The organism is Xanthomonas campestris pv. asclepiadis, from assembly GCF_020784175.1.
In the GTDB taxonomy this organism is placed as follows: Bacteria; Pseudomonadota; Gammaproteobacteria; order Xanthomonadales; family Xanthomonadaceae; genus Xanthomonas; species Xanthomonas campestris_D.
This window is the reverse complement of sequence record NZ_JAJGQM010000039.1, coordinates 1-45,924: the sequence shown is the minus strand read 5'-3', so window position 1 is coordinate 45,924 and position 45,924 is coordinate 1. Positions and strand designations below refer to the sequence as shown.

General features: G+C 66.8%; 34 protein-coding genes and 1 pseudogene. 21 read left to right on the top strand and 14 right to left on the bottom strand.

Annotated elements, in window-relative coordinates:
- Nucleotides 1-218 precede the first annotated feature (218 nt).
- Complete coding sequence (locus tag LL972_RS16270) at nt 219-1,166, top strand: LysR family transcriptional regulator (protein WP_228328473.1); 948 nt, start codon at nt 219-221, stop codon at nt 1,164-1,166.
- Between the two features lie 250 nt (nt 1,167-1,416).
- On the opposite strand, the gene LL972_RS16265 is transcribed toward LL972_RS16270, so the two are convergent.
- Together LL972_RS16265 and LL972_RS16260 are read right to left on the bottom strand one after the other, a co-directional pair.
- The gene (locus tag LL972_RS16265) at nt 1,417-2,031 is read right to left on the bottom strand and encodes an FMN-dependent NADH-azoreductase (RefSeq protein ID WP_228328472.1); all 615 of its coding nucleotides are present in this window, start codon (nt 2,029-2,031) and stop codon (nt 1,417-1,419) included.
- A 229-nt stretch (nt 2,032-2,260) separates the two neighbouring features.
- Nucleotides 2,261-3,142, bottom strand: a complete 882-nt coding sequence (locus tag LL972_RS16260) for a pirin family protein (protein ID WP_228328471.1) — start codon at nt 3,140-3,142, stop codon at nt 2,261-2,263.
- A 286-nt stretch (nt 3,143-3,428) separates the two neighbouring features.
- On the opposite strand from LL972_RS16260, the gene LL972_RS16255 reads away from it, so the two are divergent.
- Nucleotides 3,429-3,773, top strand: coding sequence for a hypothetical protein (locus LL972_RS16255; protein ID WP_228328470.1), 345 nt, complete (start codon nt 3,429-3,431; stop codon nt 3,771-3,773).
- Nucleotides 3,774-4,013: 240 nt separating this feature from the next.
- Here LL972_RS16255 and LL972_RS16250 read toward each other — a convergent pair whose 3' ends face one another.
- The 4 genes from LL972_RS16250 to LL972_RS16235 form a co-directional block, all read right to left on the bottom strand.
- Nucleotides 4,014-7,118 carry an efflux RND transporter permease subunit gene (locus tag LL972_RS16250; protein ID WP_228328469.1) on the bottom strand — a complete coding sequence of 1,035 codons (3,105 nt, stop codon included), beginning with the start codon at nt 7,116-7,118 and terminating at the stop codon, nt 4,014-4,016.
- On the bottom strand, nt 7,115-8,332 hold the full coding sequence (locus tag LL972_RS16245; protein ID WP_228328468.1) for an efflux RND transporter periplasmic adaptor subunit: 1,218 nt from the start codon (nt 8,330-8,332) through the stop codon (nt 7,115-7,117). Before LL972_RS16245 ends, LL972_RS16250 begins: the two co-directional genes overlap by 4 nt.
- Nucleotides 8,333-8,846: 514 nt before the next feature.
- Nucleotides 8,847-10,262, bottom strand: a complete 1,416-nt coding sequence (locus LL972_RS16240) for a sensor histidine kinase (protein WP_228328467.1) — start codon at nt 10,260-10,262, stop codon at nt 8,847-8,849.
- Nucleotides 10,259-10,924 carry a response regulator gene (locus tag LL972_RS16235; protein WP_228328466.1) on the bottom strand — a complete coding sequence of 222 codons (666 nt, stop codon included), beginning with the start codon at nt 10,922-10,924 and terminating at the stop codon, nt 10,259-10,261. Before LL972_RS16235 ends, LL972_RS16240 begins: the two co-directional genes overlap by 4 nt.
- Nucleotides 10,925-11,449: 525 nt before the next feature.
- Here LL972_RS16235 and LL972_RS16230 point away from each other — a divergent pair.
- From LL972_RS16230 to LL972_RS16215, 4 genes are all read left to right on the top strand, one after another.
- Nucleotides 11,450-12,013 carry a class I SAM-dependent methyltransferase gene (locus tag LL972_RS16230; RefSeq protein ID WP_228328465.1) on the top strand — a complete coding sequence of 188 codons (564 nt, stop codon included), beginning with the start codon at nt 11,450-11,452 and terminating at the stop codon, nt 12,011-12,013.
- Nucleotides 12,014-12,019: 6 nt separating this feature from the next.
- Nucleotides 12,020-12,628 carry a DedA family protein gene (locus LL972_RS16225; protein ID WP_228328464.1) on the top strand — a complete coding sequence of 203 codons (609 nt, stop codon included), beginning with the start codon at nt 12,020-12,022 and terminating at the stop codon, nt 12,626-12,628.
- A gap of 439 nt (nt 12,629-13,067) precedes the next feature.
- Nucleotides 13,068-13,280 (top strand): hypothetical protein, encoded by a 213-nt coding sequence (locus tag LL972_RS16220; protein ID WP_228328463.1) that lies wholly within the window; start codon nt 13,068-13,070, stop codon nt 13,278-13,280.
- 74 nt (nt 13,281-13,354) lie between these two features.
- On the top strand, nt 13,355-14,278 hold the full coding sequence (locus LL972_RS16215) for an MlaA family lipoprotein (RefSeq protein ID WP_228328462.1): 924 nt from the start codon (nt 13,355-13,357) through the stop codon (nt 14,276-14,278).
- 186 nt (nt 14,279-14,464) lie between these two features.
- Here LL972_RS16215 and LL972_RS16210 read toward each other — a convergent pair whose 3' ends face one another.
- Nucleotides 14,465-15,766 carry a DNA topoisomerase IB gene (locus tag LL972_RS16210; protein ID WP_228328476.1) on the bottom strand — a complete coding sequence of 434 codons (1,302 nt, stop codon included), beginning with the start codon at nt 15,764-15,766 and terminating at the stop codon, nt 14,465-14,467.
- Nucleotides 15,767-15,824: 58 nt separating this feature from the next.
- On the opposite strand from LL972_RS16210, the gene LL972_RS16205 reads away from it, so the two are divergent.
- The 4 genes from LL972_RS16205 (at nt 15,825) to LL972_RS16190 (ending at nt 24,355) form a co-directional block, all read left to right on the top strand.
- Nucleotides 15,825-16,205, top strand: a complete 381-nt coding sequence (locus LL972_RS16205; RefSeq protein ID WP_104586236.1) for an I78 family peptidase inhibitor — start codon at nt 15,825-15,827, stop codon at nt 16,203-16,205.
- A 203-nt stretch (nt 16,206-16,408) separates the two neighbouring features.
- Nucleotides 16,409-20,881: a glutamate synthase large subunit gene (gltB, locus tag LL972_RS16200; RefSeq protein WP_228328461.1), complete on the top strand. Its 4,473-nt coding sequence runs from the start codon at nt 16,409-16,411 to the stop codon at nt 20,879-20,881.
- A 211-nt stretch (nt 20,882-21,092) separates the two neighbouring features.
- Complete coding sequence (locus LL972_RS16195) at nt 21,093-22,574, top strand: FAD-dependent oxidoreductase (RefSeq protein ID WP_228328460.1); 1,482 nt, start codon at nt 21,093-21,095, stop codon at nt 22,572-22,574.
- A 674-nt stretch (nt 22,575-23,248) separates the two neighbouring features.
- Nucleotides 23,249-24,355 carry an acyltransferase family protein gene (locus tag LL972_RS16190; protein WP_228328459.1) on the top strand — a complete coding sequence of 369 codons (1,107 nt, stop codon included), beginning with the start codon at nt 23,249-23,251 and terminating at the stop codon, nt 24,353-24,355.
- A 166-nt stretch (nt 24,356-24,521) separates the two neighbouring features.
- On the opposite strand, the gene LL972_RS16185 is transcribed toward LL972_RS16190, so the two are convergent.
- Nucleotides 24,522-25,580, bottom strand: a complete 1,059-nt coding sequence (locus LL972_RS16185; protein WP_228328458.1) for an NAD(P)-dependent alcohol dehydrogenase — start codon at nt 25,578-25,580, stop codon at nt 24,522-24,524.
- A 307-nt stretch (nt 25,581-25,887) separates the two neighbouring features.
- Between LL972_RS16185 and LL972_RS16180 the strand changes: the two genes are divergently transcribed.
- From LL972_RS16180 to LL972_RS16165, 4 genes are all read left to right on the top strand, one after another.
- Nucleotides 25,888-26,961, top strand: coding sequence for a glycoside hydrolase family 5 protein (locus LL972_RS16180; RefSeq protein WP_228328457.1), 1,074 nt, complete (start codon nt 25,888-25,890; stop codon nt 26,959-26,961).
- Between the two features lie 784 nt (nt 26,962-27,745).
- Nucleotides 27,746-28,735 (top strand): glycoside hydrolase family 5 protein, encoded by a 990-nt coding sequence (locus tag LL972_RS16175; RefSeq protein WP_228328475.1) that lies wholly within the window; start codon nt 27,746-27,748, stop codon nt 28,733-28,735.
- A 509-nt stretch (nt 28,736-29,244) separates the two neighbouring features.
- A complete protein-coding gene (locus tag LL972_RS16170; RefSeq protein WP_228328474.1) occupies nt 29,245-30,306 on the top strand; it encodes a glycoside hydrolase family 5 protein in 1,062 nt (353 codons plus the stop codon).
- 291 nt (nt 30,307-30,597) lie between these two features.
- Complete coding sequence (locus LL972_RS16165) at nt 30,598-31,047, top strand: PepSY domain-containing protein (protein ID WP_228328456.1); 450 nt, start codon at nt 30,598-30,600, stop codon at nt 31,045-31,047.
- Nucleotides 31,048-31,334: 287 nt separating this feature from the next.
- Here LL972_RS16165 and LL972_RS16160 read toward each other — a convergent pair whose 3' ends face one another.
- Both LL972_RS16160 and LL972_RS16155 read right to left on the bottom strand, forming a co-directional pair.
- Nucleotides 31,335-33,131: a M28 family metallopeptidase gene (locus LL972_RS16160; RefSeq protein ID WP_228328455.1), complete on the bottom strand. Its 1,797-nt coding sequence runs from the start codon at nt 33,129-33,131 to the stop codon at nt 31,335-31,337.
- Nucleotides 33,132-33,191: 60 nt separating this feature from the next.
- Nucleotides 33,192-33,848, bottom strand: a complete 657-nt coding sequence (locus LL972_RS16155; RefSeq protein WP_104586254.1) for a hypothetical protein — start codon at nt 33,846-33,848, stop codon at nt 33,192-33,194.
- Between the two features lie 97 nt (nt 33,849-33,945).
- Here LL972_RS16155 and LL972_RS16150 point away from each other — a divergent pair, with 97 nt between their 5' ends.
- Nucleotides 33,946-35,229, top strand: a complete 1,284-nt coding sequence (locus tag LL972_RS16150; RefSeq protein WP_228328454.1) for a murein hydrolase activator EnvC family protein — start codon at nt 33,946-33,948, stop codon at nt 35,227-35,229.
- A gap of 140 nt (nt 35,230-35,369) precedes the next feature.
- Complete coding sequence (locus tag LL972_RS16145; RefSeq protein ID WP_228328453.1) at nt 35,370-36,878, top strand: S41 family peptidase; 1,509 nt, start codon at nt 35,370-35,372, stop codon at nt 36,876-36,878.
- A gap of 203 nt (nt 36,879-37,081) precedes the next feature.
- On the opposite strand, the gene LL972_RS16140 is transcribed toward LL972_RS16145, so the two are convergent.
- The 3 genes from LL972_RS16140 to LL972_RS16130 form a co-directional block, all read right to left on the bottom strand.
- Complete coding sequence (locus tag LL972_RS16140) at nt 37,082-38,068, bottom strand: D-2-hydroxyacid dehydrogenase family protein (RefSeq protein ID WP_228328452.1); 987 nt, start codon at nt 38,066-38,068, stop codon at nt 37,082-37,084.
- Nucleotides 38,068-38,388 carry a DUF1820 family protein gene (locus LL972_RS16135; RefSeq protein ID WP_016901574.1) on the bottom strand — a complete coding sequence of 107 codons (321 nt, stop codon included), beginning with the start codon at nt 38,386-38,388 and terminating at the stop codon, nt 38,068-38,070. The genes LL972_RS16140 and LL972_RS16135 overlap by 1 nt, the downstream gene beginning before the upstream one ends.
- Before the next feature lie 96 nt (nt 38,389-38,484).
- Complete coding sequence (locus LL972_RS16130; protein WP_003482177.1) at nt 38,485-39,177, bottom strand: rhomboid family intramembrane serine protease; 693 nt, start codon at nt 39,175-39,177, stop codon at nt 38,485-38,487.
- A 217-nt stretch (nt 39,178-39,394) separates the two neighbouring features.
- Between LL972_RS16130 and LL972_RS16125 the strand changes: the two genes are divergently transcribed.
- Both LL972_RS16125 and LL972_RS16120 read left to right on the top strand, forming a co-directional pair.
- On the top strand, nt 39,395-40,735 hold the full coding sequence (locus LL972_RS16125; protein WP_228328451.1) for an outer membrane protein transport protein: 1,341 nt from the start codon (nt 39,395-39,397) through the stop codon (nt 40,733-40,735).
- A gap of 339 nt (nt 40,736-41,074) precedes the next feature.
- Nucleotides 41,075-41,773 (top strand): annotated as a pseudogene (locus LL972_RS16120) (2OG-Fe(II) oxygenase); the annotation flags it as partial.
- 89 nt (nt 41,774-41,862) lie between these two features.
- Here the strand turns inward: LL972_RS16120 and LL972_RS16115 are convergent.
- Entirely contained in the window at nt 41,863-42,957 is a 1,095-nt protein-coding gene (locus LL972_RS16115) for a PA0069 family radical SAM protein (RefSeq protein WP_228328450.1), read from the bottom strand.
- Nucleotides 42,958-43,092: 135 nt separating this feature from the next.
- Between LL972_RS16115 and cls the strand changes: the two genes are divergently transcribed.
- The 3 genes from cls to LL972_RS16100 all read left to right on the top strand — a co-directional run bounded on the left by cls (nt 43,093) and on the right by LL972_RS16100 (nt 45,675).
- A complete protein-coding gene (gene cls, locus LL972_RS16110) occupies nt 43,093-44,553 on the top strand; it encodes a cardiolipin synthase (protein ID WP_228328449.1) in 1,461 nt (486 codons plus the stop codon).
- 74 nt (nt 44,554-44,627) lie between these two features.
- Nucleotides 44,628-44,897, top strand: coding sequence for a hypothetical protein (locus LL972_RS16105; RefSeq protein ID WP_024939143.1), 270 nt, complete (start codon nt 44,628-44,630; stop codon nt 44,895-44,897).
- A gap of 10 nt (nt 44,898-44,907) precedes the next feature.
- Nucleotides 44,908-45,675 carry a pyridoxine 5'-phosphate synthase gene (locus LL972_RS16100; RefSeq protein ID WP_228328448.1) on the top strand — a complete coding sequence of 256 codons (768 nt, stop codon included), beginning with the start codon at nt 44,908-44,910 and terminating at the stop codon, nt 45,673-45,675.
- Nucleotides 45,676-45,924: the final 249 nt, after the last annotated feature.

Genomic DNA, 45,924 nt, shown 5'->3' with positions numbered 1-45,924 from the left:
CCGGCTTCCAGAACGGTCAGAACCCCCTCCAACAACACAGTTGCTACAGGGACGTACTTGCGGCGTGTCCTGCGATGTTGGGCGGGCAAGGGCCCTGCAGCCAAGCCGCAGCACCAATGCTCTACGACTGCCTTGCCGCACCGTTTCACCACTTCTGAGAGTGGCAAACGCGCAGCCAGCACGCTTAGACTCCGCGTTTGCACGCGCCAAGGCCGCTGGTGATCGATCTCAATGACATTGCGCTGTACGTGCAGGTGGTGCGCAGCGGCAGTTTTGCCGAGACCGCGCGCCGCCTGGGCACCGCGCCCAACAGTGTCAGCCGGCGCGTGCAGCAGCTGGAAGCGGAGCTGGACACGCGCCTGATGCAACGCTCCACCCGCAAGCTCACCCTGACCGATGCCGGGCAGGCCTTTTACGAACGTTGCGCCGACGCGGTGGACGGGCTGACCTCCGCCGGGCAGAGCCTGGTGGCAGGTGGCGAGGAAGCGGCCGGCCTGGTGCGGGTGGCGGCGCCAGCGGATTTCCTGGATTTTTTCCGGGTCGAATGGGTGGGCGAATTTCTTGCCGCGCATCCGCGCGTGCGCCTGGAATTCGTGCTCAGCGACGCCAAGGCCGACCTGATCGCCGAGCGCATCGATGTGGCCTTCCGGGGCGGTGTGGTGACGGACCTGGGCTATGTCGGCCGCCAGATCCTGGCCGACACCAACGATGTGCTGGTGGCCAGCCCCGGCTACCTGCAGGCACGCGGCAGGCCGCTGCGGCTGGATGAATTGCCACGGCACGACTGCCTCAGTTTCCCGCATCCGAGCGGGTACGCCACCTGGACGCTGGTCGGCCCGTCCGGGCTTGCCGAAGACGTCCAGGTGCAGGCGCGCATGGCCGCCACCACCGCGCGCGCGCTGCGGCTTGCGGCGGTGGCCGGGCTCGGCATCGCGTTGTTGCCGCAGGCGCTCACCTGGCCCGATATCGACGAAGGTCGCCTGACCGTGGTGTTGCCGGATTTTCAACGCAAGGGCCAGAGCCTGTACGCGCTGTATCCAAGCCGGCACCATCTGCCGCGTGCGGTGTCGGCGTTTATCCAGGCCGTGACGACGCGATTGAATGCGCCTGAATGCAAAGAGGTGGCAGGCCTGGCAAGCAGCACCGCGCTGCCCGGCGTGCAGTGATTGCCGTGATGCTGAGCAGGCGGTTGCAACGTCCGCATTGATGCAGCATCAGCGCCGGGCACGCGCGCGCAGCGTGGCGCCGACATCCTTTGACGCGCTGTTGGTCCCTGCCACGTGGGCAACGCACGACATCGAACGGCACGCTGTCCGCTCGATGCAGTGTCGGCACGTTTGAAAGATCGGCACCGGTCAACTGGTGGCATCGCCGGCGCAGGCGATGCCACCGGACAGGCGTCACGCGCCATATCACTCAGGCAGCAAGCCCATCGATCTGCTGCTGGGCGCTGGCAATCCCCGCCTGGCGGGCGTCTGCGCCGGTGGCCAGGCCTTCGGCCACGATGACCTCGGGAGCGTGCACGCCGACAAAGCCCAGCGCGGTGCGCATGTAGCTCTCTGCATGCTCCAGCGACGCCATCGGCGAGCCGGCGCCATAGAAGCCGCCACGCGCCACCAGCAGAATCACCCGCTTGTTGCCGGCCAGCCCTTCGGGCACGCCTTGCGCGTTGTAGCGGAATGTCTTGCCGGCCACCAGCACCCGATCGATCCAGGCCTTGAGCTGGGTCGGGATGGTGAAGTTGTACAGCGCCACGCCGATCACCACGGTGTCGGCGTCCAGGAACTCCTGCAGCACCGTCGCACTGGTGGCCAGTTCGGCGGCCAGTGCCGGGCTCTGGTCGCCAGTGGGATTCTGCTGGGCGGCCAGATGCGCGCCGGACAGATGCGCCAGCGGCTCGGCGGCCAGATCGCGGTAGGTCACCGCGATATCGCTGTTGCCGGACTGCAATTTTGCAACGGTGGCCGCCGAGAGCTGACGGCTGACCGAGTAAGCGCCGAGGATGCTGGAATCGAGATGGAGCAGTTTCATGTCAGTACCTTTGGAAGCGTGTGGGATATGAGGGTTCGGCGACGCGTGGCGCAAGCGCGCATGCATCGACGTGGTGGAAGTCGTGGTTGAGATGAGTTGCCGATAAGGCGGCCTGTTTGGGGGGCGCACTGGCCTCGAAAGCGTCGGCGGCGCACTAGTGTGCCGGGCAATCCGCGTGCTGTGCGCCGGCCACGCGGCAGCCATGCCTCGGCTGCCGGTGGCGCCGGACTCAGGCCAGGCGGCCGCGTGCGCGCAGCTGCTCGCCGATGCGGCGGATCTCCGCCTCGCCCTGGGCCAGTGCGGCCTTGCTGGTGTGCACCGAGTAATGGCCCATCACCAGCTCGTGCGGATGCTTGACCGCCGAGCCCAGCACGAAGGAGGTCGCACCGACCGCCACCACCTCGATGGCCTGCTCGGCGTCCTTGAACACCGCCATCTGGCCGCTGCCGATGGTCTCGGCCGCTTCCAGCTGGCCGCCGTGCACCGCGATCCAGGCCACCGTGTGACCGGCCGGCGGCACATAGCGCCAAGTCTCGCCGTCCTGCAGCTGCACGCCCAGGTAGGTCATGTCGGCCGGTGCCGGGATCCTGCTTTCCAGCGCGCCGTAGCGCCCCAGCAACACCCGCACCGGGCCGGCCACCGGCACGTCGTCAGGCGACAGATACAGGCTCTGCGGCGCAGCGTTTTCTTCCGCCGCCGGCAATGCGACCCACAGCTGGAAGCCCTTGGCCGTGGCCTGGCCCACCAGCCCGCCGTCATGCCAGACGCCGTTGCCGGCCCGCATCCACTCCACCCCGCCGCCCGGCAGGATGCCCTGTTCGCCGGTGGAATCCTCGTAGCCCATCTGGCCACTCATCAGGTAGGTGAGCGTGGCGATGCCCGAGTGCGGATGCATGCCCATGGGCGTGCCGCCCACGGACGGGTCGACGGTGAACATGTCCAGAAACACGAACGGCTTGAGCAACTGGCCCAGGTCGCCCGGGCTCATCAGCCGGGTGATCGGACCGCGGGTGGTGCCGCGGGTGCGGAACACCACCGGGCGCGGCGCGGCCTGCATGCTGGTGGCGCGCTGCGGCTGAGCGGTGTCGACGGTGGCCAGTTGTGCGTTCATGACAGATCCCCTTGCGGTGGCGGTGGGGCGCGCTGCCCCGGTGAGGCAAAGAGTAGAGATGCGCCCATTGATGGACTAGCCGGAAGATTTGGAGTGGAGTCGTCCATAAATCGAAGTAATCGCAAGGCGCCGGATCATCTTGGTCATGCGATATGGGCTCAGCCCAGCGTCCGGACAGCCGCAGGACATGGCGCGCCTGGCACGCGGCGCATGCGGCGGGTGGTCTTCATGCCACGCCAACAACGGGTTCTTCACGCTTGCGGCATTCTTCCGCTGGAGACCCCCGATGATCCGCACCCTCGCCCCGCTCGCCGCCGTGTTGTTGCTCTCGGCCTGTGCCTCCAACCAGGTCGCGCAGGTGCAGCCCATCGACGGGGCCATCTCCGGCCAGTGCCATATCGACAAGGTGCGCGGCGCGGTGGGCCTGGCCGCTGCGGCGCAGACCATTGAACGTGCGCGCGTGGACAGCGACAGCCTGCAGGTCAGCTTGCGCCGCGGCGAGCGCGCCACCGGCGGCACCACTGCCAGCGGCCTGGCCGACCCGGCCCAGGGCGCCAGCGAAAGCGGTGGCGATCACCTCACCGTCGAGACCGGCCCGAACAACAACATCACCGCGATCTACTGCGGCTGAAGGTCGTCGTCGGCATCGGCGCATCCGCATCGCCGTGCGTAGCCCGGCGACGCACAGCGGGCACGTGCGGTGTGGGGAGCGATCGCAGCGTCCAGTGCGGCGTGCGGCGATGGACCACTGGCTGCGGCTCCCCACGCTGGATACGGCACGGGTAGCTGGTTGCCTTGCCCTGCATAACACCAGCTGCGCTAAGCGCCACACGCACACTGCAACGTATCCGCGCGCAGCGTTGGAAGCAGCTCAGCCGCGGCCCTGCGGATTCACCGCATCCGCCACGGCGTCCGCATCGGCATGCGTGCCAAATCCACCGCGCCAGCGACGCTGCAACGACGCCTGGAAGGCATGGATGCAACTGAACACCGCCGGGACCACGACCAGGCACAACACCGTCGAACTGATCAACCCGCCGATCACCGCAATGGCCATGGGCTGGCGGAAACTGGCATCGGCGCCGAAGCCCAGGGCGATCGGCAACATGCCGGCGATCATCGCCACGGTGGTCATCACGATCGGGCGGACGCGCTTGCGGCAGGCATCGATCAAGGCCGCATCCACGTCGGCCACGCCATCGCGTAGCGCGATCACCGCGTAGTCCACCAGCAGGATCGAGTTCTTGGTGACGATGCCCATCAGCATCACCAGGCCGATCATCGAGGGCACATCCAACTCGCTGCCGAACAGCAACAGCGCAATGAAGGCGCCGCCGAGCGACAACGGAATCGCCGAGAGGATGGTCAACGGCTGGAAAAAATCGTTGAACAGCAGGATCAGCACGCACAGCATGCAGGCGATCGCGATCACGATCGCCTGCACCAGGCCGGAGGACAGTTCCGCCGCCACTTCCGCATCGCCGGACTGGATCAGCGACACGTTCGCCGGCAGGTGCACGATGGCCGCGCGCGAGTTGGCCAACGCCAGCGCCTGGCTCAACGGCATCTCGCCAAGATCGGCGCTCACCGTGACATAGCGCTGCCGGTCGTAGCGGTTGATTTCGCTCGGGCCGCTTTCCATCGTCAACACCGCGACGCTGGATAACGGTACCAGGCCGTCGCGCGATAGCACACGCAGATTGGACAGCGCAGCCAGATCGGCGCGGACGCGTTCGGGGACCTGCACGCGAATATTGATCTGCCGGTTGTCCAGCGTGAGTTTGGCCAGCTGTGGTTCGAAATCGCCGCTGGTGGCGGTGCGCAAGGTCTGGCTGATCTGCGCGCTGCTCACGCCGTAGCGCGCGGTCTGGCTGTCGATCGGCCGCGCCACGATTTCCGGCCGCTCCAGGCTTGCGGTGGTACGCACCCCGGACAGGCCCGCTGCGCGCAACTGGCCTGCGAATGCAGTAGCGGTGGCGTTGAGCGCGGTTTCCGAATCGCTGGTCAGGATCATCGACAGGTGCTCGCCGGACCCGCCGCCGCCCACCGTGAAGCGCGCACCGGTGACGTTGACCAGCACCCGCCGCACCGCGCGCTCGATCTCCGCCTGCGGCCTGCGCGTGTCGCGTTCGGACAGCACCAGCGTCATCTCGGCCTTGCGCACTTCCGGCACCTGCGCATCGCGGCCGCCGCCACTGCCGCCGATGCTGGTGAACACCGTGCCGACGCCGGCGACATGCGCGACCGCGGCACGCACACGCTCGGTGATCCGCCGGGTCTGGTCGATGTCGCTCTCCGGCCCGAGTTCCACCTTGACGGTGATGGTGCCGCGGTCGCTCGGCGGCACCAGGCCCTTGGCCAGCAGTGGCAGCAATGCCAGCGAGCACAGCAGGAACACGCCGGCCGCCCCAAGCGTGGCCGCGCGATGGCGCAGGCTCCAGTGCACCAGCCGCAGGTAGCCGGCGGTCAGTGCGCCGGTGGCCGGTTGCGGGTCGGCGGTGTGCCGGGAGGTCAGGAATCTGGCCGCCATGATCGGGGTGATCAGCCGCGCCACCAGCAACGAGGCCACCACCGCGATCACCGCGGTCCAGCCGAACTGCTTGAAGAACAGGCCGGGGATGCCGCCCATCAGCGTGGTCGGCACGAACACCACCACCAGGGTCGCGGTGGTGGCCATGACCACCAGGGCGATCTCGTTGACCGCATCGGCGGTGGCCTGGAAGGCGGTCTTGCCCATGCGTCGATGGCGCTCGATGTTCTCGATCTCGACGATGGCATCGTCGACCAGGATGCCCACCACCACCGCCAAGGCCAGCAGCGTGAGCGTGTTGAGCGAGTAGTCCAGCCACCACATCACCGCGAACGCCGGCAGGATCGACAGCGGCAGCGCCGAGGCGGCAATCAGCGTGGCGCGCCAGTCGCGCAGGAACAGCCACACCACCAGCACCGCCAGCAGCGCGCCCTCGTAGAGCATCGACATCGAGCCTTCGAACTGCTCCAGCGTGTAGGCCACCGTCCCGGAAACCGCCGTGATGCGCAGATGCGGGTCGCGCTGCTGCAGGTGCTGCAGCGCCTGCGCCACACCTGTGGCGATCCGGGTCTCGTCGAAGCCCTTGGTGCGGTAGATGCTGACCCCGATCACCGTCACACCGTCGAGCAATGCTTGTTGGCGGCGCTCGGCGTAGCTGTCGCGCACCGTGGCGATCTGGTCCAGGCGCACGTTGTCGCCATTGCCCAGCGCAACCGACAGACCGGGCAGCGCCGCGGCCTGCCGCACGCCGGCCAGGGTGCGCACCGACTGCTCGGCACCGCTCACCTGCGTGCGCCCGCCCGAGGAATCCTGCTGCATCTGTTGCAGCGCGCGCGACACATCGGAAGTAGTGACCCCGCGTGCGGTCATCTGCACCGGATCCACCTCGACCCGGATCTCGCGCTCCACCCCGCCCAGGCGCTGCACGCGGCCGACGCCGGGCACCTTGGCCAGCGCCTTGTTGAGGGTGTCGTCGACATACCAGGACAGCTGGGTTTCATCCAGCGTGGTCGAGGTCACCGCGTAGGTGAGGATCGGCGTGCTGTTTTCGGTGACTGCGCTGATGGCTGGCTGCAGCAGTTCCGGCGGCAGCGTCGAGCGCACCCGATCCACCGCATCCTTGGTTTCGATCAAGGCATCGGAGAGCGATTTTTCCAGCCGGAACTCGGCCACGATCCGCACCTGTCCATCGCTGACGGTGGTGCGCAGATGGCGCAGGCCGCTGACCGTTGCGATCGAATCCTCGACCTTGCGCGCGACTTCGGTTTCCAGCTGCGCCGGAGCCGCGCCCGGCTGCGTCAGCGCGACGGTGACGGTGGGCAGGTCCAGATCCGGCAGTGCCTGGATGGACAGCTGCCTGAACCCGTAGATCCCCGCCAGCGACAACAGCAGGAACGCCAGCAGCGCCGGGATCGGGTTGCGCAGCGACCAGGTGGCGAAATTCATCGCCGCCCACGCGGGAGCAGCTGCATCCCGACCAAGCCACGGGTGGAGGTGGAGGTGACCAGCACCGTATCGCCGTCGGCCAGCAGCCCGGCGCCTTGCGCCACGATGCGCGTGCCCGCCGCCAGCGGTGCGAGGAGCTCGACATCGGCACCGAGCCGGCGCCCCACCACGACCTGTTGCGCGCGCACCCTGGCCTGGCCGCCGCTGCCGACCAGGCAGAACACGGTGCTGCGACCGTCGCGCACCACCACGCTCGACGCCGGCACCACCAACGCGCGGCTGGCCGGCAGTTCCAGCGCACCATCGACATACATTCCGCCGCGCAACAGGCTGCCGTGCGCGATATCCGCGTAGACCAGACCGAGCCGCGAGCGCGCATCCAGCAGCGGCGCGATCTGGCGCACCCGGGCCATGGCAACGCTGCCGTCGGGCAGGCGGAGCCCGACCTGCTGGCCCACCGCGATCCGCGCGATCTGTTCGGGGCTGAATTCACCGCGCCACTCCAGCCGGCCCTGGCGCACCAGCCGGAACAGCTCCTGGCCGCTGGTGGCCACCGCGCCCAGCGTCGCCGCCTGCGCGCTGATGAGTCCATCGTCCGGGGCCAGGATCTGGGCCTGCTGCAGCTGCAACCGGTTGGCATCCAGCTGCGCGCGTGCCACCGCGATCTGCGCCTTGGCGGTCACCGCTTCGGTCACATAGCGCTGCACTTCCTGATCGCTGATGGCGCCGGCGGTCTGCAGGCGCAGCGCGCGCCCGCGGTTGCTGTCGGCCTGGCTGGCGGCCGCCTGTGCCTTGGCCAGGCCGGCGCTCAGTTCGGCCCTGGCCGCCAGCAGGGTGGCGGTGTCGAAGCGGGCCAGCAGCTGGCCGCGTCTGACTACATCGCCCACCGCCACGTCCAGGCTGGACAGACGCAAGCCGTTGCTCTGCGAGCTGATGATCGCCTCCTGCCAGGGCGCGACCAACCCGCTCGCCTGCAGGGTGCTCGGCCATTCCACCGCGCGCGGCGTCACCGCAGTGACCGACAGGGCACTGATCGCCAGCGCGTCGCGCTCCGGCTGGGCACGCGCGGACCACCACCACCCCGCGCCGGCGATGGCGACAACGGCCAGCACGCAAGCTGCCAGCACTGAAGCCAGTCGCCGGCGCGGCGTGCCCTTCGCTGCACCGGCAGCGCCGGGCGTGGTGGATGTCGTGGTTGTCGAGGGAGTGATCATCGCGGTGTGCGGCAGTGGCCTGGAAGAAGGGATGGCAAGCGAGTGGACGCGGCGCCGGACGGTGCGAAGGCACACCGCAATGGGTCATGGGTGGTAAGCGACAGCGTGGGCGCTGACGTCGGCGCCACGCATCGCTGATCCGCACCACCGCGACAAATGCACTTCACTGCCCGGCGCGATCGCACACGTGCCAGCCGCGACGCAATGACGCTGCACGCTGCGCCTGGCGACAACGGCCACCTTGTGCAACGCGTGTCCGGCAGTGGTACAAGAACACTCGGCACTCGATCAACGGCGGGTGTCGCCGAGTGCCATCGTTGCAAGTGGCTGTTAAGGAATTTTTAGGACTGTGCAGAATTCTTGAAGTACCTGTCGGCACCTGGCGAATCGTTCAGCCTGCACAGGAGATCGGCACTCCGCATTACGCATCACGCAGGCAGGTGAATGCGCTGGCGTGGCTGCCAGCGGCGGCAACGCGGCTGGTTCACGCGCGCATGCATCCAGCACCTTGGCCTCAGGCGCCGGGCGCATCCCCGGCGATTCCCGGGAACACGATACGCACGCTGAAACCGCGCCCGCCCAGACCCGGACCGGTTTCGATGCCTGCCTGGTGCAGATCCACGATGCCGGCAACCAGTGACAGCCCGATGCCGCTGCCGCGCACCGGCGTGCCGGCCACGCGGTGGAAGCGGACGAAGATGGCAGCGCGCTCGGACGCGGGCACGCCCGGACCATCGTCGGCAACCTGCAGGTACACCTGCCGCGGGCCCTGAGCGGTGTGCGCGCTGTGGCCTTCGCGCATCGCATCGCCCACATGGCCGCAACTGATCAGGATGTTGCCGCCCTCGGCGGTGTAGCGCAGCGCGTTGTCCACCAGATTGCGCAGCAGGATGCCGATCTCGTCCACGTTGCAGGCGATGCGGCAGCGGTGGATATCCAGATACAACGCGCGCGCATTCTGGCTGGCGTGCACCTCGAATTCCTGCGCGACGTGCTGCACCAGCACACTGAGTTCGGTGATGGCGTGGGTCGGCGCGGTGCTGCCTGCGTTGAGGCGTGCCAGATCCAGCAGTTGCTCGGACAGCCGGGTGCTGCGTTTTGCCACGCGCAGCAACTTCGACAACGCGCGGTTCTTGCTGTCCACGTCCTCGGCCGCCAGCGCGATCTCGGCCTGTGCCTGCAAGGCCGACAGCGGCGTGCGCAGCTCGTGCGCGGCGTCGCCGATGAAACGGCGTTCGCCATCGATGGCCGCATCCAGCCGCTCCAGCATATGGTTGAACGAGGCCACCAGCACGTAGATTTCGCGCGGCAGTTTCGACAGCGGCAACGGGGTCAGATCGAACTGCTTGCGGTGCCGCAAGGCGATCCCCAGCGCTCTGACCGGCTGCAACGAGCGCCGCACCACACACCACATCACCACACCCGCCACGATCACCAACAGGCTGGCCAATGCCAGTGCATGCCAGGCCGCGTGCCGCATGTCCGCATCGACCACGCTCTGCGGATTGCCAACCTGCACGCTGACCCGCCCGGTCTTGTCGGTGATGGCGTATACGCGCCACTGCACGCCGTTGACGATGGTGCTGGCCGCCCCATCGGTAAAGGACGGTTGCAGCGCAGAATCGGGTGCGCCCGGGGTCCGCGCCACCATCCTGGCGCGGTCGATCCAGACTTGGAACACCAGCTCTTCGCGCGCGTTGGTGAAGGTGTCCGGCAATTGCAGGCCCGGGCCGGCCCTGCGCTCGAACTTGCTCCTGGCCGGAATGGTGATCAGCATCTGCGTGGCGATGGCCTCGAGCTTTTCATCCCAGGTGCTCTGCAGATTGAGCTGCAGCCAACTGAGCACGATGGCAATGACCACCACCCAGCACACCGCGATCACGCTGACGATCACCATGAACAGCTGCGCCGTGATCGACCGCGGTCTCATGCGCTCGGCTGCCCCACCACATAGCCCAGGCCGTGCACGGTTCTGATCAGGTCCTCGCCCAGCTTGCGGCGCAGTTGATGGATGAACACCGCAATGGTGTTGCTTTCCAGCTCGCTGGAGGGTCCGTAGACCAGATCCTGCAGGCGATCGCGCGTGAGCACGTGGCCGGGCCGCTCGATCAGCGCCAGCAGCGTGCGGTATTCGTGCGCGCTCAGCACCACATCCACGCCGCCCCTGCTCACCGCACGGCGGCTGCGGTCGACCTTGACCTCGCCGAAGGTGAAGATCGGCACCACACTGCCCTGGCTGCGCCGGATCACCGAGCGCACCCGCGCCCACAGCTCGTCGAACTGGAACGGCTTGACCAGATAGTCGTCGGCACCCGCATCCAGGCCGACGATGCGCTCGCTCAACTGTCCGCGTGCGGTGAGGATCAGCACCGGCGTGGCATCGCAGCGCGCACGCATGCCGCGCAACACCGACAGCCCGGATTCGCCGGGAAGCCCCAGATCCAGCAGCACCGCCGCATACGGATGCGCGACCAGCACCCCGTTGGCGGCACCGGCATCGACGACATGGTCCACCTCCCAGTCACCTTGCTGCGCACCATCGCAGATGGTTTCGGCCAGCATGACATCGTCTTCGACAAGCAGCAGCTTCATTCGGTGCCGATCGGTAGGCAAACGTGGGCGCACAGCATCGCTGAGCGGGTTTAATTCTGCATTAAGAGGCCGGGCTGGCGGCGAGACGGCGTGGGGCTTGGGCTGGACCTGGTGCAAGCCATCATGCGTCATCACGGCGGCAGCATGGTGCTGGTACCCGACACTGCGCCTGCCGCCTGTCTCCGGCTTGCGTTCGCGCCGCCCCATCGCAGGAGATCGCAGGAGGGCGCCGAGCCTTCACCGCGGACGCGCAACGCGTATCCGCCGCTGACGCCACGCGCCTGCGCAAGCGAAGACACGCGTATGTGTTCATTGCCATCTGTGCTTGGACTGGCAACGACGCCGGTCTGCCATCGATGCTGATGACCACCTGAACTGACGCGACCGATTCGCGGCCAGGACAGACTGCGGACAGACTCTTGCTTTAGCCTTGATTTTGCACACTCGCGCAATCTTCGTTGGCATGCGCATGTGCCGCTTGGCCGAATTTTTTCTACGTTGTGAGGATAGATGGCTCGTTCGTATATGACGTCGTTTTTTCGCGAATGGCTCACCGCACCCTGCTCCGTTGCAGCGATACCCCCCTCCGGACGCGCACTCGCCTCCATCATCACTTCCGAGCTGTCGGAACGTACCGGCCGTGTTCTCGAACTCGGGCCGGGCACCGGCGTGTTCACCCAGGCGATGATCGACAAGGGCGTGCAGGAAAAGAACCTCATCCTGCTCGAGTACAACGCCACCTTTTCTGCGTTGCTCAAGCAGCGCTTTCCGCGTGCAAGACTGCTGCAGATGGATGTTGCCGATCTCGAATCGATGCCCCGCATCGATGGAGCCTGCGTCGATGCCGTGGTCTGTGGCCTGGGTCTGTTGAATATGCCGGCCCATCAGGTGGCTGCGATCTTGCGTGGCGCCTTCCTGCAGTTGAAGCCTGGCGGTCGGCTGTATCTGTTTACCTACGGATTCAAATGCTCGGTTCCGTCGCAGATTCTCGACGCGCTGGATCTGGAGGCCGTCAGGATCGGGCGCACCTATCGAAACGTGCCGCCTGCGACGACCTATCGCATCCAGGCTCGCAGCGACACAAGGTAGAACACGATGCAGACCAACGCGCAGCTCGCGCTTGTCGTGAGCTGCGGCCTTCCGGGCGTGCTGGCCGTGTCCTACATCGAAAAATTCATTCCCGTCGTGCCGTCCTACCTGATGCTGATGGTGGTTGGCATGACGGCAAGCAGCGCTCCGGCGCTGTTGGCAGCGTGGGCGGTCAGCGTGACCGGATCGGTGCTGGTCACAGTGAGCTGGTACGCGATAGGCCGTGCGCTGGGCAATACCCGCGTGCGCGCGGTGGTGGGCAGGTACGGCCGGTTCGTGTTCTTGCGCATTGCGACCTATGAGCACCTGGCGCAGTCGTATCGACGCAACGATTTCCGGGTCACCCTGGCGGGTCAGGCGATTCCGGTGGCACGGATCTATCTGGCATTGCCGGCAGGCGTCATCCAGGTGCGGTTCTGGGCGTTCCTGCTGGCCTCGTCGCTGGGCATTGCAGGCTACAACCTGGTGTTTGTGTTGGTGGGCTTTTTCCTGCGCGGCACCGGGCACGATCCGCTGGTCACCGGCATGCTGATCGCCGCAGCGCTGGTCGCACTGGAGTGCGTGGTGTTCCTTTCGATCCGCATGAAAACCCGCGCGAAGTCCGTCAAGGTCTAGGCGCCCGAGGGACGCCGTAAGTGCATCCGCGCACAGGCAATGCGCTGATTGCATCACGCAGCACCGAGGCCCGCACCGGCAGTGCGATCAAGGCTGGTGCATGCGGCGAACACAAACTGCTACCTCTTGCCATGGCCGCGTCAGCCTGACCAGTACGGCTGCGCTGCAGTCAGGCAACACCCCTCGCACGCATCGAGCCACTGCAGCCGCTGATTCGCGCTGCCAGGCACACCGTGCACGAGGCAGTTCGTGAACCTATCCCTACCAGGCAGGGCGAATCAAAAAACTCTTAAAACCTCGCTCGCGCGTCATCCATAGCATCGCCTTCAGCAACCAGCCACCGCCGCATCGCAGCCTCGCCACACCGCCTGCCCGGCGCTGTCGCAGAAGCGTCCGTGCTGCTTCACCCACTCCCGGGTTCACATCATTGGATCGCGCCATGTCGTCCCACCGCTCCATCGTCCCGCCACAACCATCGGCTCCCGCCAGCAATCGCCAGGCGTGGCACGACTTGCCCGATCTGCAGCAGCACCACTCCCGGCGTCGGCGGCTGAGCCAGCTGCGCTGGATGGCGAGCATTGCCTGCGCGGGCGTGGCGGCGTTGTGGTGCGGCCCGCTGCTGTGGTCGTGGCTGCGCTACGTCACCGCGTAGCGCAACGCGCAAATGTCGTGGCAGGTGTGCTGGTTGCCCACCCCGTGCCTCACCCAACTCTGAAGGATCCTGCGATGACGACTTCCCGTTACCTTGTTGCGGCTGCCACCGTGGCGTTGCTGTCGGCCTGCGCGAGCCGACCTGCCACCACACACGCATCGGCACCTGGCGTGATCGGTCCGCCGATCGGATCGACGCTGGTCGCGCCGCCACTGTCGCAATCCACGCTTGATCCACCCGAACAACAGCAGGGTACCGGCGACGCTCCGGCGCAGGAACACGCTGGCAGCGCCCAGCCGGCGGTGCCGCACGCCGCGCACGCCGCGGCGACGCCACCACCGTCGGCAGACGCCAGCTCACGCGCGGAACAGGACGCCCAGGCGCTTTATGCCACCACACCGGTGCGCGATCCGTGGGAGGCCTATAACCGCAAGATCCACGGCTTCAACCGCGGTGCCGACAAGGTGCTGTTCCGTCCCGTTGCGGTGGCTTACGACAAGATCGCGCCCCGGCCGGTCAAGACCGGTGTCAGGAACATGTTCGCCAACCTCGGCCAGCCAGGCACGGCGGTCAGCCAACTCCTGCAGGGCCGCCCGGTCAAGGCGACGCAGTCACTGGGGCGCTTCGTGGTCAATAGCACCCTCGGTGTGGCCGGGCTGTTCGATCCGGCCACCCGCTTCGGCATGCCCAGATACAACGAGGATGTGGGGCAGGTCTTTGCCACCTGGGGCTGGCGCAACTCGCGTTACCTGGTGATGCCGATCCTGGGGCCGGGCAGTGTGCGCGACACCGTTGGTCGCTTCGGCGACCAGCAGCTGACACCGCTCACCTACCTGGACAATGCACGGCTCGCCAACTCGCTGATGGGCCTGCAGCTGGCCGACGGGCGTGCGCGGATGCTGCCGATGGATGCGGCACGCCGCGATGCCGTGGACGACTACACCTTCGTACGCGACGCCTGGGCACAACGGCGCCAGAAGCAGATCACAGATGATTGACCGCCACCGGCATCTCGCCTGCACCACTGATTCGCTTCCGAGATGCCGCGTGCACGACCGTGCGGTACGCGCGGTCAGTGACCTGCCTCTGCAATCAGCAGCGACAAGTTCAATGTCTGCGTGGCGCACGCACGCAGACTGCAACTGCCGATCACTTCGCCCTCAGGATCTCCGCCGATCACGGTCTCACGCAGACTTGGCACGGCGCAGGCGCGGCCCGGCCGCCTTGCGGGGTGTGCTGCTGGTCTTGGTTGGCTTGCTGCGCGAGTCGGTCAGAAAGCGCAGCGTCGCCGCTTCCCACTGGCGCTCGCCGCGCACGCCGGTGGCCATGGCCTGCAAGTGGCCGGCACGCCAGCCTTCGAATACGCGTGGGTCGATGTAGGCCTTGCGACACACCGAGGGCGTGTTGCCCAGCGCATCGGCCACTTCGCGGATGACATCGTTCTGCACCTGGGTGAGCGCGCGTTCGCTCATGCGCTCGGGCAGCGGCAGGCGCGCCAGCCGTTGCAGCGCGGCCAGCGTGCCGCCCCAGGTGCGGAAATCCTTGGCGGTGAAATCCTCGCCCATCGCCTCGCGTAGATACTCGTTGACCTCGCCCGAATCCACCGGCTGCAGTTCGCCATCGTCATCGCGGTACTGGAACAGCGATTGCCCCGGCAATTGCTGGCATTCGCGGATCAGTTTGACCAGCTGCTTGTCGTCCACTTCGATATCGTGATCCTGGCCGCTCTTGCCGCGGAACTTCAGCCGCGCACGTCCGCCGCGCAGGAATTCCATATGCCGGTTGCGCAAGGTGGTCAGCCCGTAGGAACGATTGCTGCGCGCATATTCGGCGTTGCCCACGCGCACCAGGGTGTCGGCCAGCAACGCCACCACGATCGCCAGCACCTTCTCGCGCGGAAATCCCGGCAAGACCAGATCGCGTCGCAGCCGGCGGCGCAACTTGGGCAGCGCCTGGCCGAAGGCGATCACCCGTTCGAACTTGCCTTCGCCACGCACCTGCGCCCAATCGGCGTGGTAGCGATACTGCTTGCGCCGGCGCGCATCGCGCCCGGTGGCCTGCAGATGGCCGTTGGGCTTGGCGCAGATCCATACCTCGGTATACGCCGGCGGAATGGCCAGGGCACGGATGCGCTGCAAGGTGTCGGCGTCGGCCACGCGTTGCCCGTCCGCACTGCGGTAACTGAAGCTCTTGCCGGCCTTGCGGCGGCTGATGCCGGGCTGCTGATCGTTGACGTAGGTGAGCCCGGCCGCGCGCGCGGTGGCCTTGGCCTGCGCGACTGCGGCCACGCTCGCCACCGCGGCCGTGGCGGCCACCGCGCCGGCGGCAACGGAGGCCAGCTTGCCGGCGGCGCTGGCGGTGGCTGCGGCATTGCGAAGAACACGTTTGGCTTTCATTGCGCACGGATCGAAGGACAGGCGCCGATTGTTGAGCCGGGCGGGACTAGGCCGCGTCAACGCTGCGACAACGCCATGTGGGCAAGCGATGCCCGCGAACGGGTTTTCTGCTTATGCTTGGGCTTCCCCCACTGTACTGGAGTTATCGATGCGTGCTGTCCTGCCTACTGCCCGCCTGGCTTGTACCTTGGTTGTGCTGGCGGCATTGAGTGCCTGCGGTTCGCCGCAACCGGACGAGCAGGAAGCCGTCTCCGCCAAGGCGCAGCAGGCCGCCGAACAAGCCGCCGCACCGGCACCGGCCGCCGCGCCCGAAGCGCCGCCGATCGGCAGCTGCGATGCCACCCAGGTGCAGTCGCTGGTGGGCCAGGCGCTGACCGACGCGGTGAGCGAACAGGCCCGCACCGATGCCGGCGCCAAATCGGTGCGCGTGCTCAAACCCGGCCAGATGACGACGATGGAGTTCAACGGCGAGCGGCTCAATCTGGAAGTGGACGCCAAGAACGTGATCGCCTCGGTGCGTTGCGGCTGAGCGCCGCCTGTTCGCCTGTGGGCGAACAGGCGCCGAGCCAGCTGGCACAGGGCCTTGCGGCCGCCCTCGTTGCAGCTGTAACGGTGTATTGCGGCACCGCATCAACTGTGGTCTAGTCGATCATCCGGTGACCTCTTCGAAACGCTCCACGGATCGAGCGCTGCAACGTCGTCGCCGCTCTCCCAGATCGCAAAGAGGCAGACATGGCCCCCCGCACTCGCCAAGGGCTCAACGACTACGGTCTCTACAACAGCGCGCGCGATGAGCGCGACGCCTGTGGTTTCGGCATGGTCGCCCAGTTGGACGACCAACCTTCCCGCTCGCTGGTGGACACCGCGATTGCGGCGCTCTCGCGCATGACCCACCGCGGCGGCGTGGCGGCAGACGGGCTCACCGGCGATGGCTGCGGTCTGCTGATCCGCAAACCCGATGCGTTCCTGCGCGGGCTCGCGCGCGATGCCGGCATCACCGTGGGCACGCGCTATGCGGCCGGCGTGGTGTTCCTGCCGCTGGACGAGGCCGATGCGGCACGCTGTCGCGCCGAACTGGAAACCCAGTTGCACAGCGCCGGCGTGCAGTTCCGCGGCTGGCGCGTGGTGCCTACCGACGACAGTGTCTGCGGCCAGCTGGCGCGCGACACCTTGCCGCGCATCGAGCAGGTCTTTGTCGATGCCGGCGCCGAACAGAGCGAAGACGGCTTCACCCTGGCGCTGTTTTTGGCGCGCCGCCGCGCCGAGCAGGCACTGCGCGAGGTGGCGGACTTCTATGTCACCACCCTGTCGCCCAACGGCATCAGCTACAAGGGCATGGTGCTGCCGGACAAGCTGAGCACGTTCTACCCGGACCTGCAGCGCAGCGACCTGTCCTCCAGCGCAATTGTCTTTCACCAGCGCTTTTCCACCAACACGCTGCCGCGCTGGCCGCTGGCGCATCCGTTCCGCCTGCTCGCCCACAACGGCGAGATCAACACCATCGAAGGCAACCGCCGCTGGGCGCAGGCGCGCAGCAAGGTGTGGCAGACCCCGCGCTTCGATATCGCGCAGTTCGACCCGGTGATCTCCATGCACGGCTCCGATTCGCAGAGCCTGGACAACATGCTCGAGCTGCTGATCGCCGGTGGCATGGACCTGCTGCAGGCGCTGCGCATCCTGGTGCCGCCGGCGACCCAGTCGCTGGAGTTCAAGGACGCCGACCTGGCCGCGTTCTACGAGTTCTACGGCCTCAACACCGAGCCGTGGGACGGCCCGGCCGGCATCGTCGCCTGTGACGGCCGCTATGCCGCCTGCATGCTCGACCGCAACGGGCTGCGCCCGGCGCGCTGGATGCTGACCTCCGACCGCCATTTCCTGGTGGCCTCCGAGGCCGGCGTGTGGGAGCTGCCGGCCGAGCGCATCACCCGCAAGGGCAAGCTGGGCCCGGGCGAGATGATGGCCATCGATCTCAAGCGCGGCGACCTGCTCGACTCGGACGCCATCGACCGCATCAACCGCGCGCGCGCGCCGTACAAGCAATGGCTGCAGCAGGGCGTGACCTACCTGCAGACCGAACTGATCGACCCCTCGCTGGTGGAAGAACCCTTCAGCGAGCAGACCCTGCGCAGCTACCACAAGCTGTTCCAGCTCAGCACCGAGGAAGTGGAGCAGATCCTGCGCCCGCTGGCCGAGACCGAGCAGGAAGCCACCGGCTCGATGGGCGACGACACCCCGATGGCGGTGCTCAGCCGCCAGACCCGGCCGCTGTACGACTACTTCCGCCAGGCCTTCGCGCAGGTCACCAACCCGCCGATCGACCCGCTGCGCGAAGGCATCGCGATGTCGCTCACCACCCAGCTCGGCAAGGAGACCAACATCTTCCATGCCGGCGCGGAGACGGTGAACCACGTCATCCTCAACTCGCCGGTGCTCAGCCAGCGCAAGCTGCGCCAGCTGCTGAAGATGGAACAGTACGTCGAGCGCAACCGCCTGATCGACCTGTCCTACAGCGTGGAGGAAGGCCTCAAGGCCGGCCTGGAACGCATCTGCCAGGAGGTGGAAGCGGCCGCGCGCGCCGGCGCCGTCATGCTGTTGCTGTCGGACCGCTACCCGGTCCCGGACCGGCCGATGGCGCATGCGCTGCTGGCCACCGGCGCGGTGCATCACCACCTGTGCAAGGTGGGCCTGCGCTGCGACGTCAACCTGATCATCGAGACCGGCACCGCGCGCGATGCGCACCACATGGCCTGCCTGCTCGGCTTCGGCGCCACCGCGGTGTATCCGTACCTGGCCTACCAGACGCTGTTCGACCTGGGCCGGCGCGGCATCCTGCAGCTGAGCAAGGGCGGCGAGCAGTCGCAGATCGGCCGCCGCTACCGCAAGGGCATCTACAAGGGCCTGTCCAAGATCATCTCCAAGATGGGCATCTGCACCATTGCCAGTTATCGCGGCGCGCAGTTGTTCGAGATCGTCGGGCTGGACCCGGACGTGGTGGAGCTGTGCTTTGCCGAAACGCCCGCCCGCATCGGCGGCGTGGGCCTGGCGCGGCTGGACACCGAGGCGCGCGAGCTCACCGCACGCGCCTGGAACGACCAGCTCAAGCCGGAAGTGGGCGGCCTGCTCAAGTACGTGCACGGCGGCGAGTACCACATGTACAACCCGGACGTGGTCATGACGCTGCAGCGCGCCACCCGCACCGGCGATGCCGGCGACTGGCAGAAGTACGTCGACGCGGTGCATGCGCGCCCGGCCTCCACGCTGCGCGATCTGGTCCAGCTCAAGCGCGCCGACACCCCGACCCCGCTGGACGAGGTCGCCCCTGCGGCCGATGTGCTGCGCCGCTTCGACACCGCCGCGATCAGCCTGGGCGCGTTGTCGCCCGAGGCGCACGAGGCGCTGGCCATTGCGATGAACCGCCTGGGCGGGCGCAGCAATTCCGGCGAAGGCGGCGAAGACCCGGCCCGCTACAGCACCGAGAAGCGCTCCAAGATCAAGCAGGTGGCCTCGGGCCGCTTCGGCGTCACGCCGGAATACCTGGTCAATGCCGAGGTGCTGCAGATCAAGGTCGCCCAGGGCGCCAAGCCCGGCGAAGGCGGCCAGCTGCCCGGCCACAAGGTCAACGAACTGATCGCACGGCTGCGCTACGCCAAGCCCGGCATCGGCCTGATCAGCCCGCCGCCGCACCACGACATCTATTCGATCGAGGACCTGGCCCAGCTGATCTACGACCTCAAGCAGGTCAACCCGACCGCGCTGGTCTCGGTGAAGCTGGTCGCCCATGCCGGCGTCGGCACCATTGCCGCCGGTGTGGTCAAGGCCGGCGCCGACCTGATCACCGTGTCCGGCCATGACGGCGGCACCGGGGCCAGCCCGGTCAGCTCGATCCGCTACGCCGGCGTGCCGTGGGAACTGGGCGTGGCCGAGTCGCACCAGGCGCTGGTGGCCAACGACCTGCGCGAGCGCACCATTCTGCAGACCGATGGCGGCCTGAAGACCGGCCTGGACGTGGTCAAGGCCGCGCTGCTGGGCGCCGACAGCTTCGGCTTCGGCACCGCGCCGATGATCGTGCTGGGCTGCAAGTACCTGCGCATCTGCCACCTCAACAACTGCGCCACCGGCGTGGCCACCCAGGACGAGCGCCTGCGCGCGAACTACTTCACCGGCCTGCCCGAGCGCGTGGAGCATTTCTTCCGCCTGCTGGCCGAGGAAGTGCGCCAGTGGCTGTCCTACCTGGGCGTGCGCTCGCTGGACGACATCGTCGGCCGCACCGACCTGCTCGAACAGCTGGAGGTCTCGCCGCGTGCCGGTGTCAAGGTCGACCTGTCGCGCCTGCTCACCCATGCGCGCTACGACGGCAGCCACTGCGCCGCCCAGCGCCTGTACGAGTCGCCCGACAGCCTGGCCACGCAGATGGACGGCCTGCTCGCCGATGCGATCGCCAACAAGCGCGGCGGCGGCCATCGCTTCCTGATCCACAACACCGACCGCTCGATCGGCGCGCGCCTGTCCGGCGCCATCGCGCGCGTGCACGGCAACCACGGCATGAGCGATGCGCCGTTGAACCTGCGCTTCCGCGGCACCGCCGGGCAGAGCTTCGGCGCGTTCAACGCCGGTGGCCTGCAGCTGGAGCTGGAAGGCGAAGCCAACGACTACGTCGGCAAGGGCATGGCCGGCGGCCGGCTGGTGGTGCGTCCGCCACGCGGCGCGCGTTTCGAGGCGCGCAGCACGCCAATCGTGGGCAACACCTGCCTGTACGGCGCCACCGGCGGCGAGCTGTTCGCAGCCGGCCGCGCGGGCGAGCGCTTTGCGGTGCGCAACTCCGGCGCGCTGGCGGTGGTGGAAGGCGCAGGTGACCACTGCTGCGAATACATGACCGACGGCGTGGTGCTGGTGCTGGGCAAGGTGGGCCTGAACTTCGGCGCCGGCTTCACCGGCGGGCTGGCCTATGTGCTGGATATCGAGCGCGACTTCGTGGACCGCTACAACCACGAGCTGATCGACATCCACCGCGTCTCCGCCGAGGGCTTCGAGAACCATCGCCAGCACCTGCACACCCTGATCAGCCGCCACCGCGAGCTGACCGGCAGCATCTGGGCGCAGCAGATCCTGGACGAGTTCCGCGACTACATCGGCAAGTTCTGGCTGGTCAAACCCAAGGCCGCCAGCATCGAGTCGCTGACTGAGTCGCTGCGGCGCGCCGCCTGATGGCGGCACGACGCAGCGACGGGATTGGAAATTCGGGATTAGGGATTGGTTCGAGCCCTATTTCGCTCGCATGCCGTGGCGAGCCCCGCCCCTCCAATCTCGGACGCCTGTCCTCACGCGTTGAGTTCGTTTGTTCGAGATTCGCATTGAGGCAGACCACCGTGGCCCGCCTTGGCGAATCCCCAATCCCAACTCCCGAATCCCAGCCCCTATGAGCCGCAAGCAAGCCTTCCAATTCCTCGACCTGCCCCGGACCATGCCCACGCGCATTCCGGTGGAGCTGCGTACCTCCGGTGACTGGGGCGAGCTGTACGGCAAGTTCGACAAGGCCGACGCGCAGTACCAGTCCGGCCGTTGCCTGGACTGCGGCAATCCGTATTGCAGCTGGAAATGTCCGGTGCACAACGCCATTCCGCAGTGGCTGCAGCTGGTGCAGGAAAACCGCATCGAAGAAGCCGCCGCGCTGTGCCACTCCACCAATCCGCTGCCGGAGGTGTGCGGGCGGGTATGTCCGCAGGATCGCCTGTGTGAAGGCAGCTGCACGCTGGAGGAATTCGGCGCGGTCACCATCGGCGCGGTGGAAAAATACATCGTCGATACCGCATTCAAGATGGGCTGGCGCCCGGACCTGGGCAACGTGCAGCCGACCGGCTGGCGGGTGGCGGTGATCGGCGCAGGCCCGGCCGGCCTGTCCTGCGCGGACCGCCTGGTGCGTGCCGGGATCGAGGCGGTGGTCTATGACCGCTACGAGCAGATCGGCGGGCTGCTGCAGTTCGGCATTCCCAGCTTCAAGCTGGACAAGTCGGTGATCGGCAAGCGCCGCGAGATCCTCGAAGGCATGGGCGTGCAGTTCCGCCTGGGCGTGGAGATCGGCAAGGACGTCAGCATCGAGCAGTTGCTGGGCGAGTTCGACGCGGTGTTCCTGGGCACCGGTGCCTACCGCTACACCGATGGCGGGCTGCCCGGGCAGGATCTGAAGAACGTGCTGCCGGCGCTGCCGTTCCTGGTGCAGAACAGCCGCATCGTCAGCGGCAACGACCCGCACGGCCGGCCGATCGCCGGCTGGGAAGACCAGATGGCGCTGCCCGATCTCAACGGCAAGCGCGTGGTGGTGCTGGGCGGCGGCGACACCGGCATGGACTGCGTGCGCAGCGCAATCCGCCTGGGTGCGGCCAAGGTCACCTGCGCGTACCGCCGCGACGAGGCCAGCATGCCGGGCTCGGCGCGCGAGGTCGCCAACGCGCGCGAGGAAGGCGTGCGCTTCCTGTTCAACCGGCAGCCGCTGTCGATCGAATCCGGCGCCGACGACGAGGCGATCGGCGTGACCGTGGTGGAGACCAGGCTCGGCGACCCCGATGCCAGCGGACGTCGCAACGCGGTACCGGTGGAAGGCAGCGAATCGCTGCTGGAAGCGGACGTGGTGATCATCGCCTTCGGCTTCTCGCCGACGCTGCCCGACTGGTTGGCATCGCAGGGCGTGGAAGCCGGCAGCAACGGCCGCATCGTTGCGCCGTCCGACGACAACGGCCGCCTGCCCTACCAGACCAGCAACCCACGCCTGTTCGCCGGTGGCGACTGCGTGCGCGGCGCCGACCTGGTGGTCACCGCCGTGGCCGAAGGCCGCGACGCGGCCGGCAGCATCGTGCAGCTGCTGGGCGTCAAGGCGCAGGTCAAGGAACCCGCCGCCGCCTGAGTGTTGACCAGCGCGTGGGCTCGGTGCCCATCGCTGGTTGTCGCGTTACGCGGGCGAGCCGCACGCTGTCTGTGCGCAAAGCCGCATCACCCTGCTGGATGCAGCACATCCATGGCACGGAAAACGCGCGCATGCGCGACGGAACCCCCGCCTGCGCCTGGCTCGAGACCAGGGGCGATACCTGCCCCCACGCAGGCCAGATGCCTCCAGGCGCGACGCCAACAGCCCTTCCGCAGGGTCGTGTGTCCTATCCGACCCCAGCGCGCCACGCACAAGCGAGGTTGTTCCGCCATCGGCATCGCGCTGAATACGCACCGGGGCCGGAGCGCAGTGGCGGCGGACGCAAGCGTCCATCCGCCATGCAAGGCCCACAGGCACGTATGAGCTCGCAATCCCCCTGCAGGCAGGCCTGTATCGATCTGCAGCCTCGACGATTGCACCTGCCGTATAAGTGTGATTTAAGTCACATATCCGCTGTTGCCATGTAACGCGAGCCCGATCAATCACCACCGACGCGCAGGACGTTCTGCGCCGACCTGGATGTCCTGGGCAGTGACGGCAGTCGGTTCCATCCCAGGTGCGGGCAACGCCGCCGCCGTGGACTCCAGACCTCGTTCACGTGTCGCCGCGCCACGCGGCGGCGAAGCCGTGGGCCTCACCAAGGAAGCAACCTCATGACACAGCAACTCGCTACCAGCCAACACGGACGCGACGACTGGGTGGATTGGCTCCGCGGCGCCAGCGTACTGATGGTGATCGTGCTGCACGCCTATGGCTTCGCCTTCGATGCCTACCCGGAACTGCGCGGCGGCGCGACTGAGCAAGCCAGTGCCCTGATGCTGTCGATCGAGCGCCTCAACCGCTCGCTGGCACCGCTGCGCATGCAGCTGATGTTCCTGCTCTCGGGCCTGTTCGTCGCGCGTGGGCTGGACAAGGGCATCGCGCCCTACCTCGGCGGCAAGCTGCGGCATGTGCTGTACCCCTACCTGCTCTGGTCGGTGCTGATCTTCGCCCTGCGCGAGGCAGGCTCGGTGCTGGCCAAGTCCGAACCCATCGCCTGGCTGGATCTGGGCAAGATCGCGGTCGGCAATGTGGCGCTGACCTGGTTCCTGTTCTACCTGTTCGTGTTTCTGGTGCTGATGCCCTTGCTGCGCCGGCTGCCGGCGCCGTTGGTGCTGGCCACGACCCTGCTGGGCTCGGTCTGCCTGGGTCCGCTGCTGCGTCAGGGTGCCGATCCGTTCTACTACTTTGCGTTCTTCTACATCGGCACGCTGCTGGCCGGCCGGGTGCCGGCCCTGCTACGGCAGGCACCACGCTGGATCTGGCCGCTGTCGTGCCTGAGCCTGTGCGCCATCGTGCTGATCGCCAATCTCACCGCGCTGCATGGCATCTGGATCGGCTACCTGCCGCTGGTGCTGATCGCGCTGCCGCTGCTGATCGCTGCAGCGATGTGGGCAAACCAGCAACCGGCCGCGCAGGCGATCCGTTATGTGGGCCGCAACTCGGTGGTGTTCTATCTGAGCCACTTCCCGCCGTTCATCGTGCTGGCCTATCTGCTGCCGCGCTGGATCCACGATGGGTCGCTGCTGTTCTTCGCCTTGTTGGGCACCGGCGTGCTGGCGCCGACCGTGCTGTGCCTGCTACGCACGCCGGGCCGCCTGCCCGCGCTGAACCTGCTGTTTTCCGCACCACTCCTGACGCGTACCCCACGCCCCGCGACGCCGCTGGTGTCGCCCTATCCGGCGCAGGACGGCAGGGTGGCCGCTGCGCAGGGCGCCTGACCTGGTTGATCGCATCGAGGTCCGGCGATCTTGCAGTCGGTGGCCGGGTGTCATCCGGCAGCAACGTGGGCGCGGTCACTGCCGCGTCCACGCTGTGGTGACCGCGCAAACACCTGACGTGCAGCCCTGTTGCAGGGCTGCATCGAGTGCCAGGCGCGCTGGGCGATCAGGCCGCCTTGTCCAGCGTGGCCATGTCGATCACGAAGCGGTACTTCACATCGCTCTTGAGCATGCGCTCGTAGGCCTCGTTGATCTGATCGGCGCGGATGGTTTCGATGTCCGAGACGATGTTGTGCTTGGCGCAGAAATCCAGCATTTCCTGGGTCTGGCGAATGCCGCCGATCAATGAACCGGCCAGCGTGCGGCGCTTCATGATCAGATTGAACACGCTCGGCGACGGGTGCGACTCCTCGGGCACGCCCACCAGCACCATCGCCCCGTCGCGCTTGAGCGCATTGAGGAACGGGTCCAGGTTATGCGGCGCGGCCACGGTGTTGAGGATGAAGTCCAGCGTGTTGGTCTGCGCCGCCATCTGCGCCTCGTCCCGGGAGATCACCACTTCGCTGGCGCCCAGACGCAGCGCATCGGCGCGCTTGCTCTCGGAGGTGGTGAACAGCACCACCGTGGCACCCATCGCCTTGGCGATCTTCACCGCCATATGGCCCAGGCCACCCAGACCGACCACGCCCACCTTCTGACCGGGACCGACCTTCCAGTGTGCCAGCGGCGAATAGGTAGTGATGCCGGCGCACAACAACGGGGCCACGGCCGCCAGGTTGTCGCTGTGCGAGATGCGCAGCACGTATTTCTGATCGACCACGATGTGGTCCGAATAGCCACCGTAGGTGTTCTCGCCACCCCCGAACATCGGACCGTTATAGGTGCCGGTGAAGCCCTGCTCGCAGTACTGCTCTTCGCCTTCCTGGCAGGAGGCGCAGCTGCGGCAGCTGTCGACCATGCAGCCGACACCGGCCAGGTCGCCGACCTTGAATCCGGTGACCGCATCACCGACCGCAGTGACGCGGCCGACGATCTCGTGGCCGGGCACCGACGGGTAGCGCGTGTTCTGCCATTCGTTGCGTGCGGTATGCAGATCCGAGTGACACACACCACAGTAGGCGATATCGATCTGCACATCGTTGGGGCCGGGCGCGCGCCGTTCGAATACGAACGGCGCAAGTGGCTGATCGGCAGTTTGGGCGGCGTACGCGTGGGCTTGGCTCATGAGAGAGACTCCGGGATGTGACGTCCCCGCGACAGTGCGGAAGACAAAAGTAAGCGGGTTGTAGCTTAAGACAGGCGCCTGTCGCACTCCTGCGACAGTGCGTCTTGCCTGTCGGGTTGCGGGCGCGAACGCAGCGGCATGGTGCGCCTTGCAGGTGTTTGCGCGCGATCAAATCGCTGTTGCCGGCGTGAATGGCGCGCTAACGCCGGAGCTTCTACGCTGACCAACCACCACCTTGCCCTGCACCATCCCTGCTGGCCGTGCCCTCCCCCTGCGGCCGCCTACGTCGATGCCGAAGGAGGCTTCCATGTTCCGTTCTCCCCCCACGTTCCCATCCTTGCGCAGTGCTGCACTCGCACTGACCTTGCTGGCCGCCATGCCGCTGGCGCACGCCAAGGAGCCTGCCCGCCCTGGAAAGGAGTCAAGCGGCCTGAAGTACGTCGGCGTCAATCTGTCCGGCGCCGAGTTCAACTCACGCAAGAAACCCGGCACCCTGTTCAAGGACTACACCTACCCGTCCGCAGCGGATTTCAGCTATTTCGCCGGCAAGGGCATGAATACGATTCGCCTGCCGTTTTTGTGGGAGCGCCTGCAACCGCAGCTCAGCGGCGACCTGGACCCGGCACAACTGGCGCTGCTGAAGAAAGCGGTGGCGGCGGCCAAGGCCAACAAGCAGTACCTGATCCTGGATGTGCACAACTACGCCAAGTACAACGGCAAGCGCATCGGCAGCAGCGAGGTGCCCACCGCGGCGGTCGCGGATCTGTGGCGCCGGCTGGCGCTCGAATTCAAGGGCGACTCGTCGGTGATCTTCGGGCTGATGAATGAGCCCAACGGCATTTCCGCCACCGATTGGGCAACCGCGGCGCAAGGCGCGATCAACGCGATCCGCAAGACCGGCGCCAGGAACCTGATCCTGGTGCCGGGCACCGCCTACAGCGGCGCACACAGCTGGCGCAGCGCCAGCTACGGCGTCTCCAATGCCAAGGCCCTGGAAATCCTCAAGGACCCGGGCAACAACCTGGCCTTCGAAGCGCATCAGTACCTGGACAACGACTACAGCGGCACCAAGCCGGTGTGCACCAGCGCCACGGTCGGCGAAGAAAAGCTGCGCGGCTTCACCGCCTGGCTGCGCGAGAACAAGCAGAAGGGCTTCCTGGGCGAATTCGGCACCGCCAACAACCCGGTCTGTGACCAGGCACTGGAAGGCATGCTGACCTACATGGAAAAGAACAGCGACGTGTGGCTGGGCTGGACCTGGTGGGCCGCTGGCGCATGGTGGAAGCCGGAGTACTTCTTCACCGTGCAGCCGGGCAAGGACGGCAGCGACAAGCCGCAGATGTCGATTCTGAGCAAGTACGCACGCCGCGCGACCAAGTAGCCCACGCGGGCGGGCCGCTCACGGTGGTCGCGGCCTGTGCTGCGGCCACCGTTTTTTTTTGCGTGCCATCGTTCACGTCCTGCCACGGAGAAGCGATGGGATCCGCCGATGCTTGCCTGCAGCGCGCTGCATCGCTCGCAGACGCCAGCGCACTCAGCGTGTCGCAGGATGCGCATTGGCGGTCCGCTGCCGGACGCATGGCGCAGCCCACAACGCACGCGCTGCACATGGCACATACCAAGTTCCGCGATCGCACCAGGTGACATTTGCGCGTGCCGGCGTGCTGATCCCACCGCGTCGCACCGCGGCCGCGCGCGCCGCGCTTTTGCGTTCCGGCGATCGCCCTGCGCAGGGCAGCGCGTCGCGACTGCGATCTGCGTGGCCGCCACGCGCGACGTCATCACCTGCAGCATTGCGATCGCACAACAGCCGCCTCCAGGCAGGCCGGATGCACGGTGTTTCCGCAGCCGTGCGGCGCAGAGTGCACCCGGCCTGCAATGGGCGTGACGGCGTGGCGTCGCTTCACCACAACAAAGCGTGTGCATGTTTGGCAATAACTGCGGAGTGGCTCACAGCTCGAATTAAGTGATATCTCGCATTCGTAGTTTGAATGTCCGGATGCGCTTAGGGTGAAGCGCGATGCAGTGTCTTCATGCCCGTGGCAGGTTCGCCGGGCCATGCATCTCCCCCGCGAATGCTTCAGGAGTCACCCATGTTGCCCTCCCCCACTCCGACGCGCCGGCTGTCCAGCCGTGCGTTGTCATTGCTGCTGCTTGCCAGCGTGCTGCTTGCAGGCGTGCCCTTGGCACATGCACAGAACCGCCTGAAGTACGCAGGCGTCAATCTGTCCGGTGCCGAAATCAAATCCTCGCAAAAGCCCGGGGTGCTCAACGTCGACTACCTGTATCCGGCCGCCAGCGATTACCGCTACTTCGCCGGCAAGCACATGAACATCATTCGGCTGCCGATCCTGTGGGAACGCCTGCAACCCAAGGCCGGCGGCGAGCTGGATGCAGCGCAGCTGGCGCTGATCCGCCAGGCCGTGGCCAACGCCAAGGCCGCCAAGGTCTACCTGATCCTGGATATCCACAACTACGCCAGGTATTACGGCAACAAGATCGGCAGTGCACGCGTGCCGACCAGCACCTTCAACGATCTGTGGCGACGCCTGGCAATCGCCTTCAAGAACGACAACAGCGTGATCTTCGGGCTGATGAACGAGCCTTACGACATCAATCCGCAATCCTGGGCCAACGCGGCGCAGGCCTCGATCGACACCATCCGCAAGACCGGCGCCAACAATCTGATCCTGGTGCCCGGCGCGCTATGGAGTGGCGCGCACAGCTGGTACTCCACCGTCGCCGGCCAATCCAACGCAGTGGCGCTGGCCTCCATTCGCGACCCGCTCAATCGCTACGCCATCGAAGTGCATCAATACCTGGATACGGACTCCAGCGGCACCAGCGCCGGGTGTGTCAGCAGCACTGTCGGTGCCGAGCGCCTGCGCAGCTTTACCCAATGGCTGCGCATCAATCACAAGCAGGGGTTTCTCGGCGAGTTCGGCACCGGCGACAACGCCACCTGCAACAGCGCACTCAACGGCATGCTGGGGTATCTGGAGACCAACCGCGACGTGTGGCTGGGCTGGACCTGGTGGGCCGCCGGCGCGTGGTGGAACCGCACCTACCCCTTCAACGTGCATCCCGATGCGCAGGGCCGCGACAAGCCGCAGATGTCGATCCTGAGCGCGCGCGCAAAACGCATCACCCATTAGTCGAAGCACGCCGCGAGCGAGGGTCACCCGTCGCACGCGGCGCAGCAGGCACCCGGCACTGGCATGCACGCGCAGTGCGTGCGATGCCAGGCAGCAACCGTGCCCGGCCGCGGTGAGCACAGTCCTTCCGCAATAACGCCAGCACACGGCGCGCGCTAGCGCTCGCCATGTGTGCGCGCGCAACAACGCTGCCGCGTCAGTGATCCGACGTCGCAGCGTTGACGGCGAGCGCATCCATTCGCCGATTTTTCGACAGCGCCATGCATGCGATGGCGGTGCCGACAAGCGTGCGCGACCGCTTTTCAACGCGGGCGCGTTACAGCGTGCTGTTCCAGAACGTGACCCCTGCGGTAAGTGACTGCGACCCAGCCAACACATTTAATTCACACGCGATGTGGTGGGCAATTAGGCACGGCAGATGCATTGGTTACGACAGGTGTGGCGCACCTCGCGCAGATCGCACGCAACCCGCTGCGACACACCATCCCCGTCGTCTAAGGAGTTGTTTTATGTCTGCTGTCTCTCAAACGCTGCGCACCATTTTCCGCTGCGCCCTGCTCTGCGTCCTGTTCGGCACATTCGCACCCGTTTACGCACAAACCCGCGCACTGAAATATGCCGGCGTCAATTTATCCGGCGCCGAATTTGCATCGTCCAAGAAACCCGGTGTCCTCAATAAGGACTATATGTATGCCCCGGCCAGCGATTACACCTATTTCGCCGGCGTTGGCATGAATACGATCCGCCTGCCGGTGCTGTGGGAACGCCTGCAGCCGAGTGCACGCGGCGAACTGGATCCGACCCAACTGGCTCTGGTAAAGCAAGCCGTGGCACGCGCCAAGGCATCGGGCATGTACCTGGTGCTGGACATCCACAATTACGGCAAATACTACGGCTACAAGATTGGCGGCGACCAGGTGTCGAACGCCACCTTCGCCGACCTGTGGCGCCGCCTTGCGCTGGTATTTCCCAGCGACAACGCCGTGATCTTCGGGCTGATGAATGAGCCCAACGGCGTATCGGCCAGCGGCTGGGCAGCCACTGCACAGGCAGGCATCGATGCGATTCGTGCCACCGGTGCGAACAATCTGATCCTGGTGCCTGGCGCATTGTGGACCGGTGCGCACAGCTGGTATTCGCCCACCAACGATGGTTACTCCAACGCAACCGCATTGGTCTCGATCTACGATCCGCTCAATCGCTACGCGTTCGAGGTGCATCAGTACCTGGATGCCGACTCCAGCGGCACCACCAATGTCTGCGTCAGTGCCACCATCGGTGTCGAGCGCCTGCGCAGCTTCACCGAGTGGTTGCGCACCAACCACAAGCGCGGATTCCTGGGCGAATTCGGCACCGGCAACAACCCGGTCTGCAATGAAGCGCTGCGCGGCATGCTCCGCTATATCGATGCCAATGCAGATGTCTGGACGGGCTGGACGTGGTGGGCTGCCGGCTCGTGGTGGAATGTCAGTTACGAGTACAGCGTGCATCCCAACAAGGACGGCACCGACAGGCCGCAGATGTCCATCCTCTCGCCCCAGGCCGTTCGCGCCACACGGGTTATTCCATAATCCGAGGCACGTGGGTTGTGAGTCAAACGAGCCGCCGCAAGGCGGCTCGTTTTTGCGTCCTTCGCACGCGCTGCGTGCCGGATGACAGGACGAATAACGCGATTCCGATGTCACACCACGCGTCCTTCCGAAACGCTATTTTATAAACATGCCTGCCACACCACTGCACTGTGGGCGCATCATCACCAGCGCTTGAGCTCACTGAACTGTGGCAATGACTTTTTAATGGCTTTCACCTGACAGCGATAAGGCCACGTCCAGCATGGGCGTACTTCACTGCAGGAGCATCACATGGCACATCGACTGATGAAGACCGCGCTGATCGGCGCACTGGCATTGGCGGCGCAAGGCGCGTTTGCGCAGGCCGCCGCCGACAAGCCGGCCAAGGCACTGACCTCCAGCGAGGTCACCAGCATGCTGACCGGCAAGGGCTACACCAAGGTGCACGACGTCAAGTTCGAACACGGAGTGTGGACCGCCGACGCACGCAGCGGCGACGGCAAGGACGTGGATGTGCGTATCGATCCGGTGACCGGCCGCGTCTATGGCGACCAGACCACCTCCAAGCTGAGCGAGGCCGATATCCGCGCCGCGTTGTCGACCGGCGGCTATTCCAACGTGCATGACCTCAAGTTCGAAGACGGCTTGTGGAAAGCCGATGCCGAGCAACGCGGCGGGCAGAAGGTGGATCTGCATGTCGATCCGGAAGACGGGCACGTGGTCAGCGTGGACAACGATTGACCAACGCGCCTTGGAATCGGTGGCGTGCCGACAGGGCCGCCGCGTCGATGACAACGCGTTGAAAGCAGCACGCTTGAAGGCATGGCGCAGCATCTCGACGATGCATCGATAAGGATCGTGATTCGTCGGCAATCGTCACGGCCAGGACGCATCCAACGCAAAGGGCCTCCAACAGGAGGCCCTTTGCGTTGATGGCGATAGGCGGGCGTGCCGCTGCGGCTTACCTTGTGGACGGCATCACGACGCCATGCGGTGGCTGCATGTCATCGCGTGCAGCCCTGGCTCGATCAACGCGCCGGTGCCGTCTTCCTGCCCTCTGCAGCGGCGTCTTTCCCGGCGTCGGGCGCCGCTGCCGCAGCGCCCGCTGCGGGCTTGCCGGCCATCATGCGATCACGCGCCGCCTTGAACGGGTTGCCGGCATACCAGTTGGGCCAACGCTGCCCGGCAGCCACTTCCTTGCCCACGCCGTACACCGCCTGCAGGTCTTCGATGGTGCCATCGAGTTTCCAGGTGGCCGCATCGTACTCGTCGCCCGGGGCGTGATAGCGATTGCGCCCGTAATCCTCTGCAGCCGCGCGCCCGGCCGCGGTGCCGCCCTCGCGCAGGTCTTCACCGCCATCGGCATACAGCGCCGGCACGCCGGCCTTGGCGAAGTTGAAGTGATCCGAGCGGAAATACGAGCCGCTTTGCGGCGTGGCCTCGGCATGCAGGGTGCGGCCCTGCATCGCGGCGATCGGCTTGAGGATGTCTTCCAGCTCCGAACTGCCCATGCCCACCACGGTGACATCACGTGCGCGCCCGGCCACCGACATCGCATCCAGGTTGATCACCGCCGCGATCTTGTCCAGCGGAAAGCTCGGGTTGGCCACGTAGTATTTGGAACCGAGCAGGCCCGATTCCTCCAGCGTCACCGCCACGAACACCACCGAGCGCGCCGGCTTGGGATCCTGATGCGCGAACGCGTCGGCAATTTCGAGAATGCCGGCCACGCCGGTGGCGTTGTCCACCGCGCCGTTGTAGATGTTGTCGCCACTTTCGCCCGGATGCTTGCCCAGGTGGTCCCAGTGCGCCATGTACAGCACCGCCTCGTCGGCGTGGCTGCTGCCCGGCAATACGCCGACCACGTTGCGCGAGGTCTTTTCGGCGATGCTGCTCTTCAGGTCCACCGACCAGCTGGCCTTCAACGGCACCGGCTTGAAGCCGCGCTTGCTGGCGTCCTTGTAGGCCTGTGCCAGGTCCAGCCCGGCATTGGCGAACAGCTGCTTGGCGGTCTCGGCGCTGATCCAGCCCTGCACCGGCAGGCGCGGATCGGGATCGTCCTTGGCCGGCAGGTCGTATTGCGGGCCGGCCCAGGAGTTCTTCACCACGTCCCAGCCGTAGCTGGCGCCCGGGGTGTCGTGCACGATCAGCGCAGCGGCCGCGCCCTTGCGGGCGGCCTCTTCGAACTTGTAGGTCCAGCGCCCGTAATAGGTCATGCGCTTGCCGTCGAACAGCGTGGCATCGCCGGTCTGGAAGCCTGGGTCGTTGACGAACATCACCACCGTCTTGCCTTTCCAGTCCTGGCCGGCGTAATCGTTCCACTGCTGTTCGGGCGCATCCACACCGTAGCCGACGAACACCAGCTCGCTGTTGTCCAGCTTGACCTCGGCCTGGCCGGTACGCGTACCGACCACGATGTCGCTGCCGAAGGCCAGGGTACGGGTCTGCTCGCCGCTGCGCAGGGTCGGCGCGGTGGCCGCATCGGCGGTGGTTTCCACCATCGGCACGTCCTGGAACCAGCTGTCGCCGTTGCCCGGCTGCAGGCCGATGCGCTGCATCTGGTCGCGGATGTAGGTGACGGTCTTCTCTTCGCCGGGGGTCCCGGGGCCGCGCCCTTCGAAGTCGTCCGAGGCCAGCGTCTTGACCAGCTCGGCGAAGTCGCCGCCGGTCAGCTCCGGCGAGAAGGCGTGGCGACTGACCGGGGCGCTGGGCGCGCTGTCGGCCGGCACCTGCGCGGCGGGTGCGCTCGGCGCATCGGCGGGTTCACGCTTGCAGCCGGCCAGGGCCAGCGTCGCGGCCAGGCACAACAGGATCTTGCGGGGCATCGGGACTCCTCGTGCGGCGAAGGTCCCCCGATTCTAGGCGCTGGCCCCGTGGTCGGGGCGTCAGTCCCTGGGTGCCACGTCGCTGTCGAAGCTGCGCGCGGTGGCGCCGGTCACGGCGCCGATCTTCGCGGTGCGGTGCACGTACAGGCTGACCTCGCGCTCGAACTCCAGCGGGCCATCGACCACCGCATCCGGGCCGATCACCACCCGCGGCTTGCGCGCAGGCTTGAACGAGAAGCTGAAGTTCGGCTTGGTGACCTCGATTCCGCCACGCACATGCGAGCGCACCCCGACGGTGATGTCGCCGTTGACGGTCTCGATGCCCTTGCCGAGCTCGGTTTCCACCAGGCCGATACTGCCGTTGACCGTTTCCACGCCGCCGCTGATCCGGCTGCCGCGTTCCACCAGCACGCTGCCGTTGACCGTCTCCAGCCCGCCGGACACCACCACCTTCTGGCCCAGCGTGATCGCGCCATTGACCGTGGAGACATCGCCGGTACGGGCGTTGTCGCCGATCTGGATGCTGCCGTTGACCGTTTCCACGCTGCGGGTCTGCGCGCCGGCGCCGATCTCGATGGAACCGTTGACGGTATCCAGCCCGCCATAGACCTTGCCGGCCTCGGCGCTGATGCGGCCGTTGACCTTGCTGATGTCCTCGTCGGCCCAGGCACTTGCGCAGACCAGGGACAACGCCAGAACGAGATGCTGGGCTTTCATGCTGAACCTTGCGCGGCGGCGGCTGTCTTGGGCGTGGCGGCGATCACACCATGCTTGGCTACAATCGCGCACCTGCCTGAAGTCATTGGACCTTTCGTTGCCCCTGTCGCCCGCACCGCGATCGCGCCTGCCGTCCGCCCCCGTCACCAGCCGCTCCCGCGCGTGGCTGGCGGCGACCGTGCTGGCCTGCACGCTGCTGGGCAGCACCGCGGCCGGTGCGCAAAGCCAGCGCGAAACCGAGCGCAAACTGCAGCAGCTGCGCGACGAACTCAAGACCATCAGCGCCGACCGCCGCGAGCTGGAGGGCAAGCGCGGCAACGCCGCCCAGCAGTTGCGCCAGGCCGATGAGAAGGTGGCCAGGACCTCGCGTGCGTTGAGCGAGACCGAATCGGCAATGCGCGAGCAGGAACAGCATCTGGGCAAGCTGCAGCAGGACCGTGCGCAGCTGCAGCGCGGCCTGCAGAACCAGCGCGTGCAGCTGGCCGCGTTATTGCGCGCCGCCGATCAGGTTGGCCGTAACGCGCCGCTGAAGGTGCTGTTGTCGCAGGACACCGTGGGCGATGCCACGCGCATGCTGGCCGATCACCGCTATGTGCAGAACGCACGCGCGCAGCGCATCCAGGCGTTGACCACGCAGCTGGATGCCTTGACCAAGGTGGAGCAGGACATCGCCAGCCGGCGCCAGGCGCTGGATGCGGCGCGTGCGCAGCAAAAGGCGCAGGCCGCGTTGCTGCAGAAGGATCGCTCGCAACAGGCGGCGACCGTCGCGCAGCTGGACGACCGCTACAAACAGCGCGCCGAACGCGAAAAAGCCCTGGGCCAGGACGCCAGGTCACTGGAGCAGCTGCTCGCCAACCTGCGCGCGGCCGCCGCCAAGGCCGAGGCCGAACGGCGCGCCGCCGCCGAAGCCGCAGCGCAGGCGAAGCGCGGCAACGCCGATCGCCCTGAGCGTTCCGGCAAGACCCCGCCCAAGGTCATCGCCAGCGCGCCGGCCCCCAAGGTCGGCGGCCTGAGCTGGCCGGTGTCGGGCAACCTGCTGGCGCGCTTCAACGCCCCCTTGCCGGACGGCCATACCAGCAAGGGCATGCTGATCGGCGCGCCCAAGGGCAGCACCGTCACCGCGGTGGCCGATGGCACGGTGGTGTTCTCCGACTGGATGACCGGCTACGGCATGATCCTGATCGTGGACCATGGCAACGGCTACATGAGCCTGTACGCGCACAACGACACGCTGTTGCGCGACGCCGGCGCGTCGATCAAGCGCGGCGAAGCGGTGGCCAAGGTCGGCAGCTCGGGCGGGCAGGGCGTGCCGGCGCTGTACTTCGAACTGCGGCGCAACGGGCAGCCGGTGGATCCGTCGAGCTGGTTGCAGCGCCGCTGAGTGCCACGCACGCCGGACGCGCCGGTGCATGAGCGTCGCCCTACCTGGCCCTGCCAAGTCAACGCGGATTTACCGCGGCTTCGCGCATAATCCAGACCGCTCCGTTGCGGGGCGTCTTATTCTCTTTGTCGGAGTGCTTCATGCGCGTAGCCGTCCTGTCCGTTGCCCTGTCGCTGGCGTTGTTCGCCTCACCCGGTTGGGCGCAGAAAGCCAGTCCCGCCGCCGCCCAGGCCACTGCGGACGATCCGGAAGCCAACGAAGCCGCCGTCTCCAAGGTGCCGCTGGACGAGATCCGCCGCTTCGTGGCGGTGTACAACGCGGTCAAGCAGGCCTACGTCGACCCGGTTGAAGACAAGAAGCTGATGCACGCCGCGGTGCGCGGCCTGCTCTCGGACCTGGACCCGCACAGCACCTATTTCGACAAGGAAGATGCCGAAGCCTTCGACGAGCAGGCCACCGGCGCCTACGACGGCATCGGCGTGGAATTGCTGCAGCAGCAGGACAACACGCTCAAGGTGATCGCGCCGATTGACGACACCCCGGCCGCACGCGCCGGCATCCGCGCCGGCGACGTCATCGTGGCCATCGACGGCAAGCCGATCGATGCCAGCAAGGCGATGGAGCCGTTGCGCGGCGAATCCGGCAGCAAGGTCGTGCTGACCATCGTGCGCGACAAGGCGCCCAAGCCGTTCGACGTGACCCTGCAGCGCGAGACCATTCGCGTGGCCAGCGTGCGCAGCAAGCTGCTGGAGCCGGGCTATGGCTACATCCGCATCAGCACCTTCCAGGCCGACACCGGTGCCGACTTCCAGAAGAACCTTAAGCAGCTGCAGGCCGGCGGCAAGTTGCGCGGCCTGGTGCTGGACCTGCGCAGCAACCCGGGTGGACTGCTGACCTCGGCGGTGCAGGTGGCCGACGATCTGCTCGACAAGGGCAACATCGTCAGCACGCGCGGGCGCATCTCCATCAGCGATGCCAAGTTCGATGCCACCCCGGGCGATCTGCTCGGCGGCGCGCCGGTGGTGGTGCTGGTGGACGCCGGCTCGGCCAGTGCTTCGGAAGTGCTGGCCGGCGCGCTGCGCGACAACCAGCGCGCGCGCATCATCGGCAGCCGCACCTTCGGCAAGGGCTCGGTGCAGACCGTGCTGCCGCTGGACAACGGCGACTCAGTCAAGCTGACCACCGCGCGCTATTACACCCCCAGCGGCAAGTCGATTCAGGCCAGCGGCATCGTGCCGGAAGTGCTGCTCACCCCGGAACCGCAACCGGGCGATGCCGACGTGCCGGCCAGCCTGGCCGACTTCAGCGAAGCCACGCTGCCGGGCCATCTGCGTGGCGATGCCGAAGGCGAGGAGGGCTACAGCGCCGGCGACGTGCTGCCGGGCGATGGCCCGATCGCCTCCGCGCTGGCCGAGCTCAAGCAGCCCGGCTCGGCGGCCAAGGCGCAAGCCGCGCTCAAGGCCAAGGCGCAGGCAGCGCAGAAGGCCAAGGCCGCCAAGCCCGCGGCCGACCCCAAGCCGCCTGCCGCGCGCCCGGCAGCGGCCGACAAGCCCAAGCCTGCCGACAAGCCGAGCGAACCGGCTGAAAAGGCCAAGCCCGCGCCGCCAGCCGCACCAGCGGCGCCTGCGCCGGCCGAACCGGTCAAGTAATCCGGCCACAGCGCAGCGGGTCAATCACCCGCTGCGCGTTCGGCCGATCGATACGCGTCGGCACTGCCACGCCACCTGCACGCATCCCTGGATCACCCGGCCACCACAGCGCCGGCGGGTTTGGACCCCGAGGCGTTCGTAGGAGCGACCCCGGTCGCGACAAGCCTCCCCGATTGCACGATCACTACGGCGTCAACCACGCGCTATCGCGCAATCGCCAACGCCTCGGGATTGACCAGGTTGCGCGGCGCACCGGCGGCAAACGCCAGCACATTGTCGAACGCCGCTTCGAAGTACAGCGCATAGCTGTCGCTTTCCACGTAGCCCAGATGCGGCGTCGCCAGCACGCGTGGATGCTGCAGCAGCGGGTCGCGCGGATCCAGCACCGGCTCGCGCTCGAACACATCCACCGCCGCCTGTGCCGGCCGGCCCGCATCCAGCGCGGCCAGCAAGGCGCCGGGCGCGATCAGTTCGGCGCGGCTGGTGTTGACCAGCAACGCGTCCGGGCGCATCCGCGCCAGATCCTGCGCACCGACCTGGTGGCGGGTCTGCGCCGTCAGGCGCCGATGCAGCGACAGCACATCGCTGCGTTCGAACAGCTCCTCGCGGCTGCCGGCGATGGCGAAGCCATCGCGCGCGGCCTGTGCGCACGAGGCCTCGCCGCCCCACACCAGCACCTGCATGCCGAACGCACGCCCGAAGCCGGCCACGCGCTGGCCGATCCGCCCGTAACTCCAGATGCCCAGCGTACGCCCGTGCAACGCGCGCCCCAGGCCGGGATCGCCCAGCGCCTGCCAGCGGCCCTGGTGCAGCGCGCGCTGGTACTCGCCCAGGCGCCGGCTGGCCGACAGGATCAAGGCCCAGGTCAGTTCGGCCGGCGCCACCGGCGAGCCGACGCCTTCGGCCACCGCCACCCCGAACTCGGTGCACGCGGCTACGTCCACGTGCGCGCCGATGCGGCCGGTCTGGCTGATCAACTTCAGGCGCGGCAGCCGCCGCAACAGCGTGGCGTCCACGCGGGTGCGTTCGCGGATCAGCACCAGCGCATCGGCTTCGACCAGCCGCTCGGCCCATTCGTTGGGGTCGGTGGCCAGCGCGCCCAGCACCTGCACATCGTGGCCGTGCAGGCGCTGCAGGCAGGGCAGGTGACGCACGGCGCCCTGGTAATCGTCGGGCACCAGGATGCGCATCAGCGTGGCTTGGTCGGCAACGGGAACGGCGTGACCACCTTGTCGCCGGTGGTGGCGTCGCGGATCACCGACTGGCCCTTCTTCTCGACTTCCTCGATGCGCACGATGCTCTGCATCGGCAGGTGCAGCGTCTTGGTGTTGCCGAACTCTTCGCGCAGGCGCTCTTCGGTGGGATCGACCACCAGCCCGTCGTGCACGTCGAACACCAGCTCGCCGATCTGATTGAAGCCCCACAGATGGCTGCCGGTGACCTGGCGGGCGTAGAGCTCGTAGACCTTGCCGTGATTGAGGAAGGTGACTTTGTACAGAGGCTTGGACATGCGGCGATTATAGGCGCGCCACCGCGCAGCGACGCAGCGCGCGGCCAGCGCACTGCTGCGCCCCGGGGGGCGCGCCTTGCGCCAACCAGCGCCGCGCTAGAACCCGTGGCGCTTGCGCAGCCGCCGCGCGATCGCCGCGCGCACATACAGCCCGTAGACGATGCCGAAGACGAACCCGGCGATATGCGCCGACCACGCCACCATGCCGAAGGCCGGGCCGATGTAGGCAAACACCACCTGCAGCAGCGCCCAGGCACCGATCAGCAACGGTGCTGGTACCCGGATGAATTCCAGAAACACCCCCAGCGGCAGCACCACGCCCAGCTTGGCGCCGGGGAACAGCGCCAGATAGGTGCCGATCAACGCCGACACCGCACCCGAAGCGCCGATGATCACCCGGTCCGGCGTGCCGATCGCGAAGATCGCCGCCAGATTGGAGGCCGCGCCGCCGACCAGGAACAGCAACAGCAGGCGCCACGGCCCGAGAATGCGCTCGGCCGGCAGCCCGAAGATCAGCAGGAACACCAGGTTGCCGAGCAGGTGCGACCAGTCCGCATGCAGGAACAACGCGGTGAACAGCCGCAGCACGCTGCCGTCGCGCAGCGTCGCCCACCAGTCGCCCAGGTTGGACACGCCGCTGGACAGCGCGCCCCAGTCCAGCCACAGCGTATTGCGCGCCTCGCCGGGCCGGCTGATCGACCATAGATAGGCCAGCCAGACGGTGGCGAACAGCAACGGCACTGCCCAACGCGGGGTGGGTTTCTTGCGGGAGGGGAGAGAGACGAACATCGGAGTGGCACTCTAGCGGGTTCACGCTCCTGAACCCATCCCTAACCTGTCCAGCCGATCAAAACCTACTTCGTTATTGTTCGGTTAATTGTGGTGGGTATACTGCGTACGGCGTCGTATGTCGGGGGGGGGTCTCCGGCGCGCTCCAGCAACCATTTGGCGCTGGGCGCGGGCGCTGTACCGACCACTGCAGTCTTTATCCGGAGAGCACCATCTTATGTCTACCGCTTCCACTCTCAGCCGCGCCACCCTGTTGGCCGTCGGTATCGCCGGCGTACTGGCCGTTGGCCAGGCCCACGGCGCCGCCTTCCAGTTGAAGGAAAACAGCGCCAAGGGTCTTGGCCGCGCCTTCGCAGGTTCGGGCAGCGCCCCGGACGATGCCTCGATCATCGCCAACAACCCGGCCGGCATGCGCCAGCTGGACGGTCGCCTGTTCCAGGCCGACGTCAGCGCCATCAGCTTCTCGGCCAAGTTCCAGCCAGACACCGCCACCTATGCCAACGGCGCCCCGGTCTCCGGCGGCAATGGCGGCGACGCCGGCATGATCGCGCCGGTCCCGGCGCTGTACTTCCACGTGCCGTTCGGCGAGAACGACAACATGCACCTGGGGACCTCGCTGACCGTGCCGTTCGGCTTCAAGACCGAATACGACCGCGACTGGGTCGGCCGCTACCACGGCACCAAGACCGAGCTGCAGGCGATCGACTTCAATGTCGCGTTCTCCTATGACGTGAACCCGTACGTGTCCTTCGGTGCCTCGGTGTTCGCCGAGCGTCTGGATATCGATCTGGCCAATGCGGTCGACTTCGGCAGCGTGCTGGCCGCGCGCCGCGTGCCGGGCTTCGCACCGGGCAGCGCCGATGGCTACTCGCGCATCAAGGGCGACAGCACCGAAGTGGGCTTCACCCTCGGCGGCCTGTTCAGCATCGACGAGAACACCCACATCGGTTTCAGCTACCGTTCGCAAGTGGATCACAAGATCACCGATGGCGATGCGGACTTCACGGTCCCGGGTGGCCCTGCCGCGGTTCTGGCAGCCGCCGCGCCGGGAACCTTCGTCGACACCAAGGGCCGCGCCACCGTCAGGCTGCCGGCCAGTGCCACCGCCAGCTTCACCCACAACGTGAACGAGCAGTGGTCGATCATGGCCGACGTCACCCGCACCGCCTGGAGCAAGTTCGACCAGGTGACCGTGGACTTCGCCTCCAACCAGCCCGACAGCGTGCTGGACTTCTCCTACCGCGACACCACCTTCGCCTCGATCGGTGCCGACTACCGCATGAGCGAGACGCTGACCCTGCGTGGCGGCCTGGCCTACGACCAGACCCCGACCACCGCCGAGCATCGTGACGTGCGCGTGCCGGACGCGAGCCGCAAGTGGGTCTCGCTGGGTCTGAGCTGGCGTCCGTCGCAGCAGGCCGAATACAACTTCGGTTACACCCACCTGTTCACCAGTGACCCGACCAGCGACACCCGCAGCGCCACCGGCGACCGCCTGGCTGGCAGCTACACGGTGAAGGGCGACGTGCTGGCCGCTTCGGTCAACTACAAGTTCTGATCGTCGTAGCCCAACGCGTGTAACGAAAAACCCCGCTTCGGCGGGGTTTTTTCGTTGCTGCCTTGCGCGCGCCACCACGTGCGTCACAGGCCGGCGGCTGATTGCGGCTGCGCAAGTAGATTCCTGCAGACGATCTGGGCAAGCGCGTCAGCCGGCGCCATCGCAATGGCGTACTGGCTGGCGTGGCGAGCGCGTGGTGCATGCTGAGGCGCTGTCTTTCTGGGCGCCGCAGCGCTGAAGCATGCAGCGGCGATGCCTCATGGCAATGCGCCGACCGAGGCCGCGTACGCCGCCGGACGCGCTGTGCAGGTGGCAGCGCAGATTGCTATGGTCGTGCGCATGAGCCAACCCGACTTCATCCAGATCACCGACAACGCCGTCTCGCGCGAGGATTGCGCGGCGATCGTGCAACGCATGCGCGCCAGCCAGCAGCTGCAACCCGGGCGCGTGGGCAGCGGTGTGTTTCCCGAACTCAAACACAGCCGCGACCTGCGCATCAGCGGCGTGGCCGAATGGGCGGCGGTGGAAAACCGCCTGCAGCACGCCGTGTTCGAAGGCGTGCTGACCTATCTGCGGCGTTATCCACAAGCCTTGATCTCACCGCTGATGCTGCAGGTCACCACCGCCGACGGCAGCCCGCACCGGCTGGTGGCCGAAGACATCGTGCAGATGAGCGACCAGGCACTCGGCGACCTGGCCCGCACCTGCCTGCGCCCGGGCGCGATCAACCTGCAGTGGTACACCGCCGACCAGGGCGGCTATCCGTACTGGCATTGCGAACTGTATCCACGCGATGCCAGCGCCGACACGCTGCACCGGCATCTGCTGTGGACGCTGTACCTCAACGAGGAGTTCGAGCAGGGCGAAACCGAATTCCTGTTCCAGCAGCGCAAGGCCCGCCCGCGCACCGGCAGCCTGCTGATCGCCCCCACCGCCTTCACCCACACCCACCGCGGCAACCGCCCGGTCGGCGGCGACAAGTTCATCGCCACGAGCTGGATCCTGTTTCAGTCGGCAAGTGCCTTGTACGGCGGGGAATCGGGAATCGGGAATCGTAACGGCAACAGCAATTCGCAACAGCGCGGCTTTGTTGCGATTCCCGATCCTCCATTCCCGACTCCCCGCCCCTAGAACAGACTGCCTTGCGGCGATTGCGGTACCGGTTTGGCCGGTGGAGCAGGGCGGCGGAATTTTCCCGTGGCCAATGCCGGCATGGCGCGTGCGTCGAAACCGCTGCGGCGGTGGGCCAGGGCGAAGCGGCGTGCCAGCAACTCCGCGTACACGCCTTGGCCGCGCATGCGTGCGCCGAAGGCGCTGTCGTAATCCTTGCCGCCGCGCAATTGCTGGATCGTGCTCATCACGTGCTCGGCGCGTTGCGGGTAATGGGTCTGCAACCAGTCGCGGAACAGGGGGGCCACTTCGTGCGGTAGCCGCAGCAACACATAGCCGGCACTGTACGCGCCGGCATCGGACGCGGCCTGCAGGATCGCTTCCAGCTCATGGTCGTTGATCCACGGGATCACCGGCGCGACCATTACCCCGACCGGCACGCCAGCCTCGTGCAGCGCACGCATCGCGCGCAGGCGGGCATGCGGTGCGGATGCGCGCGGTTCCAGCCTGGCCGACAGATGCGGGCCCAGCGTCGTCACCGAAAAATGCACGTTGACCAGGCCCTCGCGTGCCAGCGGCGCGAGCAGATCCAGGTCGCGCGTCACCAACGCATTCTTGGTGATCAGCGTGAACGGATGCCGGGTCTCCCACAGCACCTCGATCAAGCGCCGCGTCAGTGCGCGTTTGCGCTCGATCGGCTGGTATGCATCGGTGTTGATGCCCAGTGCAATCGGGCTGGGCACATAGCCCGGGCGCGACAATTCGCGCCGCAACAGCTCCGGCGCATTGGTCTTGGCAAACAACTTCCTCTCGAAATCCAACCCGGGCGACAGGTTGAGGTACGCATGCGAGGGCCGTGCGAAACAGTAGCTGCAGCCATGCTCGCAGCCACGATACGGATTGACCGATTGCGAAAAGCCGATGTCCGGCGATTGATTGCGGCTGATAATGCTGCGCGCGGTTTCCTCGGTGACCTGCGTGCGCAATGCCGGCGCGGCGAACTCCTCGCTGTCGTCGGCGTGCCAGCCATCGTCCACGGGTTGTTGGGTGGTGGTTTCGAAGCGTCCGGGTAGGTGGCCGGTCGCACCGCGGCCCTTGATCGCAGTTGCCATCGCGTCATCGTACGGCCGGTAGGTCTCAATCGATGCGACCAGGGGCGCGCCACGATGAAGCTTTCAGACCCGGCGCGGCGATCGTGTTGGCCGCATGGTCATCGCGGCGGTGCGTGCGCCCCGTAGAATCCGCGCATGCTCGCATCCGTACAGGGCGCGTGGGATCGGCTGGCCACCATTCCCCACCTAGAAGCGCTTCTCCTCGCCGCCTACGTGCTGTACCTGCTGTGGATCGCCAGCTGGATCGTGCTGCAGAAGCGCGAGCCGGTGGCCACGCTCAGCTGGGTATTGTCGCTGGCCGCGCTGCCGTATCTGGGCCTGCTGATCTACTACTGGCTCGGCCCGCAGAAGGTCAAACGCCAGCGGCTGCGGCGCGGCCGCTCGCGCTCGGGCATGGAGAGCTACAGCAGCGTCTGCCCGCCGGACGCCGACTGCACCGAGCTGGCCAAGATCGCCCAGTCCACCACCGGCCTGGCCCCCAGCAGCGCCACCGAAGTGCACTGGCTGGTGGATGGCGCGGCCACCTATGCGGCCATCATCGAAGCCATCCGCGGTGCGCGCGACCACATCCATCTGGAGTACTACATCTTCCAGCCCGACCACAGCGGCACCGCGATCTGCGATGCGCTGATGGAGCGCGCACGCGCCGGCGTCAAGGTGCGCCTGTTGATGGATGCGGTGGGCTCGTCGGCGATGACCCGGCGCAGCTTGCGGACGCTGCGTGCGGCCGGCGTGGAGACCGCCTGGTTCCATCCGTCCCAGCTGCTCAAGCCGTTCAAGCGGCCGTGGTTGAACCTGCGTACCCACCGCAAGGTGGTCGTGGTCGACGGCAGGATCGGCTTCACCGGCGGCATCAACGTCACCGACGAAGAGAACGAGCAGGTCCGCAGCGATGCCTACCGCGACCTGCACATGCGCCTGCAGGGCCACGTGGTGCGCAGCCTGCAGCTGGTGTTCCTGGAGGACTGGCTCTACGCCACCGGGCAGGGCCGCGCCGCCTTCCACGGCCAGCAGCTCTGGCCCGAAGACGTGCCGAGCCGTGCGCAGGGCGATGTCGACGCGCAGGTGCTGATCTCCGGGCCGGATTCGTCGTGGGAGTCCATCCACCGGCTGATGGTCGCCGCGATTCATGAAGCCCGGCATCGGGTCTGGCTGGTCACGCCGTATTTCGTGCCCGGCGAAGCCGCGCGCATGGCGCTGACCTCGGCTGCACTGGGCGGCCTGGACGTGCGGCTGCTGGTACCGCGCGTCAGCGACTCGCGCCTGGTCACCTACGCGGCGCGTTCGTATTTCGACGAGCTGCTAGAAGCCGGCGTGCGCATCTACGAATACGGCCCGCGCATGCTGCACACCAAGGCGCTGCTGGCCGACGACGAGGTCTGCATCGTCGGCAGCGCCAATTTCGACAGCCGCAGCTTTCGCCTGAACTTCGAGCTGTCGATGCTGTTCCGCGACCAGGCGGTGGCCGCCGAGCTGGCCGGCTTAATCGACGCCGACCTGCAGCACGCGCAGGAAGTACGCTTCGTGCGCCACCGACCGTTGTGGCGCTCGCGGCTGCCCGAAGCCTGCGCACGGCTGTTGTCGCCGCTGCTGTGAGCCGCATCGGCGCGCCCACGTGGAACCGTGCCGGGCGCGGCGCTACACTGCCGCCACTGATCGGGGAGCTCGTCATGCACTGGCTGTTTCTGCTTATGGCATTGGGTGCGCTGGTGCTGGCCTTCAGCACCCCGCACGTGTGGTTGCTGGTGGCTTCGCTGCTGGTGGCACTGCTGTTGCTGTTGCTGTGGACGCGCGGCTGGTTCGCCTCGCGTATGGGCGATACCCAGCGCGACACCAGCAGCCTGATCGACCCGGCCGAGCTGCGCCGCCTGCGCGAGATCGCCGAAGCCCGCAAGGCGGCCGCCCTCAACGCCACGCGCGACGGCGAGCCGCAGGCCTGAGACCGACGCAGTGACCACCCAGCTCAGCGTCAACGTCAACAAGATCGCGGTGTTGCGCAATTCGCGCGGTGGCCACGATCCGGATGTGGTGCAGGCCGCACGCACCTGCATTGCCGCCGGTGCGCACGGCATCACCGTGCACCCGCGTCCGGACCAGCGGCATATCCGCCCCGACGATGTGCTGGCGCTGAGCGCGCTGACGCGCGAGCACGGCGTCGAATTCAATATCGAAGGCAATCCGTTTGCGCCACCGCGCGACGGTTATCCGGGCCTGCTGGAATTATGTCGTGCCACCCGCCCCGAACAGGTCACCCTGGTACCGGATGGCGATGGACAGCTGACGTCCGACCACGGTTTTGATTTTGCCCAGGACACCGCCCGACTCGCCACGCTGATCGCCTCGTTCAAGGCGATCGGTGCTCGCGTCAGCCTGTTTGTCGATGCAGGCAATCCCGATATTGCGCAGGCGGCAGCACTCGGTGCAGACCGCATCGAGTTGTACACTGGCCCGTATGCGCACGCGCATCTGAGCGGCCAGCCGGATGCTGCATTCAAGCTGTTTTCCGATGCGGCGCAACGCGCAGCCGCTGCAAGTCTTGGCGTCAATGCGGGACACGATCTGTCGCAGGTCAATCTCGGTGACTTTCTCAGCGCTGTCCCGGGTGTGCTCGAAGTCTCGATCGGCCATGCATTGATCAGCGAAGCCTTGTATCAAGGCCTGGACACAACGGTGCGCGCCTATCTGGACATACTGCACGGCGCATCGATCAGCACTTGAGATAATCAAGTCGATTATGTGGATGTGTCGCTAGTTGCCGGATATTGAATCGGGGCAGGGTTTCTACCCCGATTCAATCGTTATCGGCAACTTACAGCTGATTCACCAGACTGGTTAATCACCCATTTACTGCACAAAACTGATGCGATCCACCTGCGCATTCTTGGCCGCAGCGGTAATCCCCCCGCCCATTAGCTGACGCCAGAAGTGGAATTTTCTCGTCCCCTTTCCCGAGGAGGTTCCATGAAG

Bases quoted from the DNA above. Each gene is read 5' to 3' on its own strand.
- LL972_RS16190 (WP_228328459.1), top strand. From the start codon at position 23,249: ATGACACAGCAACTCGCTACCAGCCAACACGGACGCGACGACTGGGTG.
- LL972_RS16245 (WP_228328468.1), bottom strand. From the start codon at position 8,332: ATGATCACTCCCTCGACAACCACGACATCCACCACGCCCGGCGCTGCC.
- LL972_RS16225 (WP_228328464.1), top strand. From the start codon at position 12,020: ATGCAGACCAACGCGCAGCTCGCGCTTGTCGTGAGCTGCGGCCTTCCG.
- LL972_RS16230 (WP_228328465.1), top strand. From the start codon at position 11,450: ATGACGTCGTTTTTTCGCGAATGGCTCACCGCACCCTGCTCCGTTGCA.
- LL972_RS16265 (WP_228328472.1), bottom strand. From the start codon at position 2,031: ATGAAACTGCTCCATCTCGATTCCAGCATCCTCGGCGCTTACTCGGTC.
- LL972_RS16170 (WP_228328474.1), top strand. From the start codon at position 29,245: ATGTCTGCTGTCTCTCAAACGCTGCGCACCATTTTCCGCTGCGCCCTG.
- LL972_RS16105 (WP_024939143.1), top strand. From the start codon at position 44,628: ATGCACTGGCTGTTTCTGCTTATGGCATTGGGTGCGCTGGTGCTGGCC.
- LL972_RS16260 (WP_228328471.1), bottom strand. From the start codon at position 3,142: ATGAACGCACAACTGGCCACCGTCGACACCGCTCAGCCGCAGCGCGCC.
- LL972_RS16155 (WP_104586254.1), bottom strand. From the start codon at position 33,848: ATGAAAGCCCAGCATCTCGTTCTGGCGTTGTCCCTGGTCTGCGCAAGT.
- LL972_RS16250 (WP_228328469.1), bottom strand. From the start codon at position 7,118: ATGAATTTCGCCACCTGGTCGCTGCGCAACCCGATCCCGGCGCTGCTG.
- LL972_RS16240 (WP_228328467.1), bottom strand. From the start codon at position 10,262: ATGAGACCGCGGTCGATCACGGCGCAGCTGTTCATGGTGATCGTCAGC.
- LL972_RS16215 (WP_228328462.1), top strand. From the start codon at position 13,355: ATGACGACTTCCCGTTACCTTGTTGCGGCTGCCACCGTGGCGTTGCTG.
- LL972_RS16255 (WP_228328470.1), top strand. From the start codon at position 3,429: ATGATCCGCACCCTCGCCCCGCTCGCCGCCGTGTTGTTGCTCTCGGCC.
- LL972_RS16195 (WP_228328460.1), top strand. From the start codon at position 21,093: ATGAGCCGCAAGCAAGCCTTCCAATTCCTCGACCTGCCCCGGACCATG.
- LL972_RS16160 (WP_228328455.1), bottom strand. From the start codon at position 33,131: ATGCCCCGCAAGATCCTGTTGTGCCTGGCCGCGACGCTGGCCCTGGCC.
- cls (WP_228328449.1), top strand. From the start codon at position 43,093: ATGCTCGCATCCGTACAGGGCGCGTGGGATCGGCTGGCCACCATTCCC.
- LL972_RS16235 (WP_228328466.1), bottom strand. From the start codon at position 10,924: ATGAAGCTGCTGCTTGTCGAAGACGATGTCATGCTGGCCGAAACCATC.
- LL972_RS16145 (WP_228328453.1), top strand. From the start codon at position 35,370: ATGCGCGTAGCCGTCCTGTCCGTTGCCCTGTCGCTGGCGTTGTTCGCC.
- LL972_RS16140 (WP_228328452.1), bottom strand. From the start codon at position 38,068: ATGCGCATCCTGGTGCCCGACGATTACCAGGGCGCCGTGCGTCACCTG.
- LL972_RS16205 (WP_104586236.1), top strand. From the start codon at position 15,825: ATGCGTGCTGTCCTGCCTACTGCCCGCCTGGCTTGTACCTTGGTTGTG.
- LL972_RS16185 (WP_228328458.1), bottom strand. From the start codon at position 25,580: ATGAGCCAAGCCCACGCGTACGCCGCCCAAACTGCCGATCAGCCACTT.
- LL972_RS16165 (WP_228328456.1), top strand. From the start codon at position 30,598: ATGGCACATCGACTGATGAAGACCGCGCTGATCGGCGCACTGGCATTG.
- LL972_RS16130 (WP_003482177.1), bottom strand. From the start codon at position 39,177: ATGTTCGTCTCTCTCCCCTCCCGCAAGAAACCCACCCCGCGTTGGGCA.
- LL972_RS16125 (WP_228328451.1), top strand. From the start codon at position 39,395: ATGTCTACCGCTTCCACTCTCAGCCGCGCCACCCTGTTGGCCGTCGGT.
- gltB (WP_228328461.1), top strand. From the start codon at position 16,409: ATGGCCCCCCGCACTCGCCAAGGGCTCAACGACTACGGTCTCTACAAC.
- LL972_RS16220 (WP_228328463.1), top strand. From the start codon at position 13,068: ATGTCGTCCCACCGCTCCATCGTCCCGCCACAACCATCGGCTCCCGCC.
- LL972_RS16135 (WP_016901574.1), bottom strand. From the start codon at position 38,388: ATGTCCAAGCCTCTGTACAAAGTCACCTTCCTCAATCACGGCAAGGTC.
- LL972_RS16180 (WP_228328457.1), top strand. From the start codon at position 25,888: ATGTTCCGTTCTCCCCCCACGTTCCCATCCTTGCGCAGTGCTGCACTC.
- LL972_RS16115 (WP_228328450.1), bottom strand. From the start codon at position 42,957: ATGGCAACTGCGATCAAGGGCCGCGGTGCGACCGGCCACCTACCCGGA.